This is a genomic window from Burkholderia sp. 572 (genome assembly GCF_040545135.1).
Classification (GTDB): domain Bacteria; phylum Pseudomonadota; class Gammaproteobacteria; order Burkholderiales; family Burkholderiaceae; genus Burkholderia; species Burkholderia cepacia.
This window is the reverse complement of the sequence record NZ_JBEPLH010000002.1, coordinates 113,836-169,220: the sequence shown is the minus strand read 5'-3', so window position 1 is coordinate 169,220 and position 55,385 is coordinate 113,836. Positions and strand designations below refer to the sequence as shown.

Annotated in this window: 55 protein-coding genes and 5 tRNA genes (2 of these 60 only partly in view); 15 read left to right on the top strand and 45 right to left on the bottom strand. The window is 63.4% G+C overall.

The genetic code is table 11. The features are described from left to right. The 4 genes from ABIC51_RS04415 to gltX form a co-directional block, all read right to left on the bottom strand. Nucleotides 1-11 (bottom strand) — tRNA-Asp (locus ABIC51_RS04415); it reaches 66 nt to the left of the window's first position. 79 nt (nucleotides 12-90) lie between these two features. Next, nucleotides 91-166, bottom strand: a tRNA-Glu gene (locus ABIC51_RS04410). Nucleotides 167-307: 141 nt separating this feature from the next. Continuing rightward, nucleotides 308-383, bottom strand: a tRNA-Ala gene (locus tag ABIC51_RS04405). 128 nt (nucleotides 384-511) lie between these two features. Continuing rightward, a complete protein-coding gene (gene gltX, locus ABIC51_RS04400) occupies nucleotides 512-1,921 on the bottom strand; it encodes a glutamate--tRNA ligase (RefSeq protein ID WP_027787063.1) in 1,410 nt (469 codons plus the stop codon). Between the two features lie 280 nt (nucleotides 1,922-2,201). On the opposite strand from gltX, the gene ABIC51_RS04395 reads away from it, so the two are divergent. Further along, nucleotides 2,202-3,128, top strand: a complete 927-nt coding sequence (locus tag ABIC51_RS04395) for a patatin-like phospholipase family protein (RefSeq protein WP_027787062.1) — start codon at nucleotides 2,202-2,204, stop codon at nucleotides 3,126-3,128. A gap of 144 nt (nucleotides 3,129-3,272) precedes the next feature. Here the strand turns inward: ABIC51_RS04395 and ABIC51_RS04390 are convergent, their stop codons facing one another. The 5 genes from ABIC51_RS04390 to ABIC51_RS04370 all read right to left on the bottom strand — a co-directional run bounded on the left by ABIC51_RS04390 (nucleotide 3,273) and on the right by ABIC51_RS04370 (nucleotide 8,618). Continuing rightward, nucleotides 3,273-3,947, bottom strand: coding sequence for a C40 family peptidase (locus ABIC51_RS04390; RefSeq protein ID WP_146252839.1), 675 nt, complete (start codon nucleotides 3,945-3,947; stop codon nucleotides 3,273-3,275). A gap of 128 nt (nucleotides 3,948-4,075) precedes the next feature. Next, the gene (locus ABIC51_RS04385) at nucleotides 4,076-5,698 is read right to left on the bottom strand and encodes an ABC transporter ATP-binding protein (RefSeq protein WP_027787060.1); all 1,623 of its coding nucleotides are present in this window, start codon (nucleotides 5,696-5,698) and stop codon (nucleotides 4,076-4,078) included. Beyond that, the gene (locus tag ABIC51_RS04380; protein WP_048020867.1) at nucleotides 5,695-6,792 is read right to left on the bottom strand and encodes an ABC transporter permease; all 1,098 of its coding nucleotides are present in this window, start codon (nucleotides 6,790-6,792) and stop codon (nucleotides 5,695-5,697) included. The genes ABIC51_RS04385 and ABIC51_RS04380 overlap by 4 nt, the downstream gene beginning before the upstream one ends. Nucleotides 6,793-6,840: 48 nt before the next feature. Then, a complete protein-coding gene (locus tag ABIC51_RS04375; protein WP_060197069.1) occupies nucleotides 6,841-7,884 on the bottom strand; it encodes a microcin C ABC transporter permease YejB in 1,044 nt (347 codons plus the stop codon). A gap of 50 nt (nucleotides 7,885-7,934) precedes the next feature. Next, complete coding sequence (locus ABIC51_RS04370; RefSeq protein ID WP_148668953.1) at nucleotides 7,935-8,618, bottom strand: ABC transporter substrate-binding protein; 684 nt, start codon at nucleotides 8,616-8,618, stop codon at nucleotides 7,935-7,937. 75 nt (nucleotides 8,619-8,693) lie between these two features. Here ABIC51_RS04370 and ABIC51_RS04365 point away from each other — a divergent pair. Together ABIC51_RS04365 and ABIC51_RS04360 are read left to right on the top strand one after the other, a co-directional pair. After that, nucleotides 8,694-8,820, top strand: a tRNA-Arg gene (locus tag ABIC51_RS04365). A 423-nt stretch (nucleotides 8,821-9,243) separates the two neighbouring features. After that, a complete protein-coding gene (locus ABIC51_RS04360) occupies nucleotides 9,244-9,627 on the top strand; it encodes a hypothetical protein (RefSeq protein ID WP_155647991.1) in 384 nt (127 codons plus the stop codon). 315 nt (nucleotides 9,628-9,942) lie between these two features. Here the strand turns inward: ABIC51_RS04360 and ABIC51_RS04355 are convergent, their stop codons facing one another. From ABIC51_RS04355 to ABIC51_RS04330, 6 genes are all read right to left on the bottom strand, one after another. After that, a complete protein-coding gene (locus ABIC51_RS04355) occupies nucleotides 9,943-10,308 on the bottom strand; it encodes a hypothetical protein (protein WP_354006377.1) in 366 nt (121 codons plus the stop codon). Nucleotides 10,309-10,639: 331 nt separating this feature from the next. Then, entirely contained in the window at nucleotides 10,640-10,972 is a 333-nt protein-coding gene (gene cyoD / locus ABIC51_RS04350; protein ID WP_011352504.1) for a cytochrome o ubiquinol oxidase subunit IV, read from the bottom strand. After that, nucleotides 10,973-11,581, bottom strand: coding sequence for a cytochrome o ubiquinol oxidase subunit III (gene cyoC, locus ABIC51_RS04345; protein ID WP_021162482.1), 609 nt, complete (start codon nucleotides 11,579-11,581; stop codon nucleotides 10,973-10,975). Then, nucleotides 11,581-13,587, bottom strand: a complete 2,007-nt coding sequence (gene cyoB, locus ABIC51_RS04340; protein ID WP_021162481.1) for a cytochrome o ubiquinol oxidase subunit I — start codon at nucleotides 13,585-13,587, stop codon at nucleotides 11,581-11,583. The genes cyoC and cyoB overlap by 1 nt, the downstream gene beginning before the upstream one ends. Before the next feature lie 3 nt (nucleotides 13,588-13,590). Further along, nucleotides 13,591-14,478: a ubiquinol oxidase subunit II gene (gene cyoA / locus ABIC51_RS04335; protein WP_027787056.1), complete on the bottom strand. Its 888-nt coding sequence runs from the start codon at nucleotides 14,476-14,478 to the stop codon at nucleotides 13,591-13,593. A gap of 268 nt (nucleotides 14,479-14,746) precedes the next feature. Then, entirely contained in the window at nucleotides 14,747-16,276 is a 1,530-nt protein-coding gene (locus ABIC51_RS04330) for a complex I subunit 4 family protein (RefSeq protein ID WP_027787055.1), read from the bottom strand. A 594-nt stretch (nucleotides 16,277-16,870) separates the two neighbouring features. Here ABIC51_RS04330 and ABIC51_RS04325 point away from each other — a divergent pair. After that, nucleotides 16,871-17,248, top strand: a complete 378-nt coding sequence (locus ABIC51_RS04325; protein ID WP_138143286.1) for a hypothetical protein — start codon at nucleotides 16,871-16,873, stop codon at nucleotides 17,246-17,248. A 397-nt stretch (nucleotides 17,249-17,645) separates the two neighbouring features. Here ABIC51_RS04325 and ABIC51_RS04320 read toward each other — a convergent pair whose 3' ends face one another. Together ABIC51_RS04320 and ABIC51_RS04315 are read right to left on the bottom strand one after the other, a co-directional pair. Next, nucleotides 17,646-18,044, bottom strand: a complete 399-nt coding sequence (locus ABIC51_RS04320; protein WP_027787053.1) for a GlcG/HbpS family heme-binding protein — start codon at nucleotides 18,042-18,044, stop codon at nucleotides 17,646-17,648. Next, nucleotides 18,037-18,813 (bottom strand): SDR family oxidoreductase, encoded by a 777-nt coding sequence (locus tag ABIC51_RS04315; RefSeq protein WP_060311907.1) that lies wholly within the window; start codon nucleotides 18,811-18,813, stop codon nucleotides 18,037-18,039. Before ABIC51_RS04315 ends, ABIC51_RS04320 begins: the two co-directional genes overlap by 8 nt. A 68-nt stretch (nucleotides 18,814-18,881) precedes the next feature. Between ABIC51_RS04315 and ABIC51_RS04310 the strand changes: the two genes are divergently transcribed. Beyond that, nucleotides 18,882-19,814, top strand: a complete 933-nt coding sequence (locus ABIC51_RS04310; RefSeq protein ID WP_175861545.1) for a LysR family transcriptional regulator — start codon at nucleotides 18,882-18,884, stop codon at nucleotides 19,812-19,814. Between the two features lie 418 nt (nucleotides 19,815-20,232). Here ABIC51_RS04310 and ABIC51_RS04305 read toward each other — a convergent pair. The 6 genes from ABIC51_RS04305 to cysS all read right to left on the bottom strand — a co-directional run bounded on the left by ABIC51_RS04305 (nucleotide 20,233) and on the right by cysS (nucleotide 26,845). Next, nucleotides 20,233-20,326: transfer RNA gene (locus ABIC51_RS04305), tRNA-Ser, on the bottom strand. A gap of 110 nt (nucleotides 20,327-20,436) precedes the next feature. After that, nucleotides 20,437-21,690: an aspartate kinase gene (locus tag ABIC51_RS04300; protein ID WP_027787050.1), complete on the bottom strand. Its 1,254-nt coding sequence runs from the start codon at nucleotides 21,688-21,690 to the stop codon at nucleotides 20,437-20,439. 343 nt (nucleotides 21,691-22,033) lie between these two features. Next, a complete protein-coding gene (gene tilS / locus ABIC51_RS04295; protein ID WP_175899020.1) occupies nucleotides 22,034-23,455 on the bottom strand; it encodes a tRNA lysidine(34) synthetase TilS in 1,422 nt (473 codons plus the stop codon). A 46-nt stretch (nucleotides 23,456-23,501) separates the two neighbouring features. Beyond that, nucleotides 23,502-24,473 (bottom strand): acetyl-CoA carboxylase carboxyltransferase subunit alpha, encoded by a 972-nt coding sequence (locus tag ABIC51_RS04290; protein WP_006478433.1) that lies wholly within the window; start codon nucleotides 24,471-24,473, stop codon nucleotides 23,502-23,504. Nucleotides 24,474-24,576: 103 nt separating this feature from the next. Next, on the bottom strand, nucleotides 24,577-25,404 hold the full coding sequence (locus ABIC51_RS04285; protein ID WP_027787048.1) for a DNA-3-methyladenine glycosylase family protein: 828 nt from the start codon (nucleotides 25,402-25,404) through the stop codon (nucleotides 24,577-24,579). A gap of 43 nt (nucleotides 25,405-25,447) precedes the next feature. After that, nucleotides 25,448-26,845, bottom strand: coding sequence for a cysteine--tRNA ligase (gene cysS, locus ABIC51_RS04280; protein ID WP_175899013.1), 1,398 nt, complete (start codon nucleotides 26,843-26,845; stop codon nucleotides 25,448-25,450). Between the two features lie 234 nt (nucleotides 26,846-27,079). Here cysS and ABIC51_RS04275 point away from each other — a divergent pair, with 234 nt between their 5' ends. The 4 genes from ABIC51_RS04275 (at nucleotide 27,080) to ABIC51_RS04260 (ending at nucleotide 29,831) form a co-directional block, all read left to right on the top strand. Next, a complete protein-coding gene (locus ABIC51_RS04275) occupies nucleotides 27,080-27,802 on the top strand; it encodes a tetratricopeptide repeat protein (RefSeq protein WP_027787046.1) in 723 nt (240 codons plus the stop codon). 39 nt (nucleotides 27,803-27,841) lie between these two features. Next, complete coding sequence (locus ABIC51_RS04270) at nucleotides 27,842-28,423, top strand: peptidylprolyl isomerase (protein ID WP_021162660.1); 582 nt, start codon at nucleotides 27,842-27,844, stop codon at nucleotides 28,421-28,423. An 88-nt stretch (nucleotides 28,424-28,511) separates the two neighbouring features. Continuing rightward, nucleotides 28,512-29,003, top strand: coding sequence for a peptidylprolyl isomerase (locus ABIC51_RS04265; RefSeq protein WP_006751616.1), 492 nt, complete (start codon nucleotides 28,512-28,514; stop codon nucleotides 29,001-29,003). 27 nt (nucleotides 29,004-29,030) lie between these two features. Further along, nucleotides 29,031-29,831: a UDP-2,3-diacylglucosamine diphosphatase gene (locus ABIC51_RS04260; protein WP_027787045.1), complete on the top strand. Its 801-nt coding sequence runs from the start codon at nucleotides 29,031-29,033 to the stop codon at nucleotides 29,829-29,831. Between the two features lie 58 nt (nucleotides 29,832-29,889). Here the strand turns inward: ABIC51_RS04260 and cysE are convergent, their stop codons facing one another. Together cysE and ABIC51_RS04250 are read right to left on the bottom strand one after the other, a co-directional pair. Then, nucleotides 29,890-30,663, bottom strand: coding sequence for a serine O-acetyltransferase (gene cysE / locus ABIC51_RS04255; protein WP_021162662.1), 774 nt, complete (start codon nucleotides 30,661-30,663; stop codon nucleotides 29,890-29,892). Nucleotides 30,664-30,970: 307 nt separating this feature from the next. Continuing rightward, nucleotides 30,971-31,795 (bottom strand): RNA methyltransferase, encoded by an 825-nt coding sequence (locus ABIC51_RS04250; protein WP_021162663.1) that lies wholly within the window; start codon nucleotides 31,793-31,795, stop codon nucleotides 30,971-30,973. A 280-nt stretch (nucleotides 31,796-32,075) separates the two neighbouring features. On the opposite strand from ABIC51_RS04250, the gene ABIC51_RS04245 reads away from it, so the two are divergent. Both ABIC51_RS04245 and ABIC51_RS04240 read left to right on the top strand, forming a co-directional pair. Next, a complete protein-coding gene (locus ABIC51_RS04245) occupies nucleotides 32,076-32,879 on the top strand; it encodes an inositol monophosphatase family protein (protein ID WP_021162664.1) in 804 nt (267 codons plus the stop codon). Nucleotides 32,880-33,205: 326 nt separating this feature from the next. Then, nucleotides 33,206-34,828 (top strand): NAD(P)/FAD-dependent oxidoreductase, encoded by a 1,623-nt coding sequence (locus ABIC51_RS04240; protein WP_146252844.1) that lies wholly within the window; start codon nucleotides 33,206-33,208, stop codon nucleotides 34,826-34,828. 117 nt (nucleotides 34,829-34,945) lie between these two features. Here the strand turns inward: ABIC51_RS04240 and ABIC51_RS04235 are convergent, their stop codons facing one another. Then, nucleotides 34,946-35,641 (bottom strand): methyltransferase family protein, encoded by a 696-nt coding sequence (locus tag ABIC51_RS04235; protein WP_060084344.1) that lies wholly within the window; start codon nucleotides 35,639-35,641, stop codon nucleotides 34,946-34,948. Nucleotides 35,642-36,352: 711 nt separating this feature from the next. Continuing rightward, nucleotides 36,353-37,264, bottom strand: coding sequence for a LysR substrate-binding domain-containing protein (locus ABIC51_RS04230; protein WP_011548572.1), 912 nt, complete (start codon nucleotides 37,262-37,264; stop codon nucleotides 36,353-36,355). 99 nt (nucleotides 37,265-37,363) lie between these two features. On the opposite strand from ABIC51_RS04230, the gene ABIC51_RS04225 reads away from it, so the two are divergent. Both ABIC51_RS04225 and ABIC51_RS04220 read left to right on the top strand, forming a co-directional pair. Beyond that, complete coding sequence (locus tag ABIC51_RS04225; protein ID WP_011694451.1) at nucleotides 37,364-38,281, top strand: DMT family transporter; 918 nt, start codon at nucleotides 37,364-37,366, stop codon at nucleotides 38,279-38,281. A gap of 181 nt (nucleotides 38,282-38,462) precedes the next feature. Continuing rightward, a complete protein-coding gene (locus ABIC51_RS04220) occupies nucleotides 38,463-39,557 on the top strand; it encodes an NmrA family NAD(P)-binding protein (RefSeq protein ID WP_054928397.1) in 1,095 nt (364 codons plus the stop codon). Nucleotides 39,558-40,068: 511 nt separating this feature from the next. Here ABIC51_RS04220 and ABIC51_RS04215 read toward each other — a convergent pair. Then, nucleotides 40,069-41,163, bottom strand: coding sequence for a hypothetical protein (locus ABIC51_RS04215; RefSeq protein WP_354006376.1), 1,095 nt, complete (start codon nucleotides 41,161-41,163; stop codon nucleotides 40,069-40,071). A 63-nt stretch (nucleotides 41,164-41,226) separates the two neighbouring features. Between ABIC51_RS04215 and ABIC51_RS04210 the strand changes: the two genes are divergently transcribed. Beyond that, nucleotides 41,227-41,487 (top strand): YuaX family protein, encoded by a 261-nt coding sequence (locus ABIC51_RS04210; RefSeq protein ID WP_059675737.1) that lies wholly within the window; start codon nucleotides 41,227-41,229, stop codon nucleotides 41,485-41,487. After that, nucleotides 41,484-41,873 (top strand): DUF2513 domain-containing protein, encoded by a 390-nt coding sequence (locus ABIC51_RS04205; protein ID WP_059675738.1) that lies wholly within the window; start codon nucleotides 41,484-41,486, stop codon nucleotides 41,871-41,873. Before ABIC51_RS04210 ends, ABIC51_RS04205 begins: the two co-directional genes overlap by 4 nt. Before the next feature lie 192 nt (nucleotides 41,874-42,065). On the opposite strand, the gene ABIC51_RS04200 is transcribed toward ABIC51_RS04205, so the two are convergent. The 17 genes from ABIC51_RS04200 to ABIC51_RS04120 form a co-directional block, all read right to left on the bottom strand. Continuing rightward, nucleotides 42,066-43,544, bottom strand: a complete 1,479-nt coding sequence (locus ABIC51_RS04200) for a sensor domain-containing diguanylate cyclase (protein WP_174414471.1) — start codon at nucleotides 43,542-43,544, stop codon at nucleotides 42,066-42,068. A 224-nt stretch (nucleotides 43,545-43,768) separates the two neighbouring features. Then, on the bottom strand, nucleotides 43,769-44,485 hold the full coding sequence (locus tag ABIC51_RS04195) for an Imm52 family immunity protein (RefSeq protein ID WP_230961226.1): 717 nt from the start codon (nucleotides 44,483-44,485) through the stop codon (nucleotides 43,769-43,771). A 12-nt stretch (nucleotides 44,486-44,497) separates the two neighbouring features. After that, nucleotides 44,498-44,935, bottom strand: coding sequence for a restriction endonuclease fold toxin 5 domain-containing protein (locus ABIC51_RS04190; RefSeq protein WP_370448779.1), 438 nt, complete (start codon nucleotides 44,933-44,935; stop codon nucleotides 44,498-44,500). Between the two features lie 61 nt (nucleotides 44,936-44,996). Next, on the bottom strand, nucleotides 44,997-45,467 hold the full coding sequence (locus tag ABIC51_RS04185) for a hypothetical protein (protein WP_080982199.1): 471 nt from the start codon (nucleotides 45,465-45,467) through the stop codon (nucleotides 44,997-44,999). Next, a complete protein-coding gene (locus ABIC51_RS04180; protein ID WP_060373115.1) occupies nucleotides 45,457-45,954 on the bottom strand; it encodes a DUF4123 domain-containing protein in 498 nt (165 codons plus the stop codon). The genes ABIC51_RS04185 and ABIC51_RS04180 overlap by 11 nt, the downstream gene beginning before the upstream one ends. Before the next feature lie 6 nt (nucleotides 45,955-45,960). Then, complete coding sequence (locus ABIC51_RS04175; RefSeq protein ID WP_174414472.1) at nucleotides 45,961-46,392, bottom strand: PAAR domain-containing protein; 432 nt, start codon at nucleotides 46,390-46,392, stop codon at nucleotides 45,961-45,963. A 173-nt stretch (nucleotides 46,393-46,565) separates the two neighbouring features. Next, the gene (locus ABIC51_RS04170) at nucleotides 46,566-47,351 is read right to left on the bottom strand and encodes a DNA adenine methylase (protein WP_027787034.1); all 786 of its coding nucleotides are present in this window, start codon (nucleotides 47,349-47,351) and stop codon (nucleotides 46,566-46,568) included. A 170-nt stretch (nucleotides 47,352-47,521) separates the two neighbouring features. Next, entirely contained in the window at nucleotides 47,522-48,016 is a 495-nt protein-coding gene (locus tag ABIC51_RS04165; RefSeq protein WP_174414473.1) for a DUF2514 family protein, read from the bottom strand. Continuing rightward, nucleotides 48,013-48,507, bottom strand: a complete 495-nt coding sequence (locus ABIC51_RS04160) for a glycoside hydrolase family 24 protein (RefSeq protein WP_354006375.1) — start codon at nucleotides 48,505-48,507, stop codon at nucleotides 48,013-48,015. The genes ABIC51_RS04165 and ABIC51_RS04160 overlap by 4 nt, the downstream gene beginning before the upstream one ends. Before the next feature lie 2 nt (nucleotides 48,508-48,509). Beyond that, nucleotides 48,510-48,794, bottom strand: a complete 285-nt coding sequence (locus ABIC51_RS04155; RefSeq protein ID WP_027787031.1) for a phage holin family protein — start codon at nucleotides 48,792-48,794, stop codon at nucleotides 48,510-48,512. 76 nt (nucleotides 48,795-48,870) lie between these two features. Next, nucleotides 48,871-49,920: a phage late control D family protein gene (locus ABIC51_RS04150; protein ID WP_174414475.1), complete on the bottom strand. Its 1,050-nt coding sequence runs from the start codon at nucleotides 49,918-49,920 to the stop codon at nucleotides 48,871-48,873. Between the two features lie 9 nt (nucleotides 49,921-49,929). Then, the gene (locus ABIC51_RS04145; RefSeq protein WP_174414476.1) at nucleotides 49,930-50,136 is read right to left on the bottom strand and encodes a tail protein X; all 207 of its coding nucleotides are present in this window, start codon (nucleotides 50,134-50,136) and stop codon (nucleotides 49,930-49,932) included. Then, nucleotides 50,111-50,989, bottom strand: coding sequence for a phage tail protein (locus ABIC51_RS04140; protein ID WP_059675744.1), 879 nt, complete (start codon nucleotides 50,987-50,989; stop codon nucleotides 50,111-50,113). The genes ABIC51_RS04145 and ABIC51_RS04140 overlap by 26 nt, the downstream gene beginning before the upstream one ends. A gap of 10 nt (nucleotides 50,990-50,999) precedes the next feature. After that, on the bottom strand, nucleotides 51,000-53,441 hold the full coding sequence (locus tag ABIC51_RS04135; protein WP_174414477.1) for a phage tail tape measure protein: 2,442 nt from the start codon (nucleotides 53,439-53,441) through the stop codon (nucleotides 51,000-51,002). 80 nt (nucleotides 53,442-53,521) lie between these two features. Continuing rightward, nucleotides 53,522-53,824 (bottom strand): phage tail assembly protein, encoded by a 303-nt coding sequence (locus ABIC51_RS04130; RefSeq protein WP_060194362.1) that lies wholly within the window; start codon nucleotides 53,822-53,824, stop codon nucleotides 53,522-53,524. 96 nt (nucleotides 53,825-53,920) lie between these two features. Then, nucleotides 53,921-54,424, bottom strand: a complete 504-nt coding sequence (locus ABIC51_RS04125; protein ID WP_027787026.1) for a phage major tail tube protein — start codon at nucleotides 54,422-54,424, stop codon at nucleotides 53,921-53,923. A 10-nt stretch (nucleotides 54,425-54,434) separates the two neighbouring features. Beyond that, nucleotides 54,435-55,385, bottom strand: partial view of a phage tail sheath subtilisin-like domain-containing protein gene (locus tag ABIC51_RS04120; RefSeq protein WP_174414478.1) — the 3' portion only. It continues 219 nt past the right edge of the window; only the last 951 of its 1,170 coding nucleotides appear in the window; its start codon lies beyond the right edge, outside the window — the gene reads right to left on this strand; its stop codon occupies nucleotides 54,435-54,437.

Below are 55,385 nucleotides of genomic sequence, written 5' to 3'. Positions count from 1 at the left end.
ACTACCGCTCCAGCTTTCTTACCCAACCCGCAGGACGTCGGTTACGTTCCTGCGAGCCTTGCGACACTCCTACGAAACGCCGCTGAATCCTGGCGTCCCCTAGGGGATTCGAACCCCTGTACTCACCGTGAAAGGGTGATGTCCTAGGCCTCTAGACGAAGGGGACAAAATCTTTTCAGATCTGTCTGACTTTCGCTATTCACTTTTCAATCAACAGCGAAGGCCGAAATTCTAACTGCTTTGAATCATTTTGTGAAGCATTTATTACTACCACTGCTGCTTCGCAAATCAATCCAGCTTGTTCTGATGGTGGAGGTAAGCGGGATCGAACCGCTGACCTCTTGCATGCCATGCAAGCGCTCTCCCAGCTGAGCTATACCCCCTTGCAGAACAGAAGTGAGATTATATGGAGCTACTTTGAACTTGTAAATACCCTTTTTGCGATTGGAGCGAAATTTTTTGCGAAGCTGCCGCGATGTCACGCACGGGCAGCTTCGCTCGCCCCCGAATCTCAGGCCAGCGCGGCCTCGATGCGCGACACCACGACATCGCGACCGAACAGGACGAGCACCGCGTCGATCGACGGCGTATGCGTCGTCCCCGCCACCAGCAGGCGTACCGGCATCGCGAGTTGCGGCATCTTCAGCTTGTGCGTGCCGAGCGTCGCCTTCAGCGCGGCGGATACGGCCTCCTTCGTCCAGTCGGCCGCCTTCAGCGCAGCGACGAGATCGGCCAGCGCCGGACGCACCGCATCGGTCACGTGCTGCGCAAGCGCATCGGCATCCGGTGCCGGCACACGGTAGAACATCGCAGCGCCTTCCGCGATCTCCTTGACCGTCGTCGCGCGATCCTTCATCAGCCCGACCACGGCATCGAGCGCCGGGCCCGTGGCGATCGCCGCATCGTCGACGCCGAGTGCAGCGAGGAACGGTTTGGCCAGCTCGGCGAGGCGCGCGTTGTCCGCTTCCTTGATGTAATGCGCGTTCAGCCAGCTCAGCTTGCTGTGGTCGTACTGCGCGGGCGACTTGCCGAGATGCTCGAGATCGAACCATTCGACGAACTGCTCGCGCGAGAAGATCTCGGCATCGCCGTGCGACCAGCCGAGGCGCGCGAGATAGTTGACAACCGCTTCGGGCAGGAAACCCGCGTCGCGATACGCCATCACGCTCATCGCGCCATGCCGCTTGCTCATCTTCTCGCCCTGCTCGTTCAGCACGGTCGGCAGGTGCGCGTAGACCGGCGCCTCGCCGCCGAGCGCATTCAGGATGTTGATCTGGCGCGGCGTGTTGTTCACGTGGTCGTCGCCACGGATCACGTGCGTGATGCCCATGTCCATGTCGTCCACCACCACGCAGAAGTTGTAGATCGGCGTGCCGTCCGGACGCGCGATCACGAGGTCGTCGAGTTCCTCGTTCGAAATCTCGACGCGCCCCTTCACCGCGTCATCCCACACGACCGTGCCCGTCAGCGGATTGCGGAAACGCAGCACCGGCTTTACGCCGGCCGGCGGCTCCGGCAGCACCTTGCCGGGCTCCGGACGCCACGTGCCGTCGTAGCGCGGCTTCAGGCCGGCCTCGCGCTGGCGTTCGCGCAGCGCGTCGAGTTCCTCGGCCGACATGTAGCACGGGTATGCAAGCCCCTTCTCCAGCATCTGCGCGAGCACCTCGCGATAGCGGTCCATCCGCTGCATCTGGTAGATCGGGCCTTCGTCGAAATCCAGGCCGAGCCATTGCATCCCTTCGAGGATCGCGTCGACCGCTTCCTGCGACGAGCGTTCGACGTCGGTGTCCTCGATGCGCAGCACGAACGTGCCCTTCATCTTGCGGGCGAACGCCCACGGATAGAGCGCGGAGCGGATGTTGCCGAGGTGGATGAAGCCGGTGGGACTCGGCGCGAAGCGGGTACGGACAGGACGGGTCATAAACGGTAACTCGAACGCCTGGGGCGCATGAATGATTCGACGCGGGATCGACGGCGGCAGCCCGGACAGCAACGGGGCCGGCCGCGCCCGGAACGGGAAAGAAGCCGGAATTATACTCGCGCCGGACATCGCGCCAAGCGCGCCGCTTGCTTTATGATGTGCGCGCCGCGGCCGCCAGCCGGCGCGGCACCGGCCGCACGGAACCTGCCGCGCGGCCGCTCGGAACCTATCGCCGCCGCGGGCCGTGTAACCCGCCGCCAAGCCGCCGGAGAACCATTCGATGTCGTCCCCTCGCCTGTCGCGCCGCCACTTCACGATCGCCGCCGCGTCCGCCAGCCTCGCCGCCTGCACGTCGTTCGGCGACAAATCCCGTTCGGACAATGCCTCCGGCGCCACGCAGCCGCGCGAGAAGCCGGTGAAGATCGGCATCGCGCTCGGTGGCGGCGCCGCGCGCGGCTTCTCGCACATCGGCGTGCTGAAGGCGCTCGAGGCGCGCGGCATCCCGGTCGAAATCGTCGCGGGCACGAGCGCGGGCTCGGTGGTCGGCGCACTGTATGCGTCGGGCATGAGCGCACTGCAGATCAACAAGATCGCGCTCGACATGGATCAGGCAGCGATCAGCGACTGGGCGCTGCCGTTCCGTTCGCGCGGGCTGCTGCAAGGCGTGGCACTGCAGAACTTCCTGAACAAGACGCTCAACAACCGGCCGATCGAGAAGATGGCTAAGCCGCTCGGTATTGTCGCGACCGATCTGCAGAGCGGTCAGCCGATCCTGTTCCAGCAGGGCAACACGGGGCTCGCGGTGCGTGCATCATGCAGCGTGCCGTCGGTGTTCGAACCGGTGAAGATCGGCAACCGCGAATATGTCGACGGCGGCCTCGTGAGCCCCGTGCCGGCGTCGTACGCGCGCAAGATGGGCGCGAGCTTCGTGATCGCGGTCGACATCTCGGCCCGGCCGGACGGCGCGGCAACCAACAACCCGATCGAGATGCTGCTGCAGACCTTCACGATCATGGGCCAGACGATCAAGACCTACGAGCTCGACAAGTACGCCGACGTCGTGATCCGCCCGAACCTCGCGGCCATGGGCGGCAGCGACTTCAACCAGCGCAACGCGGCCATTCTTGCAGGCGAGGAAGCCGTCGCGCGCATCATGCCGGAACTGCAGCGCAAGCTCGCGGCAGCGCGCGGCGTGGCCGCCGCGTAAGCACGCGATGAGCAGGCCGGCGCGCGCCGCCGGCCCTCAAACGACGGCGCGACCGTCTCACCGTTTGCACCGCCCCAAAACAAAAAACCCTGCCGCCTTTCGGTGACAGGGTTTTTTCGATCCGGCCGGACTGGCCGTCGAACGTCAGTTGTTGCCGTTCGCCGAATCGTCGCCAATCGTCGCGCGCACGCGTTGACGCAGATCTTCCGGCTTCATCGGGAACTCCGACTCAAGCCGGCGCGCGCCGGTGAAACGCTTTTCCCAGTAGCCGCTATCGAGATCGTCGACGCGGATGGTGCTGCCCGTCGACGGCGAGTGCACGAACTTGTTGTCGCCGATATAGATGCCGACGTGCGAGAACGTGCGGCGCATCGTGTTGAAGAACACGAGATCGCCCGGCTTGAGGTTGCTCATGCTCACCTTCTCGCCGACGCGGCTCATCTCTTCCGCACGACGCGGCAGCGACATGCCGAGGGTGTCCTGGAACACGTAGCGCACGAAGCCGCTGCAGTCGAGGCCCGAATCCGGCGAGTTGCCGCCCCAGCGATAGCGCACACCGATCATGTTCAGCGCGCCGACGACCACGTCGCCCGCCTTGCCGGCCATGCCGGCGAGGAACGACTTCGCGCCGCCGCCCGACGGCTGCGCGTTGGTCTGCTGGAGGGAGGAATTCGACGCGTTCTGCGTCGAATTTGTGACATTCTGGTTAAAACTGCTGACTTCGTCGGCGAACGCGCCGGGTGCTGCTGCGAACAGGGCGCCGATGAATAGCCCGGCGATGGTGCGCGCGCATGCCTGGGTCAGGGATCGATGCTGCATTGGTCGATGGAATTTGCTTAAAAATCAGCTGATTGGCGGAAAATTTCGGTCGATACTAGCCAGCGCGTAATCGTTTGTCAAAACAAATTAATAAATACAATCGAGATGATCAGACCATTGGCGGCCTATCACGCTTTCCAGACCGCTTTCAACAGCTTTTGTGTGTAAGGATGTGACGGCCTGGTGAAGATGTCGGCCACCTCTCCCGACTCGACGACGGCCCCGCCCTGCATCACCGCGACGCGATGCGCCATCGCCCCGATCACCTCCAGGTCATGGCTGATGAATACATAGCCGAGGTTGTATTTCTGTTGCAAATTCGCGAGCAGCTTGAGCACCTGCTGCTGGATCGACACGTCGAGCGCGGACGTCGGCTCGTCGAGGATCAGGATGCGCGGTTCCAGCACCAGCGCGCGCGCGATCGCGATCCGCTGGCGCTGCCCGCCCGAGAATTCGTGCGGATAACGGTGCAGCACCGTGCGGTCGAGGCCGACTTCGCGCAGTACCGCGAGCGACTTCGCGCGACGCGCATCGGGCGTCATGTCCGGGCGATGCAGTTCGAGCCCCTCGCCGACGATCCGCTCGATCGTGTGACGCGGAGAAAGCGAACTGAACGGATCCTGAAAGACCACCTGCATGTTCGAGCGCAGTGCGGTCTGTTCGCGGCCGCGATAGGTCGACAGCGCGCGCCCCTGGAATTCGATCGTGCCGCCGGCCGTCTTTTGCAGGCCGAGCAGCGCCATCGCGAGCGTCGACTTCCCGGATCCCGATTCACCGACGATGCCGAGCGTCTCGCCCTGCCGCACCGACACCGACACATCCGCGACAGCCGTCACGGGTACCGAGCCGAACCAGCCCGCGATGCCCGGCCGCTTGCGCGCGAACTGCACGCTCACGTGGCGGGCGTCGAGCACGACGGGCGCGATCGGCATCACCGGCGCGACCGCGCGTTGCGGACGGCTGTTCAGCAGCCGCTGCGTATACGGATGCTCGGGTTCCGCGAAGATCCGCTCGACCGGCCCGCTCTCGACGAGCCGGCCGTGCTCCATCACCGCGACGCGGTCCGCGAAGTGCCGCACGAGATTCAGGTCGTGCGTGATCAGCAGGATCGCCATCCCGCGCTTTTCCGCTTCCTCGCGCTGCAGTTCCAGCAGCAGGTCGACGATCTGCGCGCGGATCGTCACGTCGAGCGCGGTGGTCGGCTCGTCGGCCAGCAGCAGGCGCGGCCGGCAGGCGAGCGCCATCGCGATCATCGCGCGCTGCCGCTGGCCGCCCGACAACTGGTGCGGATAGCTGTCGACACGCTTCTCCGGCTCCGCGATGCCCGTGCGCGCAAGCAGAGCGATCGCACGCTTGCGCGCCTCGACCGCCGATACGCCGTCGTGCAGCACGATCGTCTCGCCGATCTGCACGCCGATCGTATACAGCGGGTTGAGCGCCGTCATCGGTTCCTGGAAGATCATCGCGATGTCCGAGCCGCGCAGCCCGCGCATCTCGCGCTCGCTCTTGCCAGCCAGATCCTGCCCCGCGAAGCGGATCGCGCCGCTCACGTCGGCGTCGCGCAGCAGCCGCAGGATCGACAGCGCGGTCACGCTCTTGCCGGAACCCGATTCGCCGACCAGCGCGACGCGCTCGCCGCGACCGATCTCGAGCGTCACGTCGTCCACCGCGACCGTGTCGCCGAAGCGCACGTGCAGATGCTCGAGCGCCAGCAGCGGCTCATGCTGCGTCGATACGACCGGTTCGCTCATCGCTGGCCTCCCGCCGCGCGCACCGAATCGGCGATCCGCGTATCGAGCGCGTTGCGCAGCGCGTCGCCCATGAAGGTCAGCAGCAGCAGCGTCGTGACCAGCACGCCGAAGGTCGACAACGAGATCCACCATGCGTCGAGGTTGCCCTTGCCCTGCGCGAGCAGTTCGCCGAGGCTCGGGGTCGGCGGCGGCACGCCGAGCCCGAGGAAATCGAGGCTCGTGAGCGCGAGGATCGAGCCGCTCATCCGGAACGGCAGGAACGTGATCACCGGCGTGAGACTGTTCGGCAGCACATGGCGCCAGATGATCTGCCAGTTCGTGAGCCCCATCGCGCGCGCCGCGCGCACGTAGTCCTGTGTGCGGTTGCGCAGGAATTCCGCGCGCACGTAATCGGCGAGCCCGATCCAGCCGAACAGCGACAGCAGCACGATCAGCAGCAGGAAACTCGGCTCGAAGATCGACGCGAAGATGATCAGCAGGTACAGCTCGGGCAGCGAACTCCAGATCTCGATCAGGCGCTGCCCGACGATGTCGATGCGGCCGCCGAAGAAGCCCTGCACGGCGCCCGCGGCGATCCCGAGCAGCGTGCCGATCACGGTCAGGATCAGCCCGAACTCGACCGACACGCGGAACCCGTACACGAGCCGGGCGAGCAGGTCGCGCCCCTGCGCGTCGGTGCCGAGCCAGTTCGCGCGCGACGGCGGCGCGGGGTTCGGCACGTTCGAGAAATAGTTCAGCGTGTCGTAGTAGTAATGGTTCGGCGGGTAGACGACGAAGTTGCCGGGCGCCTCGAGCCGCTTGCGCACATACGGATCGAGATAGTCGGCCGGCGTCGGGAAATCGCCGCCGAAGGTCGTCTCCGGATACGCATGGAACATCGGGAAATAGGTCTGGCCGTCGTAACGCACGACGAGCGGCTTGTCGTTCGACCACAGCGGCGCCGCGAGACTCGCGGCGAACGCGACGACGAAGATCACGAAGCTCCAGTAGCCGAGGCGCTGCTGCCTGAAGCGCTGCCATACGCGGCGCGCGGGAGACGGCGACACGCGGGCGCGCGCCGCGTCGATGCGGGACGACACGACGGCCCGGTTCATCGCGCACCTCGCCCGGTGACGCCGGGCATGCAGACGGACGGTTTCATGTCAGCGCTCCAGGGTGTCGAATTGAATGCGCGGATCGACCCACACATAGCAGAGATCGGAGATCAGCTTGGTCGCAAGGCCGATCAGCGTGAACAGGTACAGCGTGCCGAGCACGACCGGATAGTCGCGCCGCACGACCGATTCGTACGACAGCAGCCCGAGTCCGTCGAGCGAGAACAGCGTCTCGATCAGCAGGCTGCCCGTGAAGAACGCGCCGATGAACGCGGCCGGGAAACCGACGATCAGCGGCAGCATCGCGTTGCGGAACACGTGCTTCCACAGCACGCTGCGCTCGGAGAGCCCCTTCGCACGCGCGGTCAGCACGTATTGCCGGCGGATCTGGTCGAGAAACGCATTCTTCGTGAGCATCGTGACGACCGCGAAGCTGCCGACGACCGACGCCGTGATCGGCAGCGCGATGTGCCACAGGTAGTCGAGCACCTTGCCGACGAGCGACAGCTGGGCGAAGTTGTCCGACGTGAGCCCACGCAGCGGGAAAAGCTGCCAGAACGAGCCGCCGCCGAACAGCACGAGCAGCAGCACGCCGAGCACGAAGCCCGGAATCGCATAACCGACGAGGACGACGAGGCTCGTCGCGACGTCGAACGGCGAACCGTTGCGCACGGCCTTCGCGATGCCGAGCGGCACCGCGATCAGGTACGTGAGGAAGAACGTCCACAGCCCGATGCTGATCGACACGGGCAGCTTCTGCACGACCAGCGACCACACGCTCTGGTGGCGGAAGTAGCTGTCGCCGAGATCGAAGCGCGCGAAGCGCTTCAGCATCAGCCAGTAGCGTTCGAGCGGCGGTTTGTCGAAACCGTACAGCGCCTTGAGCTGCGCGAGCTGCTGTGCGTCGACGCCGGTGTGTGCGCGCATCCCGAACGGCACCGCGCCCTGCTCCGTCGCGCCCTTGCGCAATTCCTGCACGGCCTGTTCGACGGGGCCGCCCGGCACGAACTGGATCACCGCGAACGTAAGCGTCAGCACGCCGATGAGCGTCGGGATCATCAGCAGCAGGCGTTTGAGGATGTAGCTCCACATGGGCGTCGACTCGCGATCGGTAGGCGGGGTTGGACGTAGGGCGGCGTGGCTCAGTGATCGGGCTTCGCCCACCAGGTCGACACGACCCAGCCCTCGGCCGAATAGTACAGCGGCAGCGTCTGCGGGTAGCCAAGCGTGCGCTTGTACGCGATCCGGTGCGTCGTGCTGTACCACTGCGGGACCGCGTAGTAGCCATGCATCAGCACGCGGTCGAGCGCGTGCGTCGCGTCGAGCAATTCGTCGCGCGACTGCGCGGTGCCGAGCGCGTGCAGCAGCGTGTCGACGGCCGGCGACTTCAGCCCGATGAGGTTGTCGGAGCCCGGCTCGTCGGCGAACTTGCTGGCGTAACGCGAGTATTGCTCGGCACCCGGCACCTGCACGCCCGGCAGGCGGATCGTCGTCATGTCGTAGTCGAACGCGTCGAGGCGCTTTTGCAGCAGCGCGAAATCGGCCGTGCGAAAACGTGCATCGATGCCGAGCTTCGCCAGATTGCGCTGATAGGCCGTCACGACACCTTCCATCGCGGCACCCGAATCGTCGAGGATCTCGAACGTGAACGGCTCGCCCTTCGCATTGCGCAGCGCGCCGTCGCGATAGGTCCAGCCGGCCTGCGCGAGCAGCGTGCGCGCCTTCAGCAGGTTCGCGCGCAGCGAGCCCGGCGGATTCGTGTCCGGCTGCGTGACCATCGGCCCGAACACGGCCGGATCGAGCTGCGCGCGCAGCGGCTCCAGCAACTTCAGCTCGCCGGGGCCGGGCGTGCCGGTCGCCTGCAGGTCGGTGTCGGCGAAGTAGCTGTCCAGACGCGTGTAGGCGCTGTAGAACAGCTGGCGGTTCAGCCATTCGAAGTCGAACGCAAGGTCGAGCGCCTGGCGCACGCGCACGTCGCGAAACAGCGGCCGGCGCAGGTTCATGAAGAAGCCCTGCATGCCGGCGCCGTTGTGCTGGCGGAATTCGCGCTTGACGAGCTCGCCGCTGTCGAAACGCTTGCCGACGTCGCGGCGCGTCCAGTTGCGCGCGATGTACTCGACGAGCACATCGTATTCGCCGGCCTTGAACGCTTCGAGCCGCGCAACGCCATCGCCGTACAGCTTGTAGACGATCCGTTCGAAGTTGTTGGTGCCCACCCGCACCGGCAGGTCGGCCCCCCAGTACGCCGGGTTGCGCCGGTAAGTGATCGTCCTGCCGTTGTCGTAGCGCTCGATCAGGTACGGGCCGCTGCCGATCGGCTGCTCGAACGCGAGCTGGTCGAACGGGATGCGCGAGCCGTCCGCGCGCAATCCCCACTTGCGCGAAAACACCGGCACGCCGCCGGCGATCAGCGGCAGTTCGCGATTCGCGCTGCGGAACTCGAAACGCACGGTGGCAGGATCGACCACCACGGCCTTCGTGATTTCCGCGAAATACGCGCCGAACTGCGGCGCGGCCAGCTTGCTCTTCAGCGTGTCGAACGAGAACTTGACGTCGTTGGCCGTGACCGGGTCGCCATTGGAAAAGCGCGCGCGCGGATTCAGGTGGAACGTGACCGAACGGCGATCCGGTGCGATGTCGATGTCGTCGGCGAGCAGCCCGTACGCGGACGCGGGCTCGTCCGAGCTGCCGGTCGCGAGGCTCTCGAACAGCATGTCGATGCCCGGCGCGGGATTGCCGCGCATCGTAAACGGGTTGAACTTGTCGAACGAGGTCAGCCGGTTCGGGTTTGCGAGCACGAGCGTGCCGCCCTTCGGCGCGTCGGGGTTGACGTAGTCGAAATGCCTGAAGCCCGGCGGATACTTCGGCTCGCCGTACTGCGCAATGGCGTAGGCCGCGTGCGCGGCGGTCGCGGCCAGCGCCGCCTGCAACACGAACACCGCGGCCGTGCGGCCGGCAACCCGTACGGCACGGCGGACACGCGCGGCGGCCCGGGGCGAACCCTTCGTCATAGAGGCCCTGTCGGTCGAATGAGGGTAGTAACGAGGGACGATTCTACCCATTCAATCCGTCGGGCCAAAAGAAAACCGCCATGCAGGCGGTTTCCTCATCAACGAACGTTGCGCGCACATCACGCGTGCGCCCTGCCGATCAACGCCAGCCGTTGTGGCGACCGTTGTCCCAATGGCCGTGACCGCGATCCCAGCCGGGGCGGCCGCCGTGACGGTGGTACCACTCGTCGCGACCCCAGTAGCGACGGCCGTCCCAGTAGCGGTCGCCATGCCAGCCGATCACGATAGCGGGCGCCGGTGCGTAGACGGGTGCCGGCGCATAGACCGGCGCAGGCTGATAGACGACCGGCGGCGGAGGCGGCGGCGCATACACAGGTGCGGGCGCGACGTGGACCGGTGCCGGAACGCCGAGATTGATCCCGACATTGACTCCCGCCATTGCTGCGCCCGACACGAGCAAGGCCGTCATACCGGTCAAGAGCGAGGCAATACGCAAGGTCTTCATGGATTCCTCTTTGGGGGTTGTTTGATGTGTGATTCGACTATAACGGCAAGCGTTGCCACCGCATATTTCAAGTTTGTAAGAACTGATGCGCGGCATCGCAAGGGCAAGCTTGCGCTAACGTCTTGTAACAATCGACGGCCCGACGGAGGCGCCCAGGCTCCCTTCCGCCTTTGCCTATCGGCGTTCGCACCGGCAGTGCACACGCGCCGAATCGTACAGTCGATGCCCCCCCGATACCGCCCTCGCGGGCCGCAGCGCCGTTCTCGCGGACGAAAAAAAAGCGGCACCTTCGTGCCGCTTCTCCGGTCGACGCATCGCGCCGCGATGCCGCTCAGCGCGACATCATGTTCATGCTGACGTTGTGCATCACCCACAGCGTGCCGACGATCAGGATCGCCGCGGTCAGCACCGTGTAGCTGAACGCCATCACGTTCCAGCGCTGGCCCGACGAGCCGTTCATGTGCAGGAAGTACACGAGGTGCACGACGATCTGCACGAACGCGAGCACGGCAAGCGCGATCAGCGACGCGTGCGGCGACAGCACGCCGCCCATCACGAGGCCGAACGACGCGGCCGTGAGCAGCACCGACAGGATGAAGCCGGCGACATAGCCGCCGACACTGCCGTGCCCTTCTTCGAGTTGAGACGAATGCGAATGGGCCATTTAGATCACGCTCGCGAGATAAACAAAGGAAAACACGCAGATCCACACGATGTCGAGGAAGTGCCAGAAGAGGCTCAGGCACGTCAGGCGTCGCAGGTCGCGATCGGTCAGGTCGCCGCCGCGAAACACGATCTGCCCGGCGAGCACGATCATCCACAGCAGCCCGGCCGTCACGTGCAGCCCGTGCGTGCCGACCAGCGTGAAAAACGCCGACAGGAACGCGCTGCGCTGCGGGCCCGCGCCTTCCGCGATCAGGTGCGAGAACTCGCGCAGTTCCATCACGAGAAACGCCGCGCCGAGCACGAACGTCACCGCGAGCCAAGCGAGCAGCGCGCCACGTCGCTGCTTGTACGCGGCGAGCATCGCGAACCCGTACGTGATGCTCGACAGCAGCAGCGCGGCGGTTTCCACCGCGACGCCCGGAATGTCGAACAGGTCTTTCGCGGTCGGCCCGCCCGCATACTGCTGGCCGAGCACCGCGAACGTCGCGAACAGCGCGGCAAAGATCACGCAGTCGGTCATCAGGTACAGCCAGAACCCGAACACCGAGTGCGACGGCGGATGGTCGTCGTGCTCGAGCAGGGTCGCGCTCAAGGTTTTCTGCAACATCAGTTGGCCTCCAGTTCCACGTCGTCGACGCGCGCGGCCACGCGCTGCGTCGGCTGCTTGTCTTCGGTCTTGCGCACCGTCGACGCAGGGATGTAATAACCGTCGTTATCGCGCGAGCTGTAGATCACGAGCGTCGCGACGATCCCGACGAGCCCGCCGATCGCCATCCACCAGATGTGCCACACCAGCGCGAAGCCGAGCACCAGGCTGAAGATCGCCACCACGAGGCCCGCGCAGGTATTCGACGGCATGTGGATGTCGCGGAACGACGCCGGGTTCGGCCGGCCTTCGCCGCGTGCCTTCATGTCCGCATACGCGTCGAGCGTGCGCACCTGCGGGATCACCGCGAAGTTGTAGTCGGCCGGCGGCGACGAGGTCGCCCACTCCAGCGTGCGGCCGCCCCACGGATCGCCCGTCGTGTCGCGGTATGCCGGCAGGTTGCGGTTGCGGATGCTGACCACCAGTTGCAGCAACTGGCACGCAATGCCGACCGCGATCAGCACGGCGCCGAATGCGGCGACCAGCAGCCACGGATGCCAGGCCGGGTTGTCGTAGTGGTTGAGCCGGCGCGTCATGCCCATGAAGCCGAGCACGTAGAGCGGCACGAACGCGACGTAGAAGCCGACCTGCCAGAACCAGAACGCAGCCTTGCCGAGCTTCTCGTTCAGCTTGAAGCCGAACGCCTTCGGGAACCAGTAGTTGAAGCCCGCGAGATAACCGAACAGCACGCCGCCGATGATCACGTTGTGGAAGTGCGCGATCAGGAACAGGCTGTTGTGCAGCACGAAGTCCGCACCCGGAATCGCCATCATCACGCCGGTCATGCCGCCGATCGTGAACGTGACCATGAAGCCGATCGTCCACAGCACGGGCGTCGTGAATTCGATCCGGCCGCGGTACATCGTGAACAGCCAGTTGAACACCTTCACGCCGGTCGGGATCGCGATGATCATCGTCATGATGCCGAAGAACGCGTTCACGTTCGCACCCGAGCCCATCGTGAAGAAGTGGTGCAGCCACACGAGGAACGACAGCACCATGATCGCGCAGGTCGCGTACACCATCGTCTTGTAGCCGAACAGCGGCTTCTTCGCGAACGTCGCGATGACTTCCGAGAAGATCCCGAACGCCGGCAGGATCAGGATGTACACCTCCGGATGGCCCCACGCCCAGATCAGGTTCAGGTACAGCATCGCGTTGCCGCCGGCTTCGTTCGTGAAGAAGTGCATGCCGAGGTAACGGTCGAGGCCGAGCAGCGCGAGCGTCGCGGTCAGGATCGGGAACGACGCCATGATCAGCACGTTCGTGCAGAGCGCGGTCCACGTGAACACCGGCATCTTCATCAGCGTCATGCCCGGCGCGCGCATCTTGATGATCGTCACGAAGAAGTTCACGCCGGTCAGCAGCGTGCCGACGCCCGATATCTGCAGCGCCCACAGGTAGTAATCGACCCCTACCCCCGGACTGAACTGCAGCTCCGACAGCGGCGGATACGCGAGCCAGCCCGTCTGCGCGAATTCGCCGATCACGAGCGATACGTTGATCAGGATCGCACTGACGGCCGTCATCCAGAAGGAGAGCGAGTTGATGAACGGGAATGCGACGTCGCGCGCGCCGATCTGCAGCGGCACGACCAGGTTCATCAGGCCGACCATGAACACCATCGCCATGAAGAAGATCATGATCACGCCGTGTGCCGTGAAGACCTGGTCATAGTGGTGCGGCGGCAGGTAGCCGGGCCCGTTGTACGAGAGCGCGAGCTGCATGCGCATCATGATCGCGTCGGCGAAGCCACGCAGCAGCATGATCAGCGCGACGATGATGTACATCACGCCGAGTCTCTTGTGGTCGACCGTGGTCAGCCATTCCGTCCACAGCCATTTCCACCGGCCGGTGATCGTCAGCGCGGCGAGAATGCCCAGCACGACCAGCCCCATGAAGGCGCCTGCCCCCATGATGATGGGCTGATCGAACGGGATCGCCGAAAGTGTGAGTTTGCCGAACATGCGTTACCCCTTCGTGCCGCAGGCGGCGTCCTTCAGGTCGAGGACGTGGCCATCGTTGTATTTCGCGATGATGTTGTGGAAGAGCCGCGGATCGACCGACGAGAAGTAGCGCACCGGCGCCTTCTCGCTCGGCTGGGCGACGGTACCGTACACGGTCGCGTCGAGACGGTCGGGCGAGGCCTTCACCTTCTGCACCCATGCATCGAACTGTTCGCGCGGCTCGGCGAGCGTGCGGAACTTCATGTCGGAGAAGCCGCGGCCGCTGAAGTTGGCGGACGTGCCCGCGTAGTTGCCGGGCTCGTCTGCGATCAGGTGCAGGCGCGTCTGCATGCCGGCCATCGCGTAGACCTGGCCGCCGAGCTGCGGGATGAAGAACGAGTTCATCACCGAATCCGACGTGATGCGGAAGTTCACCGGCGTGCCGACCGGAATCGCGAGCTGGTTCACCGACGCGATGCCGAGTTCCGGATAGATGAACAGCCACTTCCAGTCGAGCGCGACGACCTCGACGTCGATCGGCTTCACCGACGACTCGAGCGGCTTGTACGGGTCGAGCTCGTGCGTGGTCTTCCACGTGAGCACGCCGAGGAACAGGATGATCAGCGTCGGCACCGTCCAGATCACGACCTCGATCGCGGTCGAGTGCGACCAGTTCGGCGCGTAGGTGGCATTGCGGTTCGATGCGCGGTAACGCCACGCGAACCACAGCGTGAGCAGGATCACCGGCACGACGACGACCAGCATCGCCCAGGTGGACGTCGCGATCAGCGCCTTTTCGGCAGCACCCACGCTTCCTTTCGGATTTAGTACATCTAAATTACAGCCTGACAGGCTCAGGGCCGCGCCGATCGACATCAGCGCCACCCCGCCTTTTGAAGCTCTTCTTTTCATCACACCGCCCGAGGGTCATTGAATCCGTTTGCGTATGCCCGATGCGCATTCGATCCACGAAAGTGGCCGAATCATACGTCGCGCGAGTGCGATGAAGAACCAGCTAATGCGGAAAATCATCATTGCAGAATCTGTTGTGAGACACATTGTCGCGGGGCAATTTCACGCAGCCGCAAGCGGGCCCGGCGCTACCTGCGCCGGACCGCGATCGATGTGTACGCAACGGCCGCACCGCCGCGCGATGAGCCCCGTTCGCGACGTGCCGCGATCAGCCGTGCGTCGATGCCATGTACGACGGCTGCGGCTGCGCAGGGCCGTCCCCTGCCGGCAGCTTCGAATGGCTCGCGTCTTCGATCAGCCTTCCGACGGTCGGATCGATCGCGTCGGTGAACGGCTTCGGATCGATGCCGACCGCCAGCACGACCAGTGCGAGCGACGCGAACATCACGATCTCGCGACGGTTCAGGTCGGCGAGCTTTGCGATCCGCTGGCTCGCGACCTTGCCGAACACGACGCGCTTGAGCATCCACAGCGTGTACGACGCGCTGAGGATCAGCGTCAGTGCCGCGATCGCGCCGATCCAGAAGTTGAAGCGGATCGCGCCCATGATGACCATGAACTCGCCGACGAAGCCCGACGTGCCCGGCAGGCCGACGTTGGCCATCGCGAACAGCACCGTGAAGGTCGCGAAACGCGGCATCACGCCCGCGACGCCGCCGTACGAGGCAATCTCGCGCTGCTTCGTGCGGTCGACGAGCACGTTCACGCACAACAGCATCGCGCCCGCGACGAAGCCGTACGACACGAGCTGCACGATCGCGCCTTCGACGCCGATCCGGTTGAACAGGAACAGCCCGAGCGTGACGATCCCCATGTGCGCGACCGTCGAATACGCGAGCAGCTTGCCGAGATCGGTCTGGGCGAGCGCGATCAGGCTCGCATAGACGATCGCGAACAGCGACAGCGCGATCACGGCCGGCGCGAAGAAGTGGCTCGCGTCGGGTGTCACCGGCAGCGCGAAGCGCAGGAACCCGTAGCCGCCGAGCTTGAGCATCGCGAGCATCAGCGCCGCGCCCGTCGGGCCGTCGGTATAGACGTCGCTCAGCCACGTGTGGACCGGCCACATCGGCACCTTGACCGCGAAGGCGGCGAAGAAGCCGAGGAACACCAGCAACTGCGGCGCGAAGCCGAGCTGCAGCGTGCGCCACACGGCCATGTCGAACGTGTGCGACTGCGCGTACAGGTACAGCATCGCCATCAGCAGCAACAGCGAGCCGGCGAACGAGATGAAGAAGAACTTCACGGCCGCGTACACGCGGCGCTCGCGTCCCCATGTGCCGATCAGCAGGTAAAGCGGGATCAGCGTCGCCTCGAAGAAGATGAAGAACAGCAGCCCGTCCTGTGCGACGAACACGCCGACCATCAGCCCCGACAGGATCAGGAACGACGCGTAGTACTGCGCGACGCGCACCGTGACCGACTCCCACGACGCCACGACCACCACGAGCGTCGTGAACGCGGTCAGCACGACGAGCCACAGCGACGCGCCGTCGATGCCGACCCGCCATCCGGAATTGAATGCCGCCAGCCAGTTGCGGCTCTCGACGAACTGCATCGCGGCCGAGTGCGCATCGAAACCGGCGACCAGCGGAACGACGGCCGCAAGCCCCACCAGCGCGCCGACGAGCGCGATCAGCCGCGTTCGACGTGGATGATGGTCGGAACCGGCGCGCAACAGGCACGCGCCGAACAGGATCGGAGCCCAGATGGCCAGGCTCAGGAAGGGGAAATCATGCATGTCAACAGGGCCTTGATGAAGTCGCGCACTGCATCGGAGACAGGCGAGACGAAAGGAACGAAATCAAATCGACAGAAAGATTTCGTGAATCGCCAATGTTGGCAAAATGTAAAGCGGCATCACGGGAAAGCTTGACGCCGCTCAAACGCGATCGGGTTAACCAGCATAAGGCGATTGATTATTTTCTGCATCGCAGCAGAGCATCGATTTTCACAACCCGCCTTATCTTGCTGATTTTTATGAGTAATTTTTTGTATTGATCGATCAGACAGATTGCAAAAATCGACGCATCGCCGCATTTTTGACATCCGCCTGCCATTCCGGAGGGTCGGAACGAGCTGATTGGCACCAGACAAGACGGCGAGAATGCAGCGCTGATTTCTTACAGATTAACTTTCATTTTTATTTCATTTCGTCTTGCTCGACGCGGATCGCGTGAATGGCCGCGCCGCCCACCCTCCACGCTCCCGTGGGGCGGACTAGAAACAGCAAGCCGATACCCATCAACGTGCTTTACGTAATCACCTTTCCGCTCGGCAAGGAGCCGGAGCAATTTGCGACGCCAACCGCTGTCAGGCGCCGATGGTCGGCGTGATGATGGTTGCCAAGCGCGCAGAATGCGCCGCAGAAACTGCAACCGCAGCGAAAGCGGCGAACGCCAATAGCGACGCTGCCCGTGAAAATACGATCGCAGACCATCGCGCATCCACTGCTGCTCAGCGGGCGCGCACCGCGAAAGATCGTGGGATGGACGCGAATCAGGCGAGCGAATCCGCGCAACAGAAGCTGCCGAACGTGTCCGCATCCTGCCCGGACACCAGGCTGATCGAGCAAACGCCGGTGGACTTCAATTCGCCGGTCTGCAAGCGCACGATCATCTTCGCTGGCAAACAGTGTGGTTACGCCGCGTCGTACCGGCCTGCGGACCATGATGTGCAAATCACGTTCGATTCGAGCGAAATCGACGGTTGAACCGAAGCGCGGCCCGAACAACCGGTCGCGCAACATCCGGGCTGTCGAAGTAAATATGGGGTCGCTTGCGCCAGCCGCCACCACAGCGGGCGGATGCGCACCCGCTACCTGCATGGCGCGTGTGTATTTTCGGTGCGCGCAGTGAATATTCCAACGCGCGGGTCATCCACCATCGCGGCAGGCTGTCGCGCCCTCACCTTACGCATCGCAGATGTACATTCTTGACGCGGGCCGCGAATATTTCATGCTGCGCGAGTACGCAACCGCGCGATACACATGACGACTGGCACGCCAAGCAGGCCAGCGCCCACAACATGCCGACGACGAAACCGTGACGTGTCGCCGCGGATCGATGCGATAGCCGAGGTATCGGAATCTCTCCCACCACCTCCAGCGCTCAGGCAATCGCAGCACGAGCAAGTACCGCATCTTGCTCGGGTGTACCGCCGGACACGCCGAGGGCGCCGATCAGTTGGCCATCGCCATCCAAGAGAGGCACTCCTCCTCCCATCAGCAACAGCCCGCCTGCATGGATGTGGTCGAAGTGTGGAACTGGCTGGCCCGCCTGCCACGGGACATTGAGCGCTTCGCTCGGCGCCCGGAACATCACCGAAGCCCGGGCCTTTGCAATCGACAGTTCATTCGACGCAAGCCATGCCCCGTCCATCCGCGAGAAAGTGACCAAGTGCGCACCCGCATCCAGAATTGCAAACACGGCATTGAGTCCCGCGTCCTGGGCTGCGGCACGCCCCTGGGCCACGATCCGATCCGCCCGCTCCAACGTGAGCTCAGGCATTTTGCGTCCACTCCGTCTCTTGCCACTGCTTCGCCGCGTCAATCGTCGCAAAGGGGCGCATGGTTCGATACAAATGCGTATCGGCCGGAATGATCTCGACCATGGCGTCGATCATCTCCTTGGGGTCGGCCTGGTTCATCAGGCTGTCGCCGAAATCCGGCATCGGCACAACGGCGGAATCGGCGTCGTACCACTGCACGTAGCTCTCGGCGCCAGTGTCGTTGAATCCGGTACCGAAAACGCCCGGATTCACGGTCGCGACTTTGACGCCAAAGGGTTCGAGTTCCGCTTTCATCGACCCGGCGATGGCCTCGATCGCATGCTTGGTCGCGCAGTAGGCACCGACAAACGGGACAACCAGAATGCCCCCCATCGACGAGGTCCATACGACTTTTCCGGACCTGCGTGCCACCATCTTCGGCACGATCGCCTGTACCAGTTGAAGATGGCCGAAGACGTTGATTTCGAAGGACTCCCGAACGCGCTGCATCGGGATGTCGACGATCGATCCGCCTTCCATGACGCCGGCGTTCAGCACCAGGACATCGGGATCGAACGAGCCCGCGTGAGCGATGTCGATCGCGTCGAGCAGATTCAGCTTGATCACCTCGAGCACCACACCGGCCTCGGCTGCGTCCGCACGCAGGCTGCGAACCTGCGGCCACGTTTCGGCCGTCGCCACGACGTGGTGGCCAAGGCGCGCAAGTTCAATTGCCGCACCACGCCCAAAACCTGAGCTGGCACCCGTGATCAATATCTTTCGAGACATCTGGCGCTCCTTGACTGAAATAGTTGCACCCAGTGTAGGGAGCCCCTAGTATCAAAACAAGATCACCAATGCTTGATGAAACGATGAGAGTTACTCACCAATCAAGGAGCTTCGATTTTTTCTCTTTCACCGTGTTCCTGGCCGTTGCAACACGACGAAGCTTTCGCGCAGCAGCGACCGACCTCGAGATCACGCCGTCAGCGGTCAGTCATTCGGTAAAAGCGCTCGAGCGGCGTCTGGGCGTCCGGCTCCTGAATCGAACGACTCGCAGCACCTCGCTCACCGAGGCCGGCGAACGTCTGGCAGCCAAACTCCGGCCGGCGGTTTCGATCATTGACGAAGCGATGCGCGAAGTCGACGATCTCCGCCTGGCTCCCAGCGGAACCGTGCGCATCAATGCAAGCGAAGGCGCCATCCGCCTCATCCTGCGTCCCATCCTGGCAAGCTTCCTGAAGTCGTATCCGGACGTGCATCTCGACATCGTGAGCGACGGCCGCCTCGGTGACATCGTTGCAGCGGGATTCGACGCGGGCATCCGACTGGCCGAGGCCGTGCCGCAGGACATGGTGGCCGTTCCGATCATGGGCAACGTTCGTTTCGCAGCAGTCGCGTCGCCCGCGTATTTCGCTGCACATGGACGCCCCACTACGCCGCACGATCTTTATCGACACGACTGTATTCGCTTTCGCTTCGAGAGCGGCGCGATCTACCAGTGGGAATTCGAGCGACGCGGCGTGAGCGAGACCATCGATGTCTCGGGCCCGCTTACTTTGACGGACCAACCGCTGATGGTCGACGCCGCCATGGACGGCATAGGCATCGCTTTCGTCCCTGACCACCTCGTCGTCGAGGCCTTGCGTGACGGACGCCTCGAACGCGTTCTTGACGACTGGTGTCCGCCTTTTCCGGGACTATGCCTTTACTATCCCGGCCATCGCCATGTCTCGCAGGCTCTGCGCGCCCTGATTGCCTTTATCAAGGGCGAGCAGCTGCGCAGTTGAGTTTTTGCATGGCAAGGCCGGCTCGTATTCGCGCCAGTCGCACGATACCGCCGGGTTAGCTGCGAAGCTTCGACAGGTTGTATCGATGGCTCATCCGGACTGAGTCTGGAAGACTGGAAGCCGCCAAACACCCAACCTTCCGGGAACCCAGCCGAAGGAACTCACTTTCTCGAGTCGACTTGAGATGGTTCAGGAAATCACCGAGTCCGGCTCAAGCATGCCGCACGCGGACACGGATCGCCGCTTGACGAGTGATCACCCTTCACCGCGCGAATATTCACTCGGCATCAGAACGACTGCGACCGGTGAACCGCTCGTTCGTCGTGCTCATGCTCACAGGAAGCTTGTGAGTTGACTTGATAGTCAAAAAGAAAAAGCCCCGCAAGTCCGAGAACTTGCGGGGCTTTGTCACCGCTTTTGGCGGAGACGGAGGGATTCGAACCCTCGATCCAGGTTTTGGCCCAGATGCTCCCTTAGCAGGGGAGTGCCTTCGACCTCTCGGCCACGTCTCCCAAACTTTCGCTCGCACCAGGGAGGCAGTGCGACGAGAACGAAATAATATAGGGTTTCGAACCGCACGTCAATTTCCGTGATGCATTTTCTTCAATGCATCACGAAAAATTCACGATGCCTGGTCGAGTTCGAATGCCTTGTGCAACGCGCGGACGGCCAGCTCCATGTATTTCTCGTCGATCAGCACGGAAATCTTGATTTCGGACGTCGAGATCATCTGGATGTTGATGCCCTCTTCCGACAGCGTGCGGAACATCTTGCTCGCGACGCCCACGTGCGAACGCATGCCGACACCGACCACCGACACCTTCGACACCTTCGGATCGCCCTGCACCTGCTCGGCGTTCACGTGGCCCTTCACCTGGTTGGTGAGGATGTCCATCGCCTTCTGGTAGTCGCCGCGGCCGACCGTGAACGTAAAGTCGGTCTTGCCCTGGACGCTCTGGTTCTGGATGATCATGTCGACGTCGACGTTCGCATCCGCGACCGGGCCGAGGATCTGATACGCGATGCCCGGCTTGTCGGGCACGCCCATCACAGCAATGCGTGCTTCGTCGCGCTGGAACGCGATGCCGGAAATGACTGCCTTTTCCATGGTCTCGTCTTCTTCAAAAGTAATCAGGGTGCCCGAGCGCATTTCTTCGTCGAGCGCAATCAGCGGATCGGTCAGGCTCGACAGCACGCGCGTCTTCACCTGGTATTTGCCAGCGAATTCGACCGAGCGAATCTGCAGGACCTTCGAGCCGAGGCTGGCCATTTCCAGCATTTCCTCGAACGTCACGCGATCGAGGCGTCGCGCCTCTTCGACGACGCGCGGGTCGGTCGTGTAGACGCCGTCGACGTCCGTGTAAATCAGGCACTCTTCGGCACCCAGCGCAGCCGCGACCGCCACCGCCGACGTATCCGAGCCGCCACGGCCCAGCGTCGTGATGTGGCCGTCCGGATCGACGCCCTGGAAGCCCGTGATGATCACGACCTTGCCTGCATTCAGATCGGCCTTCACGCGCTCGTCATCGATCGAGTGAATGCGCGCTTTCGTGAACGCGCTGTCCGTCTTGATCGGCACTTGCCAACCCGCGTAGCTCACGGCCTCGACGCCGATTTCCTGCAGCGCGATCGACAGCAGGCCGACGCTGACCTGCTCGCCGGTCGACGCGATCATGTCGAGCTCGCGCGGGCTCGGCTGGCTCGAAATCTCTTTCGCAAGACCGAGCAGACGGTTGGTTTCGCCGGACATCGCCGAAGGCACGACCACCATCTGGTGCCCGGCCTGATGCCATTTTGCGACGCGTTTCGCGACGTTCTTGATGCGCTCGACCGAGCCCATCGAAGTGCCGCCGTATTTGTGTACGATGAGTGCCATTGTCGTTCTGAACTGGAGGAGAAACCGCACGGGCGCGCTGGGCAGGCCGCGTAGCCGTTCGGTCACGCGGCTTGTGGCTGTGGACGGACGACGAGGGGGACGGCTGGGACGCAACACGCAAGCGTGACGGATTTTGCCCGGAAGGCCGATCAGGCCGCGCAAACCGGGTACGTCACGCGGAAAACCTGCACAAATCGCTCAAAAATCGAGCCGAGCAAACGACCGAGCGTACCCGATAGAGGCCCGCTTGACAAGCCGCTCGCCGCGTCCGGAGCCGTTCCGGCGCTGTTTACCAAATGGTGAAAATGCGCGCGCCATCGCGCCGCCGGAAGCCTGCCCGCCGTTACGCGATCAGCAGGTCGGGACGCCATTCGATCCGGCGCCAGGTGCCGTCGCCTGCCGCCTCGCTGCCGAACGCGCCGACATCGCGATTGATGCCGAGCCGCGGCACGTAGATCAGCCGCTCGCCCGCGAACAAGAGCGGCACGTCGCGCTGCCAGGCCGGCACGCCGCGCTCCTGGAACAGGTTCTTCAGCGTGCGGCCCGGCCCGCCCGGCGACGTGCGCATCCGCTCGCCGCCCGCGCGGGCGCGCGCCACAAGCCGCGCACCGCGCAGCAGCGCCTCCGGCACCGCATCGGCGCTTGGCGCGTCGACCGGCGCGAACACGAACGTGCCGCGCCATCCCGGCAGGTGCCAGACCTCCTGCCCGTCCCACGCGAGCGACGCGTCCGGATGGGGGGTGCCGGTGCCATCGTCGGCCGGCTCGCTGCTGTCGCCCGCTTCCCAGTAGACGACATCGCGATAAAGCCGCAGGCATTGCCCCGCGTGATCGACGCGCAATGCATGGGCATCGTGTGCGGCACGCAACTGCCGCATCATGTTGGCGAGCCGGGCGGCCGACGCGCCCGGCAAACCGAGCCGGCGCATCCAGAAGCGCAGCAGGTTCGCGCCACGCGTATCGTCGAACGCAACCAGTGCATCGCGTGACAGCGCCTGCCCGTCATCGCGCGCGGCAACGGCGAAGTCGAGTTCAGCCAGATCGTCGAGCAGCCGCTGGGCGGCGGCCGCGTGCTGGGCCGCGCGGCCCAGCGCGTCGCGAAAGCCCGGGAAATGCACGGCCAGCGCCGGCAGCACGTCGATGCGCAGCGCATTGCGCGCGTAACGCGTGTCGTTGTTCGATTCGTCGTCGATCCATTCGAGCGCGCGCTGCGCCGCATAACGCTCGAGTTGCGCGCGCAGCAATCGCAGCAGCGGGCGCACGCGCTCGACGCTCACGCCGTCGGGGCGGTAACGCGGCGCCATCGCGGCAAGCCCCGCGATCCCCGCGCCGCGCAACAACTGCAGCAACACGGTCTCGGCCTGGTCGTCCGCATGCTGCGCAAGCCACAGCGCGGCCGCGCCGTGGCGTTCGCACATCTCGTCGAGCGCCGCATAGCGCCGCTCGCGCGCTGTCGCCTCGACACCGAGGCCGCTGTCGCGCGGGACGTCGACGCACATCGATTCGAATTCGACGCCGAGCCCGGCCGCGCTCGCCTCGGCATGCGCAACCCACGCATCGGCGTTCGCACTCAGCCCGTGGTGCACGTGCAGCGCGACGCAGCGCGACGCGCCCGCGACGCGCACGGCCGCATCGAGCAACACCGTCGAGTCGAGGCCGCCGCTGTACGCGATCGCGATGCGCGCATCGGGCGGCATGCCGGAAAGCGCAACGCCGACCGCGTCGAGGACGACGCGGTCGGCGGAGAATTCGGTCGGTGGGATCACGAGAGGAATGCGCGCGCAGCGGCGCGCGTATTGAACAAGCGGCCGGTCATGCGCCCGGCGTGGTTTCCTTGAACTTGCCGTAGGCCATCAGGCGCTCGAAGCGGCGCTCGCGCAGCGCATCGATGCTCATGCCCTGGAACTGGCGCAGCGAATCGGCGAGCGCGCGGCGCAGCAGCGCAGCCATGCCCTTCGGATCGCGATGCGCGCCGCCGAGCGGCTCGTTGATGATCTTGTCGATCAGGCCGAGCGCCTTCAGGCGGTGCGCGGTCAGGCCGAGCGCTTCCGCGGCTTCCGGCGCCTTCGCTGCGCTCTTCCACAGGATCGACGCGCAGCCTTCCGGCGAGATCACCGAGTAGGTCGAGAACTGCAGCATCATCACGGTGTCGGCCACTGCAATCGCGAGCGCGCCGCCCGAACCGCCCTCGCCGATCACGGTCGTGATGATCGGCGTCTTCAGCTCGGCCATCACGTACAGGTTGCGGCCGATCGCCTCCGACTGGCCGCGCTCTTCCGCGCCGATGCCCGGGTACGCGCCCGGCGTGTCGACGAACGTGAAGATCGGCAGCCCGAACTTCTCGGCGAGACGCATCAGGCGCTCGGCCTTGCGATAGCCTTCCGGACGCGGCATCCCGAAGTTGCGCGCGGCGCGTTCCTTCGTGTCACGGCCCTTCTGGTGACCGATCACCATGCACGGATGGCCGCCGAAGCGCGCGAGACCGCCGACGATCGACAGGTCGTCCGCGAATGCGCGGTCGCCGTGCAGCTCGTGAAAATCGGTAAACAGTTCCGCAACGTAATCGAGCGTGTACGGGCGCTGCGGATGCCGCGCGATCTGCGAAACCTGCCACGGCGACAGGTTCGCGTAGAGGTCTTTCGTCAGTTGCTGGCTTTTCTTCGACAGCCGCTCGATTTCTTCCGAAATGTCGACAGCCGAGTCGTCCTGCACGAATCGCAGCTCTTCGATCTTGGCCTCGAGTTCGGCGATCGGCTGTTCGAAATCCAGAAACGTGGTCTTCATGTGTTCGAATCCTTGGGTCTTGCGGCAGCGCGTATTCTACCCGCGCGGGCGACGCTCAAAACCGGCTCTCAACTATTGATGTTTAAAACCCGATAGCCGCCGCTCAGGCGTCGGCGTCGGGCGCATCGAGGCTGCGCCACATGTACCAGGTCGCAACGGTGCGCCACGGTTCCCAGTTGGCCGCGACTTCACGCGCCTCGCTGCGCGTGACGGGTTCCCCGCTGAAGTAATTGACGCTGATCGCGCGGATCAGGCCCGGGTCGTCGAGCGGCAGAACGTCCGGCCGCGACAGGTTGAAGATCAGGAACATCTCGGCCGTCCAGCGGCTGATGCCGCGGATCTGCGTGAGTTCCGCGATCACGTCCTCGTCGTCCATCGACGTCCATTTGTCGACGTGCAGCGCACCCGACACGAAATGCTGCGCGAGATCGAGGATGTATTCCGTCTTGCGCTTCGACAGCCCGCACGCGATCAGCTTGTCTGCGCCGAGCCGGATCACCGGTTGCGGCGCGAGTTTCGGACAGGCATCCCCGATGCGCGCCCACAGCGACTGCGCCGACGGCACCGAAATCTGCTGGCCGACGACCGAGCGCGCAAGCGTGACGAACGGGTCGCCGCGCTTCACGAGATGCGCGGGACCGAACTTCGGAATCAGTTTCTTCAGGATCCGGTCGCGCTTGACGAGGTCGGCGCATGCCTTGTCCCAGTAAGCAGGACGCACGACGACCTCCTCGCCGTCCGCTTCGGTCGCACGGGCCTTGCGGGCCGCGTCGGCGGCCGGCTGCGCGGCCGCGGGCTGCGCATGACCGTTGAGCGCGCCGTTCGGCACGGCGCGCGTTGCGTCCGTCTTCACCGGCGGCACGCGCTTGGCTGCCGGACGCGCGGCGACCGGGGTCGCGCGCCTGACCGGCGCTTTTCTGGCCGTTGCCATCTTGCCTCCTACCTGACGGATCGGTCAGTGGAACGCACCGCGCTCATACGCGACGCCATTCGGTCGATCCGCCCGGTTTGTCTTCAAGTGCGATACCGGTCTCGAGCAGTTCCGCCCGGATCCGGTCCGCTTCGGCATAGTCCTTCGCTTGTTTCGCCGCGACGCGCGCGGCGATCTTCGCTTCGATCTCGTCGGCGGCGAGCCCGCCCGCCTGCGCGGCACCCGACGCCTGCTGCAGGAACGCGCGCGGTTCGCGGCCCAGCAGGCCGAGCAGCCCCGCCAGCAGTTTCAGTTGCCGCGCGAGCGATGCGTCGCGCGTGCGATTCACCTCGCCCGCCAGCTCGAACAACGTCGCCACCGCGACCGGCGTGTTGAAGTCGTCGTTCATCGCGGCCGCGAAACGCTGCGCGTGCGGCTCGTTCCAGTCGAGCGCGAGCGTGTCGGCATCGACGTCCTTCAGCGCGGTGTAGAGGCGCGTGAGCGACGCGCGCGCATCGTCGAGATGCACATCGCTGTAATTGAGAGGCGAACGGTAGTGCGTGCGCACGATGAAGAAACGCATGACTTCCGCGTCGTAGCGCTCGAGCACTTCGCGGATCGTGAAGAAGTTGCCGAGCGATTTCGACATCTTCTCGTTGTCGACCTGCACGAAGCCGTTGTGCATCCAGTAATTGACGAACGTCTGGCCGGTCGCGCCTTCGCTCTGCGCGATCTCGTTCTCGTGGTGCGGGAATTGCAGATCCTGCCCGCCGCCATGGATGTCGAAATGTTCGCCGAGCAGCGTGCAGCCCATCGCCGAGCACTCGATGTGCCAGCCCGGGCGGCCCATCCCGTACTTCGACGCCCACGACGCGCCTTCCGGATCTTCCGGCTTCGCCCGCTTCCACAGCACGAAGTCGAGCGGATCTTCCTTCGCGTCGTTCGCGGCGACGCGCTCGCCCGCGCGGAGATCGTCGAGCGACTTGCCCGACAGCTTTCCGTAGTTCGCGAACTTGCGCACCGAGTAATTGACGTCGCCGTCGGTCGCCTGATACGCATAACCGTTCGTCTCGAGCGTCTCGATCATGCCGAGCATCTGCGGAATGAACGCCGTCGCACGCGGCTCGATGTCGGGCCGCTGGATGCCGAGCGCGCTTTCGTCGTCGTGCATCGCGCCGATGAACCGGTCGGTCAGCGACTTGATCGTCTCGCCGTTCTCGACCGCGCGGCGGATGATCTTGTCGTCGATGTCGGTGATGTTGCGCACATACGTGACCCGGTAACCGATCGCACGCAACCAGCGCTGGACGAGGTCGAACACGACCAGCATGCGCGCGTGGCCCACGTGACAATAGTCGTATACGGTGATTCCGCATACGTACATCCGCACTTCGCCGGGCTGGCGCGGCACGAAAACTTGCTTGTCACGCGCGAGCGTGTTGTAGATGCGCAGTGATTCCATAGAGATGAACCGTGAGCCGAAGGAAACCGCCCTGGCGAAGCTCGCCCAGCATGCGAAACGGACGGACCATCTGCTGCGGCACCAGGCCGAGCGTCCTCGATATCACATGGGGCGGTCAGGCTGCAAGCACAGCGGTGACGGCCACGAGAGGCTAAGAAAGACTGCCTGCGGCTCGCCGGAACGCGCAGACGTTTTGTTAGAATGGCTCGGAGTATAACATTCCGATTTACGCCTATGAAACCTCATCGCGGCCGCGCGCCGAGCGCTGCGACCCTCGTTGCGACCACCGTCATGGGCGTCGCGCTGACGCTGTTCGCGGCCCCCGCAGCGCATGCGCAGAAGGCCCCGGCCACCGCCGACGGCACCCCCGAAATCGACGCGTCGATCGCCGGCAAGCAGTGGAAGCAGGCGCTCGCGCAGCTCGACGCGCGCATCGCATCGAACCCGCACGACCTGCAGGCGCAGTTCAAGCGCGGCACCGTGCTGGCCCGCCTGAACCGCGACGACGACGCGATCCAGCAGTTCGTCGCGATCACGCAGGCGTACCCCGAACTGCCCGAGCCGTACAACAACCTTGCGGCGCTTTACGCGAAGCATGGCCGATACGACGAAGCGCGCACCGCGCTCGTCACGGCGACGCAAGCGAACCCGAGCTACTCGCTCGCATACGAGAACCTCGGCGATCTTTACCTGCGCCTCGCGGCCGAGTCGTACAAGCGCGCGCAATCGCTCGGCCGCACGAGCGGCGCGACCGCGCAGCGCCTCGCCGATCTCCAGAAGATCGTGTCGCCGCCGAAGACCGCGCCGAACGCCCGCGCGGCCTCACCGGCCACGCGCGACTACTCCGACCGCGCCGCCGCGAACGTGAGCACCACCACGCTGCCGATGTCGCCGACGTTCCAGTTCAGCGGTCCGTCGGGCGCACTGGCGGCGCCGTACGTCGCGCCGTCGCAATAAGCGGCGCGGCCTTCTTTCCCTCCCAACCTGAGGATCGCAATGAAACGTCTGTTGCTGGCGCTTGGCGGCGCCGCCCTTCTCGCGACCGCGACCGCACCTGCGTTCGCGCAATCGGCTACCGCGCACCCCGTCGTGCAGCTGAAGACCTCGCAGGGCGACATCCGCGTCGAGCTCTACCCGGAGAAGGCGCCGAAATCGGTCGCCAACTTCCTCGATTACGTGAAGGCCGGCCAGTACAACGGCACGATCTTCCATCGCGTGATCAAGGGCTTCATGATCCAGGGCGGCGGCTACAAGACCAACTTCGAGGAGAAGCCGACCCGCGCGCCGATCCCGCTGGAAAGCCGCAATGGTCTGAAGAACCTGACGGGCACGATCGCGATGGCACGCACGAGCGATCCGAACTCGGCCACCGCGCAGTTCTTCATCAACACGGTCGACAACAGCGGCCTCGACTACCCGAACCCGGACGGCAACGGTTATGCGGTGTTCGGCAAGGTCGTGTCGGGTCTCGACGTCGTGAAGAAGATCGAAGGCGTCGCGACGACCTCGCGCGGCCCGATGCAGGACGTGCCCGCACAACCGATCGTGATCGAATCGGCGAGCGTCGTCTCGAAGTAAGAACCTGCCGGCACGTCCGGCGCCTCACGCGGCCGCGTCGCACGACCGGCCGCGTGCCATTTAAACCGCCTCACCGAAGGAATTCATCATGGTTGAACTGCATACGAACCACGGCGTGATCAAGCTCGAGCTCGACGCCGCGAAGGCACCGAAGACGGTCGAAAACTTCCTGAACTACGTGAAGAAGGGCCACTACGACGGCACCGTGTTCCATCGCGTGATCAACGGCTTCATGATCCAGGGCGGCGGCTTCGAGCCGGGCCTGAAGCAGAAGCCGACCGACGCGCCGATCGACAACGAAGCGAACAACGGCCTGAAGAACGACAACTACACGATCGCGATGGCGCGCACGAACGATCCGCACTCGGCGACCGCCCAGTTCTTCATCAACGTGAACGACAACGACTTCCTGAACCACTCGTCGCCGACGCCGCAAGGCTGGGGCTACGCCGTGTTCGGCAAGGTTGTCGAAGGCCAGGACGTGGTCGACAAGATCAAGGGCGTCAAGACGGGCAACGCCGGTTTCCACCAGGACGTGCCGGCCGACGACGTCGTGATCGAAAAGGCCGTCGTGGTCTGACGCACAGAACGTAACGGAGGCACTTCGATGTTGCAGGAGAGTCCGCCGCGAAGCGTCTCCGCGGGCGTGCCGGGCGAGCGCGAATACGCGCAAGCCGCACGCCCGTTCCTGTTTCTCTCCGATCTGCACCTGAGCGAAGCGATTCCGAAGACGGTCGCCGCGTTCGAGCATTTCGTGAAATACACCGCCGACAGCGCCGACTCGGTGTTCATCCTCGGTGATCTGTTCGAATACTGGATCGGCGACGACATCCTCGACGACGATCCGTTCGCGGCCCGCATGGCCGCGCTGATGCACACGTTCTCGGAACGCGGAATTGCGCTCTACGTGATGCACGGCAACCGCGATTTCCTGCTCGGCCGGCGCTTCATGAAGGCAGCCGGCGCGATGCTGCTGCCCGACCCGTCGCTGATCATGGCGTTCGGCCAGCGCATCGTGCTCGCGCACGGCGACGCGCAATGCACGGCCGATCGCGGCTACCAGTTGTTCCGCCGCTTCGCACGCAACCGCGTCGCGCAATGGCTGTTTCTCGCATGGCCGTTCCGCTGGCGCCGCGCGCTCGCGCACCGCATGCGCTCGAACAGCGAAGCGGGCCGGATGCGCCCTGCTTCGGCGATTTACGATGTCACGCGCGAAGGGGTGGCCGCCCTGTTCCGGAAAAGCCGCGCGAGCGTGATCATTCACGGCCACACGCACCGCCCCGCGCGCCACAGCGAGCCCGGCGGCATTCGCTGGGTGTTGCCCGACTGGGATCTCGACCACGGCAAGCCGCGCGGCGGTTACCTGCGTGTCGACGCGGAAGGCATCCACGCGATGCCGCTCGACTGACGCGGCCGCCGCCGTCGAACCGACCTGTCGCGACCGGCAGCGACCCGCATCGATCACATTACGCCTGGCGCTCGACCGTCTTGCCTTCCAGCACCGCCGACAGCCGGCGCAGATCGAGGCGCGCCGCGTCGGCGCCCTGCAGCGTTTCCAGATGCGTGCCGAGCCGCTCGAGCGCCGCGACGATCTCGTCGACGCGGCGGCTTTCCTTCGCAGCGTGATCGATCAACCCGTGAATGGCGAGCGACATCGGATCGTCGGCATTCGGCGTGATCCCGTACGCGGAGAACGCCGCGCGTTCGGGCTGCGGCTTCGGCTGCGCCGGCATCACGATGCGCGCCGGATTGCCGACCGCCGTGCCGCCTGCCGGCACCGGCTTCACGACGACCGCGTTCGAACCGATCTTCGCGCCCGCACCGACCGTGAAACCGCCGAGCACCTTCGCACCCGCGCCGACGATCACGCCGGCCTCGAGCGTCGGGTGGCGCTTCGCGCCGCGCGTGAGCGACGTGCCGCCCAGCGTCACGCCCTGATAGATCGTGCAGTCGTCGCCGATGATCGCCGTCTCGCCGATCACGACACCCATGCCGTGATCGATGAACACGCGCCGGCCGATCGTCGCGCCCGGGTGGATTTCAATGCCGGTCAGGAACCGGCCGGCCTGTGACGCGAAACGCGCGAGCCAGTAGCGCTTCGCGCGCCAGCATGCGTGCGCGAAACGATGCAGTACGAGCGCATGCAGCCCCGGATAACAGGTCAGCACTTCCCATGCACTGCGAGCGGCGGGATCCCGCTCGCGAATCGTTGCAACGTCTTCGCGCAGTCTCGTGAACATGATGTGGTCTGGGAAAAGGCCGACGCGCATCGCCGGCAATGACCGGCCGTTATCGCGCCGGGTAATTTAGTTATGACGTTCGGCGATTGTAGGGCGAGTCGCGCACGGCCGCACGAGCCCGCGCGTTCACCCCGCCGACGGCGCGGGTATTCGGCCGGAACGCTTGCTGGCATTGAGTTTGCGGGATGGCCGAACAGGCCGGGCGATTCGGCCCGGCGCTTCCGGCGGCCGGCGTAGCATCTGCCCGACAGGGAAACGGCCCCGCGCGCCGAGCCGTCCTGCGGCCTGTGCACTGCGCGCCGGCCGCTTACGCGTCGCCGCCCGGTTTGCCCGATTTCAGCAGGATGTGCTTCGCGATACCGCGCAGGATATTGACCTCCTCACGCTCGAGGCCCGTGCGCGCGAACAGGCGCCGCAACCGCGGCATCAGCTTCTTCGGGTTGCGCGGATCGAGGAAATCGAGTGCGATGAGCGCGTTCTCGAGGTGCACGTACATCCGCTCGATCTCGTCGCTCTGCGCGAGCGTGCCGGCTTCGGCCGGCGCTTGCGCCGACGGCTCGCTCGCCTGCTCGAGAAACGCGACGCGCAGCTCGTACGCGAGCACCTGCACGGCCTGTGCGAGATTCAGCGAACTGTAGGCCGGGTTCGCCGGGATGTGCGCGAGCGCGCTGCACTGCTCGACATGCTCGTTCGCGAGGCCCGTGCGCTCGTTGCCGAACACGAGCGCGATGTCGCCCGTGCCGACCTGTGCGCACGCCTGCGTGGCGGCCGCGCGCGGCGCGAGACGCGGCGGCCCGTATTCGCGCGTACGCGCGGTCAGTGCGATCGACCAGTGCACGCCGGACAGCGCGTCGCCAAGCGTCGGCACGACATGCGCGGAGGCGAGGACGTCGTCCGCGCCGCTGGCCATCGCGATCGCCTCGGGATCGCTCTGGACGTGCGGCACACGCGGCGCGACCAGCACCAGACGCGAGAAACCCATCGTCTTCAGCGCGCGGGCGGCCGCCCCGACGTTGCCGGGATGGCTCGGCTCGACGAGCACGAAACGGGTGGACGTGAAGCCGCCGGACGGCGGCCGGGACGAGGCCGCGCCCGGCTCGGACGGCGCGGCGGTGATCTGCGGGGTTTCCACTACGATACGACTCAGTTCATCAGAATGGCAGTATGGTATCGCCATCGCCGCGGCAAACCCACTCGTCCGGATGGATAGTGGGGGTTTCCCCGTATCCCGGTCGCCTGAAACCGCCAAAAATCGGGTAAAATCATGCCTTTACGCGTCGCACTCCGTGCGGCGCGGGTCGTACCCCGTTCTTTGTCAATTCGCGTCTCACCTCGCCTGCCACGCTTGCGCCGTGCCGGGCGGTTGTTCCACTTCGTGGCGGCCCGTGCCGCCGGCTACAGGATCCAGGCTCATGCATCCCATGCTCAACATCGCTGTCAAGGCTGCGCGCCGCGCCGGACAGATCATCAACCGCGCGTCCCTCGATCTCGACCTGATCGAGATCCGCAAGAAGCAGCAGAACGACTTCGTCACCGAAGTGGACAAGGCCGCCGAAGACGCGATCATCGAGACGCTGAAGACCGCCTACCCCGACCACGCGATCCTCGCCGAGGAATCGGGTGAATCGGAGAACGAATCCGAATTCAAGTGGATCATCGATCCGCTCGACGGCACGACCAACTTCATCCACGGCTTCCCGTACTACTGCGTGTCGATTGCGCTCGAGCACAAGGGCGTCGTCACGCAGGCCGTCGTCTACGACCCGAACAAGAACGACCTGTTCACGGCCACGCGCGGCCGCGGTGCGTACCTGAACGACCGCCGCATCCGCGTCGGCCGCCGCGACCGCCTGTCGGACGCACTGGTCGGCACGGGCTTCCCGTTCCGCGAAAAGGACGGCCTCGATGCATACGCGCGCCTCTTCACCGAAATGACGCAAGCCTGCACCGGCCTGCGTCGTCCGGGCGCGGCAGCACTCGATCTCGCGAACGTTGCGGCCGGCCGCCTCGACGCGTTCTTCGAGCAAGGCATCAACGTGTGGGACATGGCAGCGGGCAGCCTGCTGATCACAGAGGCCGGTGGCCTCGTCGGCAACTACACGGGCGACGCCGATTTCCTGCATCGCCATGAAATCGTCGCGGCGAACCCGAAGATCTACGCGCAGATGATCCCGATCCTGAACCGTTACACCCGCGTACATCCGGCGGCGGAGTAAGCCCCGGCCGCGCCCGCGCGGCGCGGCTTTCGCGCACACCGCTCGCGGGCATCGTCACGACGGCGCACCGTTCGCCTCCCGGTTGCCGGGAGGCGGGAACATCTTCCCGCACAAGGGTCGCTTCGTGCGCCTATCCTGAAGTTGCTTGAGTTTGTCGGGGCCGGTCAGCGTACCGCCGCCCACACCGCCGTTCCCGCAACGACAATAAATGGTTTGCGTGCGGGTTTGCGTGCGGCACGCCCGCGCGGCGGACAACCCCGCCGGCCTGCCGGCCCCCGACCGTATCAACACCGCCACGACGCCGTGGCAATCGCATCCGAGTCCCCATGTTACGGCTAAGCGAAATTAAACTCCCCCTCGACCACCCCGAAAGCGCGCTCGAGGCCGCGATTCGCGCGCGCCTCGCGGAGCTTGGCGTGGCCGCGGACGAGCTCCTCCGTTACACCGTGTTCCGTCGTGCGCACGATGCGCGCAAGCGCGCCGACATCAAGCTCACATATATCGTCGACGTCGAAGTCGCGGACGAAGCGGCCGCGATCAAGCACCTCGCCGGCAAGCCGCATTGCGGCGTGACGCCCGACATGGCGTACCACTTCGTCACGAAGGCGCCCGAGCACGGCAATTTCCTGCGCCCGGTCGTGATCGGCATGGGGCCGTGCGGCCTGTTCGCTGGGCTGATCCTCGCGCAGATGGGTTTCCGCCCCATCATCCTCGAACGCGGCAAGGCCGTGCGCGAGCGCACCAAGGACACCTTCGGCCTGTGGCGCAAGAGCGTGCTCAACCCCGAATCCAACGTGCAGTTCGGCGAAGGCGGGGCCGGGACGTTTTCCGACGGCAAGCTGTACAGCCAGATCAAGGATCCCAACCACTATGGCCGCAAGGTGCTGGACGAATTCGTCAAGGCAGGCGCCCCGGAAGACATCCTGTATCTGAGCCGGCCGCATATCGGCACGTTCCGCCTCGTCAGCATGGTGGAAAAAATGCGTGCGTCCATCCACGAACTGGGTGGTGAAGTGCGTTTCGAAACGCGGGTCGACGACATCGAGATCGATCAGGGCAAGGTGCGCTCGCTGAAGCTCTCGAACGGAGAAACGCTGCGGTGCGACCACGTGGTGCTGGCCGTGGGCCACAGCGCGCGCGACACCTTCCAGATGCTGCACGATCGCGGCGTCTATATCGAAGCCAAGCCGTTCTCGCTGGGTTTTCGCATCGAGCATCCGCAAGGGCTGATCGATCGCAGCCGCTTCGGCAAGTTCGCGGGCCACAAGCAGCTCGGCGCCGCCGACTACAAGGTGGTCCACCACTGCAGCAACGGCCGCGCCGTCTACAGCTTCTGCATGTGCCCTGGCGGCACCGTGGTCGCGGCGACCTCCGAGCCGGGCCGCGTGGTCACCAACGGCATGAGCCAGTATTCGCGGGCCGAGCGCAACGCGAACGCGGGTATCGTCGTCGGCATCACGCCGGACGATTATCCCGGCGGCCCGCTGGCGGGCATCGCGTTCCAGCGCAAATGGGAAGAGCGCGCGTTCGAACTCGGCGGCGGCGATTACCGCGCGCCGGGTCAACTGGTCGGCGATTTCATCGCAGGCCGACCGTCGACGTCGCTGGGCTCCGTGGAGCCGTCGTACAAGCCGGGCGTGAACCCGACCGATCTCAGCACCGCGCTGCCGGACTACGTGATCGAAGCGATCCGTGAAGCCCTGCCCCAGATCGACAAGAAGATCGCCGGCTTTGCGATGCACGATGCAGTGCTCACCGGTGTGGAGACGCGCACGTCGTCACCGATCCGAATTCGACGCAAGGACGATTACCAGAGCATGAACGTCGAAGGCCTGTATCCGGCCGGCGAAGGCGCCGGGTATGCAGGCGGCATTTATTCGGCGGCGATCGACGGCATCGAAGTTGCGCAGGCGGTGGCCCTCAGCCTGACGTCAGGACACACGTCCTGACACGCAGGACAGAGTCGGCGTGCGAAGGTCCGTGACCCGAATACGCCGATTTTTGCACGTTCGCCGTGCCAGTCTGTTTCACCGGCGCACCACCACGGCGCGCTTTGGGCACGCCCGTCAAAACACACCGGGAATCAGCCGGTACCGAACCTTCGTCTTGTACGCACGATAATCGGCGTCTTCCGACAGCACCCGCTCTTCCAAACTGATTCGCCCGATCTGCAACAGCATCCAGATGCCGATCGCGAGCAGGTTTCGCGTACTGAAGTTTGCGAGCAGGAAACCGATTTCGGACAACAGATAACCGGCATAGATCGGGTGGCGCATGAACCGGTACGCTCCGGTCGAAACGACGCCGCGATTCGCCGGCAGCAAGCCGAACGAGCGCCCGAGCGACAGTTTCGCGAACAGTTGCCACGCAATCCCGCATATTTGCCAGGCGCCCCCTGCCCACTCCGGGATCAGTTGGGTACTGGCAGTCAGCTGATAGGTCAGGCAGTAGAACGAACCGCCCAGGGACAAGCACACTGCAACGGGATGCCAGTCGCGCCGTTTCGGCAATTTGGCAAACGCCGACATGCAGACGGTCAGTACCGCGGATACCAGCAGCAGGACCAGCGTAATCCGGCTCGGGTCCAATCGCCACGGTATATAAATCAGATAGGCAAATACGCCCAGCACGGTCACTGACAACACGCGAGCGCCAAGCTCGATCAGATTGATCCGCTCCGACTCGTCCGCGACCGTTGTAACGTGCGGCACCAGGGTACTTTGCGCGCACGCGCCCCCCGCATCCTGTATGGCCTGCTTCATGTTTGTGCCCCGAACTTACTGCGTTTTTATATATATTGCCGTTTCAGACTAGCACGCTCCATTCATTGAAACTTGCCTAAGTTTCAGTTTTACGAGGTTGATTGGTGTAAGTCCCGAGAGCGTGGGTAAATATAAAGACCGAGTAACTGAATTACGCGGTCTGCCAAACGTTTCACAGTTTGTAGCGCTGTCCGGACGGACGAAATCGTCTGCGGTTGATGATAATGAGTGGCTAGTCTCCCAGGCGATAAAGGGGCCGAATGAGAGCCGCGGATCGGGCCGCCATGCTCGAGACCGACCGGCGGCGCTGCGCCGCCGGGTTCTAAGCCGCGCACGCCGCCTGACGTCCAAACACACGCGCTGATATGCGGGACGCCGTCAGCACGCAAGGGTTCGCCGATCACCCGCAACTGGCCAAACGGCGAACTTCACGCCCGCACGTGACGCCACTGGTAAACTCGGGCAACCCAAGCAACAACTTCATGCCTGACCTATGACCACGCTGTCGCCCGAAGCCTTCGCCGGCCACACCCCGATGATGCAGCAGTACCTGCACCTTATCTGACAAGACACAGATCACAAACCTACGCTAAGACCTACGCCAGACGTTTCAGCGATGGGCCGTTACCGACCCATTGTTGCCGGTCGGAATCGCATTATCCGGCGTCGGCATTAGAGCCGACAGCAGTCATTGAGACAATAATTCGACGGCTAGAAGTAGCCTCCACGCTGCGCACATCCCCTGGCGATGCTGTCGGTAAACCACGCCTTGAGCAATTGAACCGCCTGTTTGGTTCCGGCACTGGCGGGATGGACGAGGTAATATCCGGCGTCCAACGCAAGCGCATTATCGAATGGCTCAATCAGTTCTCCACGAGCCAGTTCCGCTTCTACCAGCAGGGGGCTGGTAAGCACAACGCCTTGCGCGCGCACTGCGGCGTCGATCGCTATCAACGACTGGTCGAACCGGATACCGGTAATGGTTTCGATCTGCGAACCGTCGAGACCGCTGAATCGAGCAAGCCACGTGGCCCAGTGCGGGTGTAGCGTGTTATGGAGCAGTGTCGCCGTGCGCAAATCGTCGGGGCGCTTCAATCGGCGCTGCTTCGCGTATACCGGATGGCAATACGCGCGTGCCTCGTCATGGCACAGCAGTTGAACGGATAGTCGTGCATCCATCCCGTCGAAATGCCTAACCGCGAGATCGACGTCATCCAGTTCGAAGTCGACCATCGTTGTCGATGTGCTCAGGCTCAGCGCAATCCCGGGGTTTGCCTGCAGGAAGTCGGCCATGCGTGGGGCGAACCACTTGGCAGCGAAGCTCGGCGGCATCGACAACCGCACGCCGCTACCGCGACGCTCACGAATGCGATGGCTCGCATGAATAAGCTCTGCCAGGGCGGGTTGAATCTGCGCGAAGTAGGCGCGACCATCCTCTGTCGGCGTTACCTGCCGTATCTGGCGCACGAACAGGGCAACGCCGAGCCATTCCTCAAGCTTCTGAATCTGCTGCCCTATCGCACCAGGCGTCACGTTCAGTTCCCGGGATGCAAGAGTAAAACTGCCGTGCCGCATGGCAGCTTCGAAGGCAGGCAGGGCTTTCAGCGGAGGAATCGATCGCATAGCTCAGTTTTTCTATTCCATAGTCGACATTAAATCATTTGTAGAGCAAGCCGGTGCGGAACACAATCGGGACTTCATCCGCTTTCCTGGTGCGCTGACATGAATCCCGCCTATTTCGCCTTCGCCGCCCTCGGGTTCATCTGGGGCACCAACTTCCTGTTCATGAAGTGGGCGAGCGTCGATCTGGCTGCCAGTCAGATCGTCTTCCTGCGCGTGCTTTTCGGCTTCATCCCGCTGCTCACGGTCGCGCTATTCACTAAGGCGCTCAAATGGCGCCATCTTCGGCACGCTCACCACTTCGTGGTGATGTCGCTGCTTGCGACCGTGATTTACTACTACGCGTTCGCGAAAGGGGCCGGGCTGCTGTTCTCGAGCATTGCCGGGATGCTAAGCGGCGCCATCCCGCTTTTTTCCTTCCTGTGCGCATGGGCGCTGCTGCGCGAGGAGCGACCGAACGCGCGAATGATTGCGGGCATCGCCAGCGGATTCGTCGGTGTACTGCTGATCGCGCGCCCGTGGAATGCGCACGCGGCTGGCGTCAACCTGCTCGGAGTCGGCTATATGGTTGCCGGCTCACTGAGCGTGGGCTGCTCGTTCGTGTACGCGCGCCGCTTTCTTTCCGGCCTGGACCTCTCGCCGCTCGCGCTGTCGACGTGGCAGATCGGCTTCGCACTGGTCCTGATCGGCTGTGTCACGAATTTCGACGGCATCGCGCGTGTAACGAGCGATGCGCGAGCGCTGCTCGGCCTCGTGCTGGGACTCGGTCTGACGGGCACCGGGATCGCTTACATCCTTTATTACTTCATCGTCGGACGGCTCGGAGCAGTGGCCGCGTCCAGCGTGACGTACATTCCACCGGTCGTTGCGTTGCTGATGGGTTCGTGGCTTGCGCAGGAACCGATCGGCGCAGTCGAACTGTTCGCGATGGGCGCAATCCTCGGTGGTGTGTTTCTGCTGCAACGTGGCCGGCAACCACGCGCAGTCGCGGCGCGCGGTCCGGCGAAGGCGGCCGGTTAGGGCCGCAGTGTCGTATGAATGCTTCGATGAAATATCGCGCAGACCGCAATTCGGCATCTCGAAAGAAGTTCACGGGCGAGTGGTCGGCGTACCGGTGCCCGGTGCCATATGAAGCTGACATCCGTGCCATCGGCGCGTAGCGGTCGGCAAATCTATCCAACTCATACCAGCGTAAACAAACATGTCTTCACGGGTCCCCTCGACCATATTCGTCATCGGTGGAACGGGCGCACAGGGATTGCCCGTCATCCGGGCGCTCGTCGCCGACGGCAAATATGCCGTGCGCGCCTTGAGCCGAGATCCTGAATCGCGACGGGCCATCGAGCTCTCCACTCTGGGGAACGTCTCGATCGTGAAGGGCACGTTTGCCGATGAAGCGGTCCTGCGTGACGGTTTTCGTAATTGCAGCGCAGCGTATATCAATCTCGATGGATTCAACACCGGGGAGAAGACTGAGATTTATTGGGCCATCCGATGCTATGAAATAGCCATCGAAGAAGATGTCAAGTTCTTCGTATATGGAAACCTCGATTACGCGCTCAAAAGGTCCGGATACGATTCCCGGTTTCGGACAGGCCACTATGACGGCAAGGGCCGCGTAGGGGAATGGATTCTGTTCCAGAACCTGACAAACCGTGACCGGATGGGCGCCGCGCTGCTTACGACCGGTCCGTATATGGAGATGGCCGTCTCGGCAATGACACCGATGACGCCGTCCGTGGAAAGCGGCGTCGTTACGTGGCGGGTACCACTCGGTGACGGCGCCGTCCCGCATGTAGCGTTCGAGGACTGCGGGTACTACGCACGTTGGCTTTTCGACAATCCGGAGCGTGCGAATGGCATGCATCTCGAGGTCGCGATCGATCATGTCGAGTATGCGAAGCTTGCCGAGGCGTTCGAAGCCGTGACCGGACATCCCGCGCAATATATCGATACCGACCTCGAAGCATACTGGAGCGGACCGCTCAAGGCCGCAGCCGATTTGCCTTCCGGATATAACGCCGATCTCCGCGACAAAAGTACGATGAGCTTCCGCGAAAACTTCACCGGCTTCTGGAATCTGTGGAAGTACGGGATCATCAAAAGAGACTACGCATTGCTCGACGAAATTCATCCCGGGCGAATCAGGACGGTCGAACAATGGCTCAGGCGCGAAGACGAGTTGGGACGAGCACTGGGCAACAAAGGCCTCTGGGAAAGGGTTCAGCCTGAAAATCTGCTCAGATTGCCGCCTGTCTTGAAGCTGTCCGAAGACCAGAGGAAGGGCACGTTATAAGTTCCTCGCGAACGTCTAGCTCAACTGCAAAACGCCTCACTACTTGCCACGCGTTTTCTCACGCTGCGATGCCGGCGAAGATCGTCGACGCTCAACGTCCGAAGCTGTCGGCAAGGCGGCCACCGAGGAACGGCATGCCAATGTCCGGACATGGCCGGTAGCTGCCCCTCCCCATCAGCGACAACTGACCGGCAGCCGCCGGTCGTGATCTCCAGCAACTGGCCGAACGGCGAACTGCGAGCAGTCCCGTGCGGGCCACTGGTAAACTCGGGCAGCCAAAGCAACTTTTCCCGGTCACATGAGCACGCAACCCACCGCAGCACCTGCACCCGTCACTCCAATGATGCAGCAGTACCTGCGCGTTCTCTGATAAGGGCTGATGCACAAAACTACGTCAAGACCTACGCCGACATTTTGGCGATGGGCAGCTACCGAACCATAGCGGCCGAGCGAGCCGCCAAAGCCTCTGCGGTCTTCTTGAGCACAGCTGGGGCTGACCGCAGAGGTGATACTACGATGCGTCTGAACGCGGCTGCTCGCCAATACCGTTTCGAGCAGTGTCCGCTGGAATTGTTCGACCACGCGGCGAAATGCTTCGAAGCAACATCTTGGCTTTTTCGATGTACACGTTAGGCAGTGACGGTGAGTCGACTATTCTCTTCAATAGCGTCCTCATCATCGACAGCTCCCTCATGGCATCAGGGCCTCCGTAATTCACTAGCTTGTCTGCCTGTTGCAAAATCCCGTCGACTTGGTCGAGGCGAATGGCCCCGCCATCGAACACATCGAGCGGAGTCGGATACCCCGGTGATGAAATATTTCGCAAGACCCTGACTTCTCTTTGTAGTTCTGCGAGCGATTCGAGTATGACTTGCTCGGCGGATGCTTCTTTTTCGCTGAGATGCGCGACCTTAAATGTGCCGAAGTTTTTCAGGAACGTGGAGTGCTCCGGATCTCGCTGTGACGCTTGATATGTCGCAAGAACCTTCTTAGCCAAGAGTTGTTTGAAATCCACGATACGCGCAAACCGCAAGTCGCGCGGATACGTCAGATGCTCAATAACCCCCGTATCAAACATATAGTCTGTCTTGTCGTCCTTGATGATAACGGTCGGTTTATCGAAGGCCAAGCGCATGCCTAACTCGAACATAACGTTAGGATTTTTTCCGCTCACATCACAGACAACGACATCTGACGCGTAGACTCCTTGGACAATGCGCTTCTGGATTACTCCGACGTCGTCAGCATCGCTTACCAAAGCGGTACTAAATCGCGGCGAGTCGAGAGTATTCATCGCCTCGATGATGATCGTTTTGACCTCTGCCCAGTGATCAGCGGTAACTCCATCCATCGCTGCAATGGGCATCACGATGCCGCACTGCAGTACTTCCGGATTGTTTTTTTCTGTCTGCTCTTCTATGGTCTTACTCACGGCTTCCCCTAGCATCATTGTTATTGAGTGAGCAAGGATAGCAGCCAAATAAACGACATGGAGCGAATTTCGCCGAACGGCTGATGCGGAGCGGCAACTGTCGGCCGCGGCGGCCAGCAACTGGCCGAACGGCGAGCTTCTTGCAGCCCCGCTTGCGGCGCTGGTGACTGCCATACTCGAAGCCACACCGAGGCAGGTATACGGTAATGTCCTTTACCCGATACAAAGGAGCGACCGATGCTGAACGGCTTGGATAAACTAACACGGCAGCTCGACGAAGCCTCCCGAGCGTTTCAGTCGCTCGATGGTGAGATTGCGACAGTCCGCGTCGTGCCGGGAGACGAAGAGAGTGTGCAGGCGGCGATTCGCGAAATGGAAGCTGCCGTTGACCAGAAAGCAGCCCAATATCGGGGCAATCCGCTGGTGGACCGGGTAGTCGAGCAGCTCAAAGCTAGATACCGCGAACACATCATCGAACGTAGCGAGCGGCAGGCATGAAGCGCGACATGGACCTGATCCGCGAGCTGCTCCTCAAGCTCGAAGCGTTACCCATGCGCATGGGCGGTATCGTCGTCATCCCCCCCGACACCGAAGAAATCCAGGTCGATAGCTATACGGTCGAACAGATCGACTATCACCTGTCGTTGATCCGTGAGGCGGGTCTAGTTGAGGCTGGAGGCGCAAGGCCCGCTGTCGGGATCGGCTTTCGCCGCCTAAGCTGGGCCGGGCATGACTTTCTGGATTCGATCCGCAGCCCGGAGGTGTGGGCCAAGACCAAGGCGGGAGCGCTTGCTGCTGGCGGGTTCACCGTGGAATTGCTGGGAGACCTAGCCAAAGGCTTTATCAAGAAGCAGATCGAGGACCGCACGGGTATAAAACTCTGACTTCGCGAAGCCCCAATCATGCCCGAGATGGGTCACAGTTCCCGCAAGGTCGCCCCGTAGTTCAGGGGATGGAATGATAAGCTCAAGGCTTATCCAGCAAGGCTCTCGCCCCTTGCTGTAGCAAATTTGTAGCACGCGAAAAAGCCCGCTCGCAGCGGGCTTTCGTATTCTTGTACCTGCCAATTCGCTCCATCAAGCTGCTACGTTGGACGTAGCGACCTTGTTCCTCCCGGTTAACTTCGCGTAGTACAGCGCCTCGTCTGCCTCCTTGATCAGCGCGCTTGGCTCACAGCCTTGATCCGGCGTCCACGTCGCCAAACCAATACTGGCCGTCACGCGCCCATATTCGCTACCAGCGTGCTCAAGTGCCAGATCGTCGATCGCCGCACGAATCCGTTCGGCGATCTGCACGGCTCCGGTCTGCGGCGTGTCCGGGAGCAGCACGACGAATTCCTCCCCGCCATAGCGAGCCGCAGTATCGACCGGGCGTCGGATGCTCTCGCCGATACAGCGGGCGACCGCAGCCAGCGCATCATCCCCTGCCTGATGGCCGTAAGTATCGTTGTAAGCCTTAAAGCGGTCGACGTCGACGAACAGCAGTGAAAAGACGGAATGCGCGCGCCTGGCGCGACGCCACTCCCGGTTCAACACCTCCCCGAAGCTGCGGCGATTGTTCAGGCCGGTGAGCCCGTCGGTGCGTGCAAGCAGCACCAGCTCTGACTCAGCACGCATGCGACGCCGCAGTTGCCCACTGAGCAAGATCGACAGCGCGATGAAAGCAGCGCCGAAGGTGGCTACTAATGCGCCGATTGTTACGGCGCGGTGCCGCCACGCGGCATAGATGTCCTGCTCGGCTTCCGCCACCATGATGATCAGCGGCAACTCGGGCAGGTGCTTGAAGTAGTAGAGCCGGCGCACGCCGTCGATTGAGGCGGTCTCCGAGAACACCCCTTCTGGTGCGGACTTGAACCGCAGGAAAGTCGCGGCCTTGCTGATGTCGCGGCCGACGATACCGTCCTTGTACGGCTGACGCATCACCATAATGCCGTCCTTGCCGATCAGCGACATCGAACCATGCTGCCCGAGCGATAGGCCGGCAAACAGCCGATGGAAGTATTCGAGGTTGAGCGCGATCAGTGCAATACCCGCGAACGATCCGTCCGAGTTTGAGATCCGCCGCGACAACGTAATGACGAGCATGCCGCTGCGCAGGCGCGATGCGAACGGATCGCTGACATAGAGACCAACATCAGGACGATCGCGATGGACGGTGAAGTACTTACGGTCGGAGAAATTTCCCTTGCGGGGCACGTCGTTGGACGAATCGAGGATGATGTTGCCCTTGGCATCGAGCACCAGCTGCGCACCAATAAAGGGCGCATTCATTGCATGGTCGAACAGCACGCCGCGTCGCAGCGCGGGCGCTGCTGCCATCACGTCAGGCCGCTGCAAGCCGTGAATCAGCGCCTGTAAGGATAGGTCGTAGAGTTCGAAGTTGCGCTCGATATCGCGCTCGGCCAGCAGACCGAGATTGCGCGAGGTTTCGCTAGCCCGCTCCAGGGCGTCGTGGCGGCTCTGGAATAGCTGTAGCACGCACAGGCCCATCAGCGCGCAGGCAATCACAATGCCGACTGCCACAATGGCGTAAGGGGCTGCCTTCCCGGGATGCATGGATCTCCTCGCCGCAAAAGTGTGCGCGCGCCGGCGCGTGGTTTCCGCATACTAAATCGGATAAGCACATTTGCAAGCGCAGAGCGAAATTGATCGAAAGGCGAACATCGCGCAAGGGAGACAGAGCTATCGGTGAACCCGAGCGGCAACAGTAACTTTATGTCCGATCTATGACAAGACGTCACCCGATTCAATTGGCAGGGATTGACGGACCTTAGCTGCCCTCAGATCTCGGCAAGAAGCGGCAGTAGATCCATAGAAATGAGTCGCGCCTCGATATTGTGCGCCACGGCCAGGTGCTCCTCATTGTCGGCCGAGAACACCTCACCCTTGATGCTGACAAGGATCGTCCCGAGTCGCATCTTCCGATCTGCCGACAACACGGGAACGATCTCCTGCGCTTCGGGGATCTGTTGAATGGTCAGCTCCACGGGCAGATAGATCATCCAACCCACACCGGGGCGGTCTTGAAACGCCTGCTTGTCCGAGTAACCGTCAGGCGCTGCCGAGATCACGGCCGGCAAAAACTCCTGTGCGGTCGCGCCCACAATACTCGCCACAGTGTCTTTGTGTTCGATGAACGCTCCGCGAGCGTCAATTGATACCGTATCGGGGAAATGCCCGCCGCACGCGAAGACCTCAATCGATGCGCCGATGGAATCGTCGGCGCTGCCATCCCATATCCCGAGCGAGGACGTTTCTTCGCCCCGGTATTCATTCTCCAGCGCCGCGACCGCCGTGCTACTGGGCTGGCCATCGGTCGCGTACACCTCCCCCGCCTGCGCCTCTTCGAGCGTGTCGCCCTGCATTCGCCATTTCGGACGCGACAGTTCCGGAGCCGCTGCCGCCATTACATCAACAATCGCACCGACCTTCGCGAGTGTTTGCGAGAAAGCGAACACCTCGATCCCGCCGGCCTTGATGAAGGAATCAATTTTCATGATGGTAGGAATTTACGGAAAATACTCCGACTCGATCGACATGGTCTTAAACCATACCGACATCCGCCTATAGGTCAACGGCCCTTGGAAATAGTACCGTAGCCGCGTAGGCGGATTCGCCTTGACCCGCATCGCGCGCTTGATCGCCTGATCGCGCATATGGCGAAAGCCCTTGAAGAACTGCTCGGACTTCGGAATAGATCCATCAAGGAACTGGTCATAGTTCCCCTTGGCCTCTTGCAGCAAGCACTCTTGCGGCTTGAACCCGTCAAAATCGATTCCAAGCCACTCCCACTCGTCGCTCCACTGGCAGCTCTCCGTATCGAACGCAAAGCCGGTTACGCGCGCCTGATATCGGTACGCCGGCCAGTTAGCGCCGTGTCGGCTCCGCACAAGCTTGCCCGTCTGTTCGGGTGGGCACTTCTTGCAAGGCGCAGTGGAATCGGACATTGTCCGCGATTCCGTTTTTGCCTTCGCCTGCTCGTCCATCTTGCTGACGTCACCCCGAAGGCTACCGATCCCCGCTACTGCCACGCCCCCCAATAAAGCGCTTCCAATAGCCGACAATACCGGCCCCGCTTCCGCTGCTGCGGCTGTCACTAGAGGGATTAACGGTGCCGCCATGCGGAACTCCTTTCAAGCTATCGGGATGTTGTGATCGCCAAGTGATCTCTTGGACGTAGACGTGAAAACGCTCATCGGCGCTACGGCCGGGTTTCGTCAGCCATGCCTTCGCAGCCGGCTTCTCGTAAAAGTGCGGCGAATACGCCTCGATTTTCAAGAACTGAACCAGATGCTCGCTATCCTGAATCCCGAGAGATCGAGCGGCGCGATACGCATCCCAGAGCCGGTTATGAAGATCGATATCCTGCGTCAAAGCAGGATCTGCCTTGAGCAGATCACGGCGCACGCCGTCAACGAAATTGCGAGCCTCGCCCTCGGCGAGGGCAGACACGTGGGCGGGAGTAAGGTTAAGCGGCATGGGGATGCGCCCTGAAGAGCTGCCCGTCGATCTCGATCAACCAGTCGAAGGTCGGGGAGAAGAATGTCGTCCGCTCGGTCGGACTAAGGGCAGGTGCGAAATGCCGCATCACACGGGCGTCGTAATAGCGAAGCATTACCGACCGGCCATCCGGCAATATGCCGTCGAGCCGCTCGCGAAGTTCTGCCGCGAGCTGGTGCGGTTGATACGCGCTGATAATCCAGCTCACCCCATATTCACCCTGCGCTAACTGCCCGAGCACACGCCGGCAATCGCCGTCGACAGCCGCGAAGTCGAATAGCCACGGGCCGGCATCCGCGAGCGAGACGTCTGGTGTTGCATCAAGCAGCGCAATTGCCGCGTCACGCGCCCGGCGCGGCTCGGAACCGCCCTGCTCCGAATACAACAGCCCATCCACAAGCGCAAACAGACGAACCGGAAGGCTCGCCCGCTCTTGCATCGCTGAATAGATATCTTGAATGCTCATCGACGCTCACCCGCGAACGACCATCGCAGCCGCATTCTTGGCAGCAGCAACCATGCACGAGAGACAGAATCCCTGTGATGGCTTCGGGGTAGCGAGTTCGAGCGCGACCGGGCCTCCTGTCGCAGAGAAACCCATTCTGACGAGTGCATCTGACTCGAAGGACTGAAACATCTCTGACTGCGAAGCAATCATGGTTGGGAGAGGACTGCACCCGCAAGCGACCTTATCGCCTTCCAGCGCGGCTTCGTGCCCCATCAAGTTACCCGGCCAACGCGGCCCCTCTGCAACGATGACGCCGACACGCTTGCACGCTGGACAAGTTACTTTGGCACCTACGTAAGTGAGTCCAACCCCGTCGCAACTCATTGTCGGGATAGCGTCGACGACCACCCCGCCGCTGGTCGATTGGTCTCCGACTCGGAGATAGTTCCGCTTCACGTGCAGGCCCTCTCGGTTTCTAATGATCCGACTATGACCCGAGCAAGAGACCGATGTCGAGAGTCGGAAGGCGACTTGACCAAATGTGACATTTAACCAACTCGCCCCCGCGCTCAAAACCCCGCAAAATTGCCGGGTATGCCGCAGGAGCTGTCCTGCGGGCGAGCCATCCGCTAGAACAGACCAACCGGCTGCGACGCGTCATCCCAACTGAAAATGATCAGCTCGTTACGGTCGACGGCCTCAACACCAACCGTGTACTGGATCGGCACGGTCTCGATGTAAAACCCTTCGAACACGCGTCGAATGTCCGGATGATCGTTGAGACTCACAATCGCGCGACCTTTGAGACGACGTAGCCGCTCGGCCATCTTTTCGTACTCCGCGAATGGGAACGGCACGCCATACCCCTGCGTCTCGTAATACGGCGGATCGAGATAGAACAGCGTGTGCGGCCGATCGTATCGATCAATGCACGCAGCCCAATCCAAGCGCTCGATGAAGGCGTTCGCCAACCGCTGATGCGCGACGGATAGCTCCTCCTTCAGTCGAATGGGATTCAATCCCGGCGCAGCCAGCGTCTTCGATCCGAAAGTCTGCCCTTCGAGCTTCCCACCAAAGCAACTTTTTTGCAGGTAGTAGAAGCGTGCAGCACGCTGGATATCGGTGAGCGTTTCCGGGATCGTATGCTTCAACCAACCAAACAGCTCGCGACTCGTAAACGCCCAATTGAACTGCCGCACGAACTCATCGACATGATGCTGCACGACACGATACAAATTGATCAGTTCACCGTTGATGTCGTTGACCACCTCGACCTTCGCCGGCGGACGCATGAAGTACAACGCCGCCCCGCCCGCGAACACTTCGACATAGCAGTCGTGCGCCGGGAAACGCGGGATCAGGTGATCTGCAAGACGGCGCTTACCGCCGATCCAAGGAATGATGGGATTTGCCATTGTGAAAGCCGTTTTTAAACTTGGTGTAGAATCCGGCCCGCCTACCGGTAGGTAGCAGGGCCTTGGCCGATTCACTGGCGTACACAGTGGAAAGGCGACCGGGAGACGTGTTGCTGCACGTCCTCCGGTCGCCCTGTTTCTTTCGAGGCCGCCCGGCCCCGATCGCCGCGCTACTGCGGCAAGTTGCTTTGCGCGTCGCCGATCAACGCGTCGTAACTGCGCTCGCACTGCCGGCCGGCAATGCCTCGCTCGTCAGCGATTTTCGCCAGATCTCCCGCGCGCTCGTCAGCCCGGCCGAACACGTCGGCGAGCAGATCGAGGGCGTCGCCGGTTGCCGGGCTTCCGGCCGCAGCGCCGGCACGCCGGACGTCGGCGACGAGTGCGGCGACTTGCCTGCGCAGCCCGTCAGCAGTAGCACCGGCAACAGCAGCATCAGCGGCTGCCTGATCACGTTCTTTCGCAGCATCGGTTGCGATCTCCTGTTGTGCCGCCAACCGGCGGCGATATTCCTTACGTTCGTTCGTCAGGTCATCGATCTGCCGCGCCTGATCCACCACCTTCGCGGATTGGTCGGCATCACGATGTCCCTCGAAGTAGCCGCAGGCAGCGCCGGCAATGACGCCAGCAACGACGAGCAGCCAAATGCGCGGGTCGATCCACGTCATGCGATCACCTCCCCGCCGGCCGCGCGATACGCCGCCAGCAAATGCTCGATGTCGTTTTCGTGCTGGCCGTATCCCGCCCCCGGCAGACTGGCCCATACATTCGACACCTTGGCGATGGCTTCGCGAAACCGGCCAGCATCGATCAACGGCAATGCGCCGTGCTCGCGCAGCTGCTGCAGCGCGTACCGATCCTGCGACACCGGTCCGAAGTCGGGCAGCCTCATCTGCGCCTGATAGATCCGCCACCAGCGCGTGAGGATCTGGTAGCGGCCCGCCGCTGTCGACGGCACGCGGATCTGGCGATTGAGCACGTTCGGATGCGCGGCATAGCTCGCAAACAACAGCGGCCGCGATGCCGTCGCACCGACCAGTACGTTGTAACCGTCGTCCGATTTCGCGAGCAACGGCGAACCGATCTCGCTTACCGCGATGGTGTCGAGAAACGCCACCCGGTTCTTTCCGCCTGCGGCGACAACACTGATTCGCGCCATCGTCACTTCCCCCCAAACACACGTTTTGCATTCCGGCGCAGCAGCACTTCGAGGTACTGCGACCCCACAATGCCGAGCGCACTCCCCAGACCGAGCAGCGCGATCGGCGGCAGATCCGGAATCTGCAGCAGCGCGAGCCCGGCAACCATCGACGTCGCCGATCCCAATACGGCCCGGCCGGCGACGAGCCGAAACGTCAGTTGCTCCCCGCCCACCAACACCTTCGCGATGCCGATCAATCCGCCCATGACGATCAGCTCCAGAATCGTTTTTTCGTGGTCTTGCATCGGTTCCCCTTGCCCGATAAAAAGAAAGGCCGCCCCGGTTGCCCGTGAGCGGCCTGCAAATTCAGTGCGTGACGCGTTACTGCGGCGCCGGCACCACCAGAGTGATTTTCTTGCCCGACTTCTTCTTGTGCCCGACCTTCGCTTTCCCCTTGTTCCCTCCGTTCAAAGTCACGACCGTGATCCACCCGCGCGATGCGAACGTGTGCTCGACCGACTCGACCAGAAACTCACCGTCTACTCCGGTCTTGAACCCCTTCAGCGCGATCGTCTTTTCCGCCGACAGATCTGCGCGGCCGCGCATCGTCAGCCGGCTCGTCGACGTGTGCCGGTTGAGCGTCGCCATTCGCGATGTCGCGCCCGCTTTCGCGGCTTCCGGACTCGCGAACGCATGGCGCTCGGTATGCACCGCGGACGCACCTGGCGGTGCATCCGGGTTCGGGATCGTCAGATCGATCTTCTTCCCGGACTTGCGGTCATGCACCTTCGTGCGCACGGCCGCGAAGCTCGCTCGGTCGGGGAAATTGATGTCGTAATCGAGCAGGTCGCCCGGCGTGAGCGTGACGATCGTCAGCGGCTTGCCGCTCGCGCTCTTGCCGCCGCCGCGCGGCAAAACGATCAGCTTGCCGGCCTTGACCGTAGCCGTCGCCCCATACTGCCGAGCCACACGCGTGATGAAGTGCAAATCGCTTTCACCGAACTGGTCGATGCGCGGCACGACGACGTCGACGTCACATGCGGCCGCCCATTTGTTACGACGCGCGACGTCGCCGACGATGTCGGCCAGCTTCGCGTTCGACCAGCTCCCGTATCGCTGCGTTTTCGACGTCGCGCGCATGTTCGCGGGTTTGCCCCGGATCACGACGCTGGCCGGCGGCCCGCGCAGTCCAACCTCGTCGACGGCATACTCGCCGAGCATCGACAGCCCCTGCCCCTCCCATCCGATCGACACCTTCAACGTCGCGCCCTTCGGCGGAAACTCGATGCGGCCGTCGCGATCGTCGAGCGTGATCGTGCACTCGTCTGCGTCTAGACCGGGTTTGTCCATCGACCGGATCTCAAGCACGCGATCCTGAATGACCTTCGTCACGTCCGAGCCGTTCGCGACGACCTGAAAAATCGCTTCCATCGCACCTCACTATGTCCAGAGCTGGACGGACTCGGCACGCGGCGCATCGAGATCCGGCATCATGATTTCGACGCCGGCCGGGAACGGCTGCGGCCGATTCGCCAGCCCCGGATTCGCTTCGTACACGGCCTCGACCGTTCCCTGCAGCGCTCCGTAGAAGCGATAGCAGAGCGTGTCGAGCACGTCACCGTCAGACGTTCTTAAAGTCTTCGCCATAGCGCCCGAACTCCACCGAGAAAGTTTGCTTGCGCGGCAAGCCGTCCGCGAGCAGCGCGTCCTGCTCCTCTTCGATCGCCTGCAACAGCCAGCGGCCGAGCACTTCGCCGTCGCCCGTCGTGAGCTGCACGGGCTTCATCCTGCCGCCGATGGCACGCAGCCGGCTGATCTGCTTCGTACCGGCCCCAAGCGACGGGAACACGACGCCCGACAGCGTGATCGTCTCGCCCCCTTCGCTGACGGGCTGCAGCGCCTCCTGACGGTTCAAGCGCTCCTGGGACGCCACACGATATCGCGTCGCTCGTCGCAACTTGTCGTGAGCAGCCGTCGACAGGTTGAAGTGGAATGCGTCGCCGGCATCCGTCGTCATCGACATCAGGTGCGGCGTGCTCGATGACGCACCGTCGATCAGACCCGACAGCATCGAGCCGACGCCCGTCGACTTGATCACGTCCATCACCGCCGAATCCTTCAGACCCACAGCCGCGTTGAACTGATTCCACGCCCCGCCCAATGCAGACTTGACGCTGTCGGCGGCAGCCCGCACAAGGGGGAAATTCGATCCGTCGACGGCTTTCAGAATCGAGCCGAGCGACGCCTGCGTCGCGTTGAAGCTACGCACGACAGCGCCGACCTGCGGAAACAGGTCCGACGCCACCGACAGCGCACTCGTCGCGCCTGTCAGCAGCTCGGCCGCGCTGCTCAGATTGCCGGTTGCGAGACGTTGCAGCATGTCGACCGTCGCCATGCTCGCCGCGCGGTTTCGATCGAAAATGCGAACCATCTGCCGCACGCGCTCCGTCGCGATCCCCGCCTGCGTTGCTGCTCCCGAGATCTGTCGAAACACATCCATAGCGCCTCCCTTACATATGCGGCGAGTCGAACATTGCCGTACGACTATTCGCCTTGCGCTGCTGCTCCTCCATCATCCGCGTCAGCTGCGGACTGACCTGTTGGAGAAACTTGTTAGCCATGTCGGTATCGCTCGCCTCGATCTTCACGTTGAAGACCGGCGCGAACGTGTTCGTCTGATCGATACGCGGCCCGAAGCGGGCATCTGCCGCCGGAGTCTCTGCCGCCTTCGCCGCCTTGGCGGCTGCTTCGGCGTTCGCGGGCGTCTCGTCGGGTTTCTGGCTCAAGAACTTGCTCGCGATGGCGCTCAGTGCCTTGTCGCCTACAAACGTCCCGAGTGCCCCGCCAAGCACGCCGACGACGGCCGATCCGATCGGCCCGCCGAGCGCTCCGATCGTCGCCCCGACCTTCGCGCCGATCACACCACCCGCGAGACTGCCGGCGATGCCAGCGAACCGGGTGGCCTTCCGATCGTTCGTATCGGTGCTCGACGCGACGGCGTATGCTTCGCGAGCCGCAAGGCCGAACTTCAGGACGGTCCCCGCGACGGCCAGCTTTCCTGCCCACGGCGCAACCCGACCGAAGAGCGCACGTCCCGCGTTGACGACCCGCCCGATCCTCCCGAGCCGCCCCGCCCGAGCTGCCGCGCGGCGCGCGGCGCGTCCTGCACGCCCACCGCCTATCAGATCGCCAAGCCCGCCACCATCGACGCCACCGCCGGGCATGTTCACGACAAACACGCGCTGGACGCCACCAGCGGCGCTCGCAGCCCCGCCGATCGCGTCTAGTGCGCGTCCGACAACGCCACCCGCACCACCGGCACGCCCTGCCCCCCCTCGACCACCACGCGCCAGCACCGTCCCGCGCGCGATATCGAACAAGCCGCGACCGATGCCCCAAAGTGCCTTTGCTCCGCGCACTGCGAGCACCGTGCCGGCGATGCCGACGACAGCTGCTGTCGCCTTCGGAGCGCTGTCTGCTGCGGACTGGATACCGCTCCCGGCCCCCTTCGCCGCCTCGCCAACGCGATCCGTGATCGGCCGTAGGGCATCGCCAATGCTGCGCATCGCGTCGTCCCATCGCTGCCCGACCTCGCTCCAGATCTGTTTGGACGTCTCCCGACGTGCCTCCAGATCCTTCTGGATCTCGCCGCTCGCCTGCTGCGCGTTGCGCTTCAGGTTCGAATACAGCTCGGCGTTTTGCATGTACGCCGTCAGCGCCGCCTTGACCTGCATGTCATTGAACAGGTCGCCGGTCTTCATCGTCTCGGCGAACGCGGCCATCTGCGCCTGACGCTTGGCGGGGTCCATCTCCGAATTGAACTGCTTCGCCGCAGCTGCGAGCTGCTTCGCCTTGGCAGGGTCGGCACGCTCGATGTACGCGCGGGCGAGCACGAAAGACGCCTCCAACGTCGACCAGCCCTTGCCGATCGCCTCGCGCATCTTGGCCTGATAATCGACACCGGCCTTCGCGTAGTTGCGTTCCGTCTCGCCTGAACCAATCTTCGAAAACCAGTTCTTCAGGTTGTTCGCGGCCTCGTCCGAGCTGCCGGCGGTCTTCATCTGCACCTGGAGCATTGCCCCGAGCTGCGTCACCGAGTCCTGCCCCGTGATGCCGATCTTCTTCATCTCGGCGAGCAGCACCGGGAACCAACGCGCCATGTCGACCGACTCGAACGACCCTTCTTTGCCGAGATACGCGATCGCTTCGAGCGCCTTCGACATCTGCTTCGGGTCGACGATCTCCGCGTTCTGCTGCAGCGCTTGGATCATCTTCGCGGTTTCGACCGTCGTCGCGCCTTGGCCGATGGAGAACTTCGCGACCAGCGGCGCGAAGTTGAGCGCGCGATCCAGATCCATGCCGCCTGCGACCATCTGGTTGACAGCGTCCGCCAGCTCATTGCGGCCGATACCGTTCGCCCCAGCGTCACGCCTGATCCGCGTCGCCATCGCGGCCTCTTCCTGCGTGCGTGCAATGCCGGCCTTGATCGCAATGTCGCGAATGATCGCCTGATAGTTCGCCGAGATCGTCGCCGGCACCGCGACGGCTGCCGTCAGCTTCATCGCATCGCCGATCACGCCACGGCCGGCCTCTTGCCCGGCTGCCAGCCGTTCGCGTCCGGCCACCTTCAGATCCAGTCCGCGAGCGGTTCGTCCGAGCTGCGCATACGCGCGATCGAGCCGACCGACCTCGATGCCGGCGTCTCGCAGCGATTTCAGATTGCTGTCGAGCTTGCGGCGAATGCCGTCCGCCGCGCTGTCGCCCGCCAAATGAAGGCGACGGAACTCGTCCTGCAGGCGCATCGTCTCGCCGATCTGGCGCTGCCAGAGCCGCGAGTCGTTCGCCCGCTTCTTCATCGCGTCGATCTTCGACGACGTGTCGGTGATCGCCTTGCCGAACGTCGCCGAGACAGCCCCGCCGATCACGATGCCAAGTGCTAAGTCTTTCGCCATCCCGGCCCCCTCAATCCGTCAACCACCAGAGCATGTCGTCGACCGTCATCTCATCGATCGACGTCGGCGACATGCCGTATTCACGCACCAGCCGATTTGCCAGCGCCTTGAGCGTCTTTCGGTCCAGTTTCGCGTACGGATCGAAAGGAGTAGTAGGCGTCCTGCACGCGCTCGTAATCGGCCATGTCCATCTCTTCGATGTCGTCCGGGCCGACGTCGGCGAGCGTCGCGAACAAGATCAGCTCCTGTTGCTCGGCATCGTTCGGCGCGAGCTTCTGCGCACCACGCATGTCGCGCACCTTCGGCCGGCGCAGCGTGAAGCTGTCGCACTCGACGCCGTTGAGCTTGATCGGATAGTTGAGCTTGACCGTTACCTTTTCCATTGCGGTTCCTGAAAAGAAAATGGCGAGCCGTCGGCTCGCCATTAATTAAACAAAGTAGCTTTGCTGCGTGTCCGTCGAATGACACCGACGTGGGAACTACATGCCAAGACCCTTGCGGACCTCGGCGAGCTGATCAACACCGTTGATCACCCGCTTGGACGCGAAGACATCGATCTCGTGCACAATCGCACCGGCGATCTCCAGCTTGTAGTAGTCGCACGACACGGAGTATTTCGCCTCGTACTTGTCGCCCGGTTTCCAGTCGCCCGGATCGACTTCGTGCAGCATCCCACGCAGATACACGGCGACGTTTTTCGTCTTACCGCTGCGATCCATGAACACTGCGCGAAATACACCGTTGAACGCGCCCTGATCGACCAGACCGAAGAAGCGCAGCACCTCGTATTCCATCGTCGACATCGAGAACGATGCGTCGAGAGCTTCCATGCCTTGATCGACCTTGACCGTCGCGTCCATCCCGCCCGCGCGGAAGTCATCCGTCTTGATCTTCAGCTTCGGTGGCGTCATGCTCGTCGCGCGGCCAGCGTATCCGCGGCCGTCGATATGAGCGTTGCAGTTGTACAGAGTTTCCGGAATCATCGTTCCTCCCTTAGATCTGGTTATCCAACACTTCGGTCAGCCACTGGTTCGTGACCTCGAAGCGGAAAATCGGGTTTTCGGCCGGCGGGACGTCCGTGAATCGGATGTTCCAGTACACCTTGCCGTCTTCGAGCTGGCTCGCCGTGTTCAGCAACGGGTCCGGATAGACCTCGAAGTTGATCACTGCGCCCTGACGCTTCAGATCACGCATGAACGCATGCAGCCCTTCGGTCACGTCGCTGACGTACGTCGCAGTAATGCCGCGATCGACCGCCCACTTGTGACCGGCCTGCACGGCATCCATGACGATGTCGAGCGTGCGCACGCGCGTGACAAACTTCCATTTCGGGTCGGCCGACAGCGTACGGTTCCCCCAGAGGCGATACCCGCCGTCGCGAATGATCGTCGTGATGTTCGCGTTGTTGAGCAGGTTCGCGCGGCACGTCTCGTCGCCGTCGAGGTATTCGATCGGCCGGCCCGTCCCCGTGATCTCGACGATTTCCTTGTTCGACGGCGACGCCCAGAAACCGATCTTCGCGTCGGTCTGACAGAACAGCCCCGCCGCGTACGTCGACGCGGGCAGCGAGATCTCGCCGTTCGTCGCGTTGTTCCATGCCTTCGCGCCGGGGTCGACCATGTACAGGCGCTTGCTGCCGAAGTTCTTCGCGTACGCGATCGCTGCCTCGTCGTCGACGTTCGGGCCATCGATCACGGCCATCGCGCGCAGCTTGCCGGCGAGCGAGTCGGCAGCCGTCGCGACCGGCTGCTTGGACGTATGCCCAGGTGCGACCAGCAAACGCGGTTGTGCGTTGAAGCGCGACTTCGCGTCGAGCAGCGCCTGCATGCCCGTGCGTGCGCCCCCGGTCGACACACCACCGATGATCGCCGATGTGAGCTGCGCCGCGTCGGCCGCTGCCGGCACCCCCACGGCGATCACAATCGCGCTGCTCTGCGCGTAGAT

Bases quoted from the DNA above. Each gene is read 5' to 3' on its own strand.
- gltX (WP_027787063.1), bottom strand. From the start codon at position 1,921: ATGACCCGTCCTGTCCGTACCCGCTTCGCGCCGAGTCCCACCGGCTTC.
- ABIC51_RS04395 (WP_027787062.1), top strand. From the start codon at position 2,202: ATGTCGTCCCCTCGCCTGTCGCGCCGCCACTTCACGATCGCCGCCGCG.
- ABIC51_RS04390 (WP_146252839.1), bottom strand. From the start codon at position 3,947: ATGCAGCATCGATCCCTGACCCAGGCATGCGCGCGCACCATCGCCGGG.
- ABIC51_RS04385 (WP_027787060.1), bottom strand. From the start codon at position 5,698: ATGAGCGAACCGGTCGTATCGACGCAGCATGAGCCGCTGCTGGCGCTC.
- ABIC51_RS04380 (WP_048020867.1), bottom strand. From the start codon at position 6,792: ATGAACCGGGCCGTCGTGTCGTCCCGCATCGACGCGGCGCGCGCCCGC.
- ABIC51_RS04375 (WP_060197069.1), bottom strand. From the start codon at position 7,884: ATGTGGAGCTACATCCTCAAACGCCTGCTGCTGATGATCCCGACGCTC.
- ABIC51_RS04355 (WP_354006377.1), bottom strand. From the start codon at position 10,308: ATGAAGACCTTGCGTATTGCCTCGCTCTTGACCGGTATGACGGCCTTG.
- cyoD (WP_011352504.1), bottom strand. From the start codon at position 10,972: ATGGCCCATTCGCATTCGTCTCAACTCGAAGAAGGGCACGGCAGTGTC.
- cyoC (WP_021162482.1), bottom strand. From the start codon at position 11,581: ATGTTGCAGAAAACCTTGAGCGCGACCCTGCTCGAGCACGACGACCAT.
- cyoB (WP_021162481.1), bottom strand. From the start codon at position 13,587: ATGTTCGGCAAACTCACACTTTCGGCGATCCCGTTCGATCAGCCCATC.
- cyoA (WP_027787056.1), bottom strand. From the start codon at position 14,478: ATGAAAAGAAGAGCTTCAAAAGGCGGGGTGGCGCTGATGTCGATCGGC.
- ABIC51_RS04330 (WP_027787055.1), bottom strand. From the start codon at position 16,276: ATGCATGATTTCCCCTTCCTGAGCCTGGCCATCTGGGCTCCGATCCTG.
- ABIC51_RS04325 (WP_138143286.1), top strand. From the start codon at position 16,871: ATGATGGTTGCCAAGCGCGCAGAATGCGCCGCAGAAACTGCAACCGCA.
- ABIC51_RS04320 (WP_027787053.1), bottom strand. From the start codon at position 18,044: ATGCCTGAGCTCACGTTGGAGCGGGCGGATCGGATCGTGGCCCAGGGG.
- ABIC51_RS04315 (WP_060311907.1), bottom strand. From the start codon at position 18,813: ATGTCTCGAAAGATATTGATCACGGGTGCCAGCTCAGGTTTTGGGCGT.
- ABIC51_RS04310 (WP_175861545.1), top strand. From the start codon at position 18,882: ATGCTTGATGAAACGATGAGAGTTACTCACCAATCAAGGAGCTTCGAT.
- ABIC51_RS04300 (WP_027787050.1), bottom strand. From the start codon at position 21,690: ATGGCACTCATCGTACACAAATACGGCGGCACTTCGATGGGCTCGGTC.
- ABIC51_RS04290 (WP_006478433.1), bottom strand. From the start codon at position 24,473: ATGAAGACCACGTTTCTGGATTTCGAACAGCCGATCGCCGAACTCGAG.
- ABIC51_RS04285 (WP_027787048.1), bottom strand. From the start codon at position 25,404: ATGGCAACGGCCAGAAAAGCGCCGGTCAGGCGCGCGACCCCGGTCGCC.
- cysS (WP_175899013.1), bottom strand. From the start codon at position 26,845: ATGGAATCACTGCGCATCTACAACACGCTCGCGCGTGACAAGCAAGTT.
- ABIC51_RS04275 (WP_027787046.1), top strand. From the start codon at position 27,080: ATGAAACCTCATCGCGGCCGCGCGCCGAGCGCTGCGACCCTCGTTGCG.
- ABIC51_RS04270 (WP_021162660.1), top strand. From the start codon at position 27,842: ATGAAACGTCTGTTGCTGGCGCTTGGCGGCGCCGCCCTTCTCGCGACC.
- ABIC51_RS04265 (WP_006751616.1), top strand. From the start codon at position 28,512: ATGGTTGAACTGCATACGAACCACGGCGTGATCAAGCTCGAGCTCGAC.
- ABIC51_RS04260 (WP_027787045.1), top strand. From the start codon at position 29,031: ATGTTGCAGGAGAGTCCGCCGCGAAGCGTCTCCGCGGGCGTGCCGGGC.
- cysE (WP_021162662.1), bottom strand. From the start codon at position 30,663: ATGTTCACGAGACTGCGCGAAGACGTTGCAACGATTCGCGAGCGGGAT.
- ABIC51_RS04245 (WP_021162664.1), top strand. From the start codon at position 32,076: ATGCATCCCATGCTCAACATCGCTGTCAAGGCTGCGCGCCGCGCCGGA.
- ABIC51_RS04240 (WP_146252844.1), top strand. From the start codon at position 33,206: ATGTTACGGCTAAGCGAAATTAAACTCCCCCTCGACCACCCCGAAAGC.
- ABIC51_RS04235 (WP_060084344.1), bottom strand. From the start codon at position 35,641: ATGAAGCAGGCCATACAGGATGCGGGGGGCGCGTGCGCGCAAAGTACC.
- ABIC51_RS04230 (WP_011548572.1), bottom strand. From the start codon at position 37,264: ATGCGATCGATTCCTCCGCTGAAAGCCCTGCCTGCCTTCGAAGCTGCC.
- ABIC51_RS04225 (WP_011694451.1), top strand. From the start codon at position 37,364: ATGAATCCCGCCTATTTCGCCTTCGCCGCCCTCGGGTTCATCTGGGGC.
- ABIC51_RS04220 (WP_054928397.1), top strand. From the start codon at position 38,463: ATGTCTTCACGGGTCCCCTCGACCATATTCGTCATCGGTGGAACGGGC.
- ABIC51_RS04215 (WP_354006376.1), bottom strand. From the start codon at position 41,163: ATGGCAGTCACCAGCGCCGCAAGCGGGGCTGCAAGAAGCTCGCCGTTC.
- ABIC51_RS04210 (WP_059675737.1), top strand. From the start codon at position 41,227: ATGCTGAACGGCTTGGATAAACTAACACGGCAGCTCGACGAAGCCTCC.
- ABIC51_RS04205 (WP_059675738.1), top strand. From the start codon at position 41,484: ATGAAGCGCGACATGGACCTGATCCGCGAGCTGCTCCTCAAGCTCGAA.
- ABIC51_RS04200 (WP_174414471.1), bottom strand. From the start codon at position 43,544: ATGCATCCCGGGAAGGCAGCCCCTTACGCCATTGTGGCAGTCGGCATT.
- ABIC51_RS04195 (WP_230961226.1), bottom strand. From the start codon at position 44,485: ATGAAAATTGATTCCTTCATCAAGGCCGGCGGGATCGAGGTGTTCGCT.
- ABIC51_RS04190 (WP_370448779.1), bottom strand. From the start codon at position 44,935: ATGTCCGATTCCACTGCGCCTTGCAAGAAGTGCCCACCCGAACAGACG.
- ABIC51_RS04185 (WP_080982199.1), bottom strand. From the start codon at position 45,467: ATGCCGCTTAACCTTACTCCCGCCCACGTGTCTGCCCTCGCCGAGGGC.
- ABIC51_RS04180 (WP_060373115.1), bottom strand. From the start codon at position 45,954: ATGAGCATTCAAGATATCTATTCAGCGATGCAAGAGCGGGCGAGCCTT.
- ABIC51_RS04170 (WP_027787034.1), bottom strand. From the start codon at position 47,351: ATGGCAAATCCCATCATTCCTTGGATCGGCGGTAAGCGCCGTCTTGCA.
- ABIC51_RS04165 (WP_174414473.1), bottom strand. From the start codon at position 48,016: ATGACGTGGATCGACCCGCGCATTTGGCTGCTCGTCGTTGCTGGCGTC.
- ABIC51_RS04160 (WP_354006375.1), bottom strand. From the start codon at position 48,507: ATGGCGCGAATCAGTGTTGTCGCCGCAGGCGGAAAGAACCGGGTGGCG.
- ABIC51_RS04155 (WP_027787031.1), bottom strand. From the start codon at position 48,794: ATGCAAGACCACGAAAAAACGATTCTGGAGCTGATCGTCATGGGCGGA.
- ABIC51_RS04150 (WP_174414475.1), bottom strand. From the start codon at position 49,920: ATGGAAGCGATTTTTCAGGTCGTCGCGAACGGCTCGGACGTGACGAAG.
- ABIC51_RS04145 (WP_174414476.1), bottom strand. From the start codon at position 50,136: ATGGCGAAGACTTTAAGAACGTCTGACGGTGACGTGCTCGACACGCTC.
- ABIC51_RS04140 (WP_059675744.1), bottom strand. From the start codon at position 50,989: ATGGATGTGTTTCGACAGATCTCGGGAGCAGCAACGCAGGCGGGGATC.
- ABIC51_RS04135 (WP_174414477.1), bottom strand. From the start codon at position 53,441: ATGGCGAAAGACTTAGCACTTGGCATCGTGATCGGCGGGGCTGTCTCG.
- ABIC51_RS04130 (WP_060194362.1), bottom strand. From the start codon at position 53,824: ATGGAAAAGGTAACGGTCAAGCTCAACTATCCGATCAAGCTCAACGGC.
- ABIC51_RS04125 (WP_027787026.1), bottom strand. From the start codon at position 54,424: ATGATTCCGGAAACTCTGTACAACTGCAACGCTCATATCGACGGCCGC.